The organism is Streptomyces sp. NRRL S-37, from assembly GCF_000721605.1.
GTDB lineage: Bacteria > Actinomycetota > Actinomycetes > Streptomycetales > Streptomycetaceae > Streptomyces.
On record NZ_JOIZ01000019.1, the window covers coordinates 397,879 to 442,769 of the forward strand.

A 44,891-nucleotide genomic window follows, 5' to 3' on the forward strand; every position below is an offset into this window, starting at 1 on the left:
GATCGGGCCGGGACGGTCGAGGTAGGGGTGGCGTATCCGCGGGGTCACGGACGCAGTATCGCGCGCCGTGGCCGACCGCCGGCGACGACCGTGCTGCCGCCGGATGTCGAGGGGACGGCGAAGGCGCGCAGGAAGAGCTGGGCGAGCGGGCCGATCGTCACCGCGTACAGCAGGGTGCCGGCGCCCACCGTGCCGCCGAGGAGGAAGCCCGTGACGACGACCGTGATCTCGATGGCCGTGCGGACCAGGCGGACCGACACCCCGGTGCGCCGGTTCAGTCCCGTCATCAGTCCGTCGCGCGGGCCCGGGCCGAAGCGCGCCGCGATGTACAGTCCGGTCGCCGCGCCGTTGAGCACGATGCCCGCCGCCATCAGCGGCACGCGTACGGCCATGGCGTGCGCGTCGGGGATCAGGGCCAGAGCCGCGTCCATCGCCGCGCCGATCACCAGCACGTTGGAGACGGTGCCGAGGCCCGGCCGCTGACGCAGCGGGATCCACAGCAGCAGCACCGCCGCGCCCAAGAGCGTCAGCACCACGCCCATCGACAGTCCGGTCCGCTCGGACAGGCCCTGGTGCAGCACGTTCCACGGTTCGAGGCCGAGTCCCGACCGCACCAGCAGCGCCGAGCTCGCGCCGTACAGCGCCAGGCCCGCGTACAGCTGGAACAGCCGCCGGGTGAGATGCCCGTGCCGGGAGGAGTACCTGGCCAAAACGTGCCCCCTATGGTGGAAGTGGACCGACGCATGACACCCTGTGGCTTGGTTGATGATGTCATCCATGGCCAATCCGGGGAAGGTGGACTGATTCTCGTGGCACAGTGGACCTCCGCAGTGGGTGCGGCACAGCTCGCCCGGCTGCTCAACTCCCAGCAAGACCGTCCGGCCGGTCCGGGGACCCGCCGCCCACCCGCCTACCGAGCGCTCGCCGACGGCATCCGCCTGCTGGTGCTGGAAGGGCGCGTCCCGGTGGCCGCGCGGCTGCCCGCCGAGCGGGAGCTGGCCCTCGCCCTCTCCGTCAGCCGCACCACCGTGGCCGCCGCCTACGAGGCGCTGCGCACCGAGGGGTTCCTGGAGTCACGGCGCGGCGCGGGCAGCTGGACCGCGGTCCCGGCCGGCAATCCGGTACCCGCGCGGGGACTCGAACCGCTGCCGCCCGAAGCCCTCGGCTCGATGATCGACCTCGGCTGTGCCGCGCTGCCCGCGCCCGAGCCCTGGCTCACCCGGGCCGTCCAGGGCGCGCTGGAGGAGCTTCCGCCGTACGCGCACACCCACGGCGACTATCCCGCCGGGCTGCCCGCGCTGCGCTCGATGATCGCGGACCGCTACACCGCGCGGGGCATCCCGACCATGCCCGAGCAGATCATGGTGACGACCGGCGCCATGGGCGCCATCGACGCCATCTGCCACCTCTTCGGGGGACGCGGCGAGCGCATCGCCGTCGAGTCGCCGTCCTACGCCAACATCCTCCAGCTGATGCGGGAGGCCGGGGCCCGGCTCGTCCCCGTCGCCATGGCCGAGGGACTGACCGGCTGGGACCTGGACCGCTGGCGCCAGGTGCTGCGCGAGGCGGCGCCCCGGATCGCGTACGTCGTGGCCGACTTCCACAACCCGACCGGTGCGCTCGCCGACGAGGACCAGCGACGCCGCCTGGTGGACGCGGCGCGTTCCGCGGGCACGGTGCTGGTCGCCGACGAGACGATGAGCGAGCTGTGGCTCGACCCGGACGTGGAGATGCCGCGCCCGGTGTGCGCCTTCGACCCGGCGGGGTCCACGGTGATCACGGTCGGCTCGGCGAGCAAGGCCTTCTGGGCCGGCATGCGCATCGGCTGGGTACGCGCGGCACCCGACGTCATCCGCAGCCTCGTCGCCGCACGCGCGTACGCCGATCTGGGCACGCCCGTGCTGGAACAGCTGGCCGTGAACTGGCTGTTCGGCGCCGGTGGCTGGGAACAGGCGGTGGAGGTGCGGCGTGCCCAGGCCCGGCAGAACCGGGACGAGCTGGTGGCCGCGGTACGGCGGGAGCTGCCCGACTGGGAGTTCGAGGTACCGCGCGGCGGACTCACCCTGTGGGTGCGCACCGGCGGCCTCTCGGGCTCCCGCCTCGCCGAGGCGGGCGAACGGGTGGGCGTCCGGGTCCCGTCAGGACCCCGCTTCGGCGTCGACGGAGCCTTCGAGGGCTACGTACGCCTCCCCTTCACGGTGGGCGGCGCGGTGGCGGAGGAGGCGGCGGTACGCCTCTCCGCGGCAGCCCGCATCGTGGAGACAGGCGGCACGTCCGGTACGGAAACCCCCCGCACGTTCGTGGCGTGACCAGGGGTGCCGGCGCCGGTTCGACCGCGCGCGGCCGTGCGGACGTTCAGAGAGGTGACGATGTCCCTGCGGCCGGGGCAGCCGTGCCTTCCCCGGTGCCTCGAAGGCCTGGGAGGTTCCCTGGGGCGGCACGGGTGGGCGCAGCGGCACGTGCCACACGGCACCCCCGGCGGCCGGCCGGTGTGCCGCGCCCGAAGCCCGTCGGCGGATTCGTGCCTCGCCCGGCCGGGCCGGCCGCCCGTTCGGCCTCGGCCCGGGAGCACTCGGCCGAGCCGGCGTCACCGGACGCCGAGAACCGACGCGTCAACGGCGCGGCACATCAGGCGGTGGGCTCCGCCACCGCCGCCTCGGCGGGTGCCTCCGCCGCCCCCTCGGTCCCGGCGCCGGCCGCCTTCTCCCGCGCCGCCTTGTCGAGGCGCACAGCCTCCGCCACCCCCGCCTCCAGCCGCTCCGGCTTCTCGTCCGCGGGCGTCGTCCGCGGCGGCAACAGATCCAGCACCGCCTGCCGCTCCGCCTCACTGGTCGCGTCGTCGTACGGATCCGGCGTCGCCGGAACCTGGAGACGGTGGACCGGTCCCGAGCCCAGCCGGGCGTAGCCGCGCCCCGGCGGGACCTGGTCGACCGGCGTGGTGTGCGGCGGCGCTCCCAGAACGGCCCTCAGCTCCTCCACCGTCGCGGGTCCGAGGACGACACGCGCGCGCGTGTGCTGCCGTACCGGATCGCTGAGGCCCTCCAGACCGTCGAGCTGCTCGGCGACGACCACGGTGACGTTCGCCGGACGGCCGTGCCGCAGCGGAACCTGGAGCAGCGACTGGGGATCCTCGCGGCCCTCCGCGGCGGCCAGGTGCGTGAACGCACTCGGCCGGTCCAGCAGCAGCCACAGGGGACGCCGGGTGTCCTCGGGCGGCGGGTCGCCCGCCTGGTGCGCGCGGTTGGCCGCGATCAGCCGGCGCTCCGTCTCGTGCGCGGCCCACTCCAGGCTCGTCAGCGCCCCCGTCAGCCCGCACTCCACGGCGAGCACGCCGTCCCGGCCGGTCAGGCAGGCGTACTCGCCGGTGCCCCCGCCGTCGACGATCACCACGTCGCCGTGGTGCAGGGCCTGCAGGGCGATCGAGCGCAGCAGTGTCGAGGTGCCGCTGCCCGGCTGGCCGGCCACGAGCAGATGGGGCTCGGTGGAGCGGATGCCGGTGCGCCAGACGACGGGCGGGACATCGCGCCGCTCCTCGCCGTGGGCGCCGTGGGTGAGCGGCAGCGTCCGCTGCACCCCGGTGGGATCGGTGAAGCCGAGGACCGTCTCACCGGGGGCCGTGACGAAGGGCTGGGCGGCGATGTCGGTGGGCAGGGGGGCGAGGACGCGGACCGTGAGCTGGTTGGCCTCCTCGTCCCACGCGAAGTGGTACTCGCGGCCCCGCCCCGATTTAGCGCCGAGCAGATGCTCGATCCGCGCCCGTGACTCCGGCTCGCCGTCGGTGAAGTAGGCGGGATAGCCGATCACCAGGTGCGCGATCCGGCCGGTGGAGTCGAACGCGTACTCGGAGAAGACCTTCCCCCAGTCGCCGCCGTGGGCGTAGAGCGGCTCGGGGTCCTCGGCGGCGGAGAAGTACGGCACCAGGGCCTCGTAGAGCGACTTCAGGCGCTGGGTCTGTGACGCGTCGGGGCCGGCGGGCGCCGAGGGGGCGCGGTCCCGGCCCTGCCAGGCCGCCGCCGCCATCAGGGTGATGACGGCGAGCAGGGGACCGTACGGCGCGAGCGCCACGACCAGCAGGACCGACGCCACCAGGAAGAGCAGCGCGCCACGCCGGTCCTTGGGCGTGTCGGCCCACCTGCGCCGCCCGGCCGAGGCCAGCCGGCGCAGACCGCGCGTGATGGTGATCAGCGGATGGAGGACGTCCGTGGCGCCGTCGGCCGCCGTCCTGGCCAGTTCCCGGCTCCGGGCGAGCTGTGCGCCGCCGTTGCTCAGGATGCGGGGGAGTGGGCGCCGGGCCACTGCTGTCTCCAGAGGGTGCGTACGGACGGGCGGTGCGGGGTCGGGCGGATCAGAACTTGAATCCGCCCAGGAGGCCGGCCAGGCTTTCGCCGCCCGCCTTGATGCTGGGTGCGATGGCCGTGCTGGCCAGATAGAAGCCGAAGAGCATCGCCACCAGGGCGTGCGACGCCTTCAGTCCGTCCTTGCGGAAGAAGATGAAGACGACGATGCCGAGCAGCACCACGCATGAGATAGAGACGATCATGTGAGTTCTCCTGGTTCGCGGGGACAGTCACCATGAGTACTGCCAGACTCACAGAATGTATCCATACGATAAAAGGTGCAACTGGGTCGATTCCCGTCATTTAATCCGAATGGGTCTGCCATGATCATTGCCGCGGGCGTGACGGGTCATGTGCCCGGTGAGCCAGTACTCTGGCGATTCACCCGTACGGCTCTGCACCGCTCGCAGACGTACGTCCTGTCCCCGATGCGTGAAGCATGTGCAGTGAGAGGCGGTCCGGCGATGACCGATGCCCCCGACCCCGAGGTCGTGGAGCTGGCGACCAAGATCTTCGACCTGGCCCGGCGCGGCCGGACCGAGGAGCTCGTGGCCTACGTCGACGCGGGCGTGCCGGCCGACCTCACCAACGACCGGGGCGACTCCCTCGTGATGCTCGCCGCGTACCACGGTCACGCCGAGGCGGTGCGCGCGCTGCTGGAGCGCGGCGCCGACGCGGACCGCGTCAACGACCGGGGTCAGACGCCACTCGCGGGAGCGGTCTTCAAGGGCGAGACCGAGGTGATCCAGGCCCTTCTGAAGGGTGGCGCGGACCCGTCCGCGGGCACCCCCTCGGCCGTCGACACGGCCCGGATGTTCGGTCGTACGGAACTGCTCGACCTGTTCGGCGAGCGCTGAGCGACCCGCTCTGACCAGCGACGACACGGAAAACGGGGGAGGCGGTACAGGGCCGCCGAAATTTCGGTCGCGGTAGATGTGACCGCCGGGTCATCATGACGACGTGATTCACGGACGCGATGGCTGGGCAGGTGTTGCCGCACCGCGCGGGCCGTGATGCGGTCCGCATGGGCCACCGACGAGAGGCAGAGAGAGATGGTCTACAGCAAGCAGGAAACGGCGGGCGCCCCGACGTGTTGTCACGCGGCCAGGTAACGCAGGTCCCCGGTTGCGTCGACGCTTGATGTGAGGCTGTTTCCCATGTTCGATCCGGTCATAGCGCCCAGCGGTACGCTGCTCGGCCTGCTCCAGCGGGGCCGTGGCGACGGCACGCTGCACGCGCTCACCGCCCCGCGCTCCGAAGCGCTCGCGGCGCTGAACCACTGTGTGCTGCGCGACCCGCGCCACGACTGGCAGGTGGAGAACCGCTCCCTCTACTACGCCCGCCTCTACCTCGATCTGCACGGCGAACTGGACGCGATCGAGGCCCACCTCTTCGACCCCGAGGACGTCCTCGACACCGACGAGTCCCGCACCGGACTCGCCCTCGCGGTCCTCGGGCACCTCGCCTCCTACGGCAGGCGGGACGCCCTCGACCTGCTGCGCAGGTACGCCGCCCACGGCACCAACTGGGCCTGGGCCCTGGACGAGCTCGCCCTGAGGGACGACGACGCGGGCCTGCGCGCCCTGGCCGTCCCGGTCCTCGCGCGGTTCGCCACCGACGCCGAGGGCGAGGCGGAACTCGCCGCCACCGTCCGCGACGCCTTCGAGCCACGGCCCTGGCGATTGTGGGCCGACGACCCCCGCGCATCCGTCGCCACACGCGTGCGCGCCGCTCAGGAGGCCGGGTCCTTCGACCGCTGGCAGCGGCAGATGCGCCCCGGCGGGCCCCGCCCCGGCTGGAGCGTCCAGGCGGTGTTCGAGTGGGCCCAGCAGGGCGTCGAGCGCGGCGCCGCGCTCCACGTCCCGGCCGCCCGCTGCCTCGCCGCCGTGGCGGGCCCCGAGGACCGGACCGAGATCGTCCGGGCTGCCCAGGACGGCACCGAGGGAGCCCGGTGCACCGCCCTGCGCTACCTCGCCGACAGCGACGATCCCGACGCCCTCGCCCTGATCGAGGGCGCCGTGGCCACCGGTTCGACGGCCGTGGTGGAGGCCGCCGTCGACGCCTTCGAACGCATGCGCAGTCTCGCCGCCGTCGACCGGGCGCGGGGCTGGGCCCGCCGGCCCGACCCGCTCGGCGCCGCCGCCGGCCGGGTCCTCGCCTGCCGGGGCGGTCTGCAGGACCGCGACCTGGTCCTCGCGGCGCTCCGGGAGGCGGTGCGGGGCGAGGGCCCCGACGCGCCCACCCTGTGGACCCTCGTCGACGGCGCCGGACGCCTCGGCATCGCCTGCGCCGCCCCCGTGCTCCGCCATGTCTACCGCGAGACCGCCTCGTCCCATCTGAGGGGCCGAGCCGCCCGCGCCCTCGCCGCGACCGACCCCTCCTACGGCAGCGGCTTCGCCGTCGAGTGCCTGTGGGACTGCGAGGAGACCACCCGCGAGATCGCCGCCCGGCACGCCGAGACCGGGGACACCCGGGTCGTCGAACGCCTGCGCCGGCTCGCCGCGGACCCGGCCGAGGAGGCCGAGGTGCAGACCGCCGTACGCAGCCGGATCGGCCCGGAGGGGACCGCCGTGTGATCCCTTCCGCCCGCGTGGTGTGAACGACGGGTGACCCGTGGGTCAGGTGTGCGTGGATGCCGCCTGACCTGCGCGGGTGAGGGAGGCAACGCTCACAGCGCGTTTCCCGCGAGGAAAGATCCACGTTGACGTGACCACGTCCGGCGCGGCGACAACACCGGTATGCGTGTCGTCATCGTCACCGAGTCCTTTCCGCCTGATGTGAACGGCGTGGCCCACTGCGCGCTCCAGACCGCCCGGCACCTCGTCGACCGCGGTCACACCCCCCTCGTCGTCGCCCCCGCCGTCGCGGGCGACGAACCCGGCGACGGAGTGCCCTGCCCCGTCGTCCGCGTTCCCTCCCTGCCCCTCCCCGGCTACCCCCAGGTCCGTGTCGCCCTCCCCAGCCGGCGCCTGGCCGCCGCGATCGCCGGGCACCGGGCCGACGTCGTCCATCTGGCCGGCCCCTTCGTCCTCGGCGTGCGCGGCATGGCGGCCGCCGCCCGCCTGGGCCTGCCCACCGTCGCCGTCTACCAGACCGACCTCGCCGGATACGCCCGTACGTACGTGGGCGCCGGCGAGGCGGCCGCCTGGCGGCGCATCCGCTCCGTGCACACGGCCGCTGACGTCACCCTGGCCCCGTCCGGCGCCGCCCTGCGCGACCTGGAGGCACACGGCGTGCCCCGGGTCCGGCTGTGGCCGCGCGGTGTGGACACCGTCCGCTTCCGGCCCGGCCTCCGCGACGAGGCCCTGCGCCGCACCCTCGCCCCGAAGGGCGAGCTGATCGTCGGCTACGTCGGCCGGCTCGCCCCGGAGAAGCAGGTCGAGCTGCTGGCCGGGGTCGGCACGCTGCCCGGCGTGCGGGTCGTGGTCGTCGGCGACGGACCCAGCCGGCCGGCCCTGGAGCAGGCACTGCCCGGCGCGGCCTTCCTCGGCCGCCGCACCGGCGAGGACCTCGCGCGGATCTTCGCCTCACTGGACGTCTTCGCGCACACGGGACCGTTCGAGACCTTCTGCCAGACCGTGCAGGAGGCGATGGCGAGCGGCGTACCCGTGATCGCCCCCGCCGTGGGCGGCCCGCTGGACCTGGTCGCGCACGGCCGCACCGGACTCCTCGTCCCCCCGCGCGACGCCGCCGCCGTACGCGACGCGGTGTGGTCCATGGCCGCCGATCCCGCCCTGCGGGCCGCGTACGGGGCGACAGGACGCGCGGCGGTCGAGGGCCGCACCTGGGCGGCCGTCGGTGACCAGCTCATCGGCCACTACGCCGACGTGCGCGCCGGACGCAGGACGGCGGTGGCGGCATGAGCCTCTCACTGAGGATCGTGCGGCTGGCGAACTTCGTGGCGCCCGCCTCCGGAGGACTGCGCACCGCGCTGCGGGAACTCGGCAAGGGCTACCTGGAGGCGGGACACCGGCCCGTGCTCATCGTCCCCGGCGAACGGGAGAGCGACCACGACACCGAGCAAGGGCGGGTGATCACCCTCCCGGGCCCGCTGCTGCCCGGCACCGGCGGCTACCGCGTCCTCACCGACAGACGGCGGATCGCCGCCCTGCTCCAGGACCTGGCCCCCGACCGGCTCGAAGTGTCCGACCGTACGACCCTGCGCTGGACCGGGCGGTGGGCCCGCCGGGCCCGCGTCCCGGCGGTCATGGTCTCCCACGAGACCGCCGACGGGGTGCTGCGCACCTGGGGACTGCCCGAGCCGGCCGCCCGGCGCACCGCGGACGCCCTCAACACGCGCACCGCACACGCGTACGCGCGCGTGGTGTGCACCACCGAGTTCGCCGCACGCGAGTTCGTGCGCATCGGGGCCCGCAATGTCGTACGGGCCCCACTGGGCGTCGATCTGGTGGAACGGCACCCGGCGCTCCACGACCCGGGGCTGCGGGCCCGGCACGCGCGCGTGCCGGAGACGCTGCTCGTGATGTGCTCCCGGCTCTCCCCGGAGAAACGGCCCGGGACCGCGCTGGACGCGCTGGAGGCGCTGCTGCGGCGCGGACGGCGCGCGGTGCTGGTGGTCGCCGGGGACGGGCCTCTGCGGGCACGGCTCGAACAGCGCGCGCGGGAGCGCGGCCTGCCGGTGACCTTCCTGGGGCACGTGCGCGACCGGAGGCTGCTGGGTGCGCTCCAGGCGTCCGCCGACGTGTGCCTGGCACCGGGGCCCGCCGAGACCTTCGGGCTCGCCGCGCTGGAGGCGATGGCGTGCGGTACGCCCGTCGTGGCGAGCGCGTCCTCGGCGCTTCCGGAGGTCATCGGCCCGGCGGGCGCGGTCGCCGGGGACCGGGGGGAGGCGTTCGCGGACGCCGTCGAGCTCCTGCTGGAACGGGCGGAGCAGGTCCGGCGCGCGGCGGCACGCGCGCGTGCGGAGCGTTTCGGCTGGGGGACGGCCGTGGCGGCCTTCCTCGCGGCCCTCGACGCGCCGGTGACGGCGGGCGGAGCCGTGCCCCCGGTACGGCAGGTCGCGTCCCGGGGGCTGTCGTGAGACCGCTGCGGTTCGTGGCCCTCGGGGACTCGCTGACCGAGGGCGTCGGGGACCGTACCGGCGGCGGACGGCGCGGCTGGGCCGCGCTGCTCGCGCCGTCGCTGTGCGCCGGGCCCGTGCGGTTCACCAACCTCGCGGTGAGCGGGGCACAGACGCGCGACGTGCTCGAACGGCAGTTGCCGGCCGCGCTGGAACTGCGGCCCGACCTCGTCTCCGTCGTCGTCGGCGTCAACGACACCCTGCGCCGCACCTTCGACATCCATGACGTGGCGGCCCGGCTGGACGAGGTGTACGCGGCCTGTACCGGGCAGGGCGCCGTGCTGCTCACCGCGTGCCTGCCCGATCCGGGCGGGATGCTGGGGCTGCCGGGCGCGCTGGCCCGCCCGCTGGCCCGGCGGCAACGGGCGGTGAACACCGTCGTGCACGCCCTGTCCGACCGTTACGGTGCGGCGCATCTGCACGCCTGCGAGGGGGACTGGATCAGCGACCGGTCGATGTGGAGCGCGGACCGGCTGCATCCCGGTGAGCCGGGACACCGGCAACTGGCCGTGCGGTTCCACGCGCTGCTGACGGAACGCGGCCTCGCGACCGGGCCGGCCCCCTCGCCCGAACCGGACTCCCCGGCACCCACCGCGTGGGCGAGCCTGCGGTGGCTGGCCACGGCCGGCACCGGCTGGGTGGCCCGCCGGTGCACCGACCTCCTGCCGCAACTGCTCTCCCTGGCCGCCGACGAGATGCGCCACCGCGCGCGGGGCACCAGCGTCCGCCTCGACCTGCGTGCCTCCGCCGCCGTCTCGGCCGCCCTGGCCGCGCTGTCGACGGGGGAACGACGCCCGGGTGCCGCCTGACCCGTCCGGACACGGGGCACACCTGCCCTCCCGCGCGGGGAGGACCACGGTGCCGGCGCCTCCCTGTCTCGCACGCGACCAGGGTGTCATCCGCCGGAGAGGCGTCGGCGGGGCCGTACGGCGACGAAGCGGACCGGTGTGCCGGGGCGTGCCTGCGCGGCGGCCGGGAGATCGGCGGGGCGGACGACCGCGATCACCGGGTAGCCCCCGGTGGTCGGATGGTCGGCGAGGAAGACCACCGGCGTGCCGTCGGGCGGCACCTGGACCGCGCCCAGCACCATGCCCTCGCTGAGGAGTTCGTCCCGCCTCGCCCGTTCCAGGGCCGGTCCGGTCGTGCGCAGTCCGATGCGGTTGCTCGCCGGCGACACGTGGTACGCGCGGGACGTGAGGAGCCGTACGGCGGCCGGGGTGAACCAGTCGTCGCGCGGGCCCGGCGTCACCCGCAGCACGAGCTCGTCGGGGGGCGCCGGCTGCGGGGCGGCGTCCACGCGCGCGTGGGGCTCCCCGGGCGTTCCCAGGGGGAGCACGGCACCGTCCGTGAGGGGCGCCGGGCCGAGACCGGAGAGCAGGTCCGTGGAGCGGCTGCCCAGCACCGGTTCGACGGCGATCCCGCCGGAGACGGCCACGTAGGCGCGTACGCCGGAGAACGCCGCGCCGACGTCCAGCACGGACCCGGCACGCACGCGCACCGGCGCTCCCCAGGCGGCCGGCCGTCCGTCCACGGCGACCGGGCAGGGAGCCCCGGTGACCGCCACGGTGACCGTCGAACGGGGCCGCAGGGAGCAGCCGTCGAGGGTCGTCTCCAGGACGGCCGCGTCCGGCGGGTTGCCGGTCAGCCGGTTGGCGAGCGCCGCCGCGGGCCCGTCCAGCGCCCCGGAACGGGGGACGCCGAGATGGGCGTGTCCAGGACGGCCCCGGTCCTGCACGGTGGTGAGGGCTCCCGCACGGACGACGGCGAGCGCGCGGTCCGTCATGCCGCGGACCCCGTCACCGGGACGAAGCGCACCCGCGTGCCGGGGGAGAGCAGCGCCGCCGGCACGCGCGCGTGGTCCCACAGCACGAGATCGGTCGTACCGATCAGCTGCCAGCCGCCCGGCGAGGACCGCGGGTACACGCCCGTGTAGGGACCCGCCAGCGCCACCGAGCCGGCCGGGACGGCGGTGCGCGGAGTGGCCCGGCGGGGCACGTCGTAGCGGGCCGGCAGACCGGTGAGGTAGCCGAAGCCGGGCGCGAACCCGCAGAAGGCGACACGGAACTCGGTGCCCGCGTGGACGCGGGCCACCTCCCGCGCGGGGACACCCCAGTGCGCGGCGACGTCCGCGAGGTCCGGGCCGTCGTAGCGCACCGGGATCTCGACCGTCTCCCGCGCGTACGGGGACACGGGCGGGAGACGGAGGGAGGTCAGTTCGGCGGCCAGCCGGGCCGGATCGGACAGGCCGTCGAGCAGCACCGTGCGCGCCGCCGGGACGATCTCACCGGCCGGCAACGAGCCCTCCGCGCGGCGCCGCAGCAGCTCCGCGTGGAGCGCCTGGGCCTCGTCGCCCGAGGAGACCTCGACGAGCAGCGCGTCCTCGCCGACGCGCAGCACCCTCATACGAAGGCCTCCACCCGTACCCCGGACGCCTCCAGCGCGTCACGCACCCGTCGCGCCAGGTCCACCGCGCCGGGCGTGTCACCGTGCAGGCACAGGGAACGCGCCCGCACCTCGATACGCCGTCCCGAGTGCGCGTCGACCTCCCCGTGGCGGGCCAGGTCCACCGAGCGGGCCACCACCGACTCCGGGTCGGTGACCACGGCGCCCTCCTGACCACGTGGCACCAGCGCGCCCCCGTCGGTGTACGCCCGGTCGGCGAACGCCTCCGTGACCACCGGCAGACCCGCTTTCTGGGCCAGTTCCAGCAGCCGGGAGCCGGGCAGACCGAGCACGGGCAGCGCGGCGTCCGCCAGGAGCACCCCGTCGACGACCGCGCCGGCCTGCTCCTCGTCGCGCACCACCCGGTTGTACAGCGCCCCGTGCGGTTTGACGTACGCCACGCGGGCGCCCGCCGCGCGGGCGAACACCTCCAGGGCGCCGATCTGGTAGGCGACCTCGGCCGCCAGTTCGGCGGGCGGCACGTCCATCGCGCGCCGCCCGAACCCGGCCAGGTCCCGGTAGGAGACCTGGGCGCCGATCCGCACCCCCCGCCCGGCGGCGAGCTCGCACACGCGGCGCATGGTGGACGCGTCCCCGGCGTGGAAACCGCACGCCACATTGGCGCTGGTCACCACGGACAGCAGCCGCTCGTCGTCGGTGAGCCGCCAGCGGCCGAACCCCTCGCCGAGGTCGGCGTTCAGATCGATCGACGTCATGGATCCTTCGTTTCTCCTGCCTTGTGCCGCACAGGCCGGTCAGGCCACGCGGAACTGCTCGTCGCGGGCGTCGCTGAGGAACATCTGCCCCGGTGCGTGCGTGATGGCGAACGGCGGACGGGAGGCCATGACCGCGGCCTGCGGGGTCACCCCGCAGGCCCAGAACACCGGGATGTCGTCCGGCTCGAAGTCCACCGGCTCGCCGAAGTCCGGCCGGCCGAGGTCGTCGATGCCCAGCCCGGAGGGGTCACCGCAGTGCACGGGACCGCCGTGCACCGCCGGCAGCAGACTGCTCTCCCGGATCGCCGCGGAGAGGTGCCCGGGCGGCACCGGCCGCATGGACACCACCATCGGCCCGCGCAGCCGGCCCGCCGGACGGCACTGCCAACTCGTCACGTACATGGGAACGTTGCGGCCCTGCTCGACGTGCCGGACCGGAACACCTGCCGCCGCCAGCGCCCACTCGAACGTGAAGCTGCAGCCGATCAGGAACGACACCAGATCACCGCGCCAGTGCGCCCGCGCGTCCGTCGGCTCGTCCACCAACTCGCCGTGCTCCCACACGCGATAGCGCGGCAGATCGGTGCGCAGGTCCGCGTCCGGGGCGAGGACGGTGGCCGCGGACCCGGCGTCGGTGACGTCCAGGACCGGACAGGGCTTGGGATTGCGCTGGCAGAACAGCAGCATGTCGTACGCCCAGTCGGCGGGCACCGAGATCAGGTTGGCCTGTGTGTGCCCCGCGGCCACACCGGCCGTGGGACCCGCCAGCCCCTCCCGGAAGCGGGCGCGCGCCGTGCGCGGGCTCCACGCGCGCGCGTGCTCGTCGGCCAGGATCACAGGGTGGTCGTCCACCGCGGTCGGCGGACGGTCGTCGGTGTGGGTCACTCCAGTTCCTTCCCGCGTGTCTCCGGCAGCCCCAGCAGCGCCAGGGCCGCGAGGCCGTAGCCGATCGCGCCGAAGACCAGCGCCCCGCCCACGCCCCAGCCGTCGGCCAGGAAGCCGACCGTGGTGGGGAAGACGGCGCCCACGGCACGTCCGGTGTTGTACGTGAAGCCCTGTCCCGTACCGCGCACCGCCGTCGGGTACAGCTCGCTCAGATAGGAGCCGAAGCCGCTGAAGATCGCCGACATGCAGAACCCGAGCGGGAAACCGAGCACGAGGATCACGGTGTTGGCACCGTTCGGGATGTTCGTGTACGCCAGGATGCAGATCGCGGACAGCAGCGCGAACAGCCAGATGTTGCGCCGGCGGCCCAGCCGGTCGGTGAGGTAGCCGCCGGTCAGATAGCCGATGAAGGCACCCGAGATCAGGAACGTCAGATAGCCGCCGGTGCCGACGACCGACAGGTCGCGCTCCGTCTTCAGATAGGTCGGCACCCAGGTGGCGAGGGTGTAGTAGCCGCCCTGGACGCCGGTGGAGAGCAGCACGGCGAAGAGCGTGGTGCGCAGCAGGCCCGGTGCTCCCGGCCTGCCCGGCCGGAAGATCGTCGCGAAGGAGCCCTTCCGGGCGCTCGTCTCCCGCGCGGCGGCCGCCTCGGGAGCGTCCTGCACGCTGCGGCGCACCCAGACCACGAGCAGCGCCGGCAGCGCACCGGTCCAGAACATCACGCGCCAGGCGAGGTCGTCGCCGGCCAGCGAGAAGACGACCGTGTACACGATCACGGCCAGCGCCCAGCCGACGGCCCAGGAGCTCTGGACCGCGCCGAGGGTGCGGCCCCGGTGCCTGGCGCTCGCGTACTCGGCGACCAGGATCGCGCCGACCGCCCACTCACCGCCGAAGCCGAGGCCCTGCAGCGCGCGGAACACCAGCAGCGTCTCGTAGTCGGTCGCGAAGCCGCAGGCCACGGTGAACACCGCGTACGTGATCACGGTCAGCAGCAGTGCCCTGACCCGTCCGACGCGGTCCGCCAGCACACCGGCGAGGGCGCCGCCGACCGCGGACACCACCAGGGTGACGGTCGTGAGCAGGCCGGTCTGGCCGCTGTCCAGACCGAAGTACGCCGACAACGCGACCATCGTGAGCGGCAGCGTGAAGTAGTCGTACGAGTCCAGGGCATAGCCGCCGAACGCGCCGCCGAAGGCGCGCCGGCCGCGCGGCCCCAGTGCGCGCAGCCAGCCGAACGCCCCGTCGCCGGAGGCGTGTTCGGGCGGTACGGGGCGTGGGGTGTCGGTCAGGGCCCGCGGTGGAGGGGGCGTGCTCATGGGCACCTCGCAGAGAGAGGACGGAGGGTGCGGGAAGGAGTGAGCCGTGCCACTGTCCAGCAAGGTAGAGGATCGTTGAACGATCCTTCAATACCCATGTTGTCTCGTCCTTCCGCGTGCGATTGAATTCCGGCATGGCAGAGCAGATGGGCGGACTGGCCGACGACCGTGCCCTGTTGGGCCGCACCAGCACCGCCGAGCGGGTCGCGGACATCCTCAGGAGCCGGATCGCCGAGGGCTACTTCCCGCCCGGCACGCGGCTGTCGGAGGACAGCATCGGCGGCGCGCTCGGCGTCTCCCGCAACACGCTGCGCGAGGCGTTCCGGCTGCTCACGCACGAACGGCTGCTCGTCCACGAGCTGAACCGGGGCGTGTTCGTCCGGGTGCTGACCGTCGAGGACGTCGAGGACATCTACCGCACCCGCCGCCTCGTCGAGTGCGCCGTCGTGCGCGGACTGGGTGACCCGCCCTACCCGCTCGACGCGCTCACCGAGGTGGTGGAACAGGGGCGTACGGCGGCGCGCGAAGGTGACTGGAACGGTGTGGGTACGGCCAACATCCACTTCCACCGGGAACTGGTGGCCCTCGCCGCCAGTGAGCGCACGGACGAACTGATGCGCAGCGTCTTCGCCGAACTGCGGCTCGCCTTCCACGTCGTGGACGAACCCCGGCGACTGCACGAACCGTACATCGCCCGCAATGTCGGGATTCTTCAGGCGCTTCAGGACGGGGACCGCGACAAGGCCGAGGCACTGCTGGCGGCCTACCTCGAGGTCTCGCTGGAACGGGTCGTCGAGGTGTACCGGCGGCGCGTCGGCGAGGACGGACAGGACGGCCGGCCGGCGGTGTGACGACCGTCGCGCCGGGGCGCAACACGGTCGTTTGGGTCGTTGTCAGACCGAGGACCTAGTCTGTGCACCGTGACTTCGCCTGCAACGACGGACAGCGTTCCGCCCCAGCTCAGCGCGGGGCCGCGGCCCGCGCCGGGCCCGGCCGCCGACGAAGGGCTGGCGCGGCGGCTGCGCGCGCTCGCGTGCACCGCGCCGCTGCACGACCTCGACGCCCGCAAGGCCAACCTCGCCGGCGAGTACTCGGTGTACGGCATGGCGGAGATCGCCCTCGCGGCCATCGACCTCGTCACCCTGAACATGGACTTCGACACGGGCGCGGACCACGACCAGATAGTCGCCCGGATCGTCCCGCGCATCGCCGCCCAGGCCCCGCACCGTCCCGCCGCCGAGCACGAGCGGGTGGCCCGCTGGGTCCTGGAGAACCTGATCAACGTCGGCAGCGTCGACCGCGGCTTCCGCGCGGTGTACGGCATGTTCGGCGCGGACGGCACCTATGTGCGCCGCGACTACGACTTCAAGCTGATCGAGGAGGTCCCCGGCCCCGGCGGCACGGTGTACCTGAGGACCACCGACGAGGCGGTCAACGTCCTGGTCGGCGCCCTGGACACCGACGTCACCAGCGCGCAGATCGCCGCCGAGGTCAAGCTGGAGGTGCTGATCAGCAGGGGCAGGCTCGCCGACGCCCAGCTCGCCGCCGAGCAGGCCCGCTACCGGACCGTGCAGTACTCCGAGACCCTGCGCCGGGCCCTGGACGCCACCCGCCGCAACGTCCGCGCGGTGGACTGGCTGAGCGCCGTGCCCGACATGATCGCCGAGGCCCTCGACCACGTGGCGGACCGCTACCGCCACGAGAACGCGATCCTCACCAACATCCGCAAGGCCCGCGACGAGTCCGAGGACCCCGAGCACAAGCGCCGGGCGGCCGAGCTGGTGGACATCGTCAAGGACTGCATCCGGCGCCACACCCAGCTGCAGTCCCGGCTGCTGGAGGCCGGCCCGCTGTTCCGCGCCGAACAGGACCGGCAGGCCTTCGCCACCCCCACGTCGGTCTCGGGCACCGACCTCTACGGCCACCTCCTCGCGCCCCTGCTGCCGCTGCCCGTGGAGCGGGCGGCCCGGGTCACCGACGCCTTCTTCGCCCACGGCACCGGACTGCGCACCCCGGTCTCCGTCCGGGTCGCCGACCTCGTCGAGATCCTGCTGACACCGCCCGTGGAGCGCGAACACCTCGGCGCCGAGATGCCCGAGCCCGACCTGATCGCCACGCCCGACGACAGCCGCTTCAGCGAGGAGCAGCTGGCGGCCGCCACGGAGCTGCTGGACCTGCCGGCCGACGCACCGCGCCGGCTGTCCGGACTGCTCGCCGACGCCCGCCGCCAGGACCCCGAACTGCCCTACCTGGTCGCCCTGCTCGCCATCCACGCCGCCAGCCCCCCGGTCGGCACCGCCTACCGCCAGGGCGAACCGAAACTGCTGTTCGCCGTGGACGACGGAACCGAACTCGACGACCCCGAGTTCGGCGGCGCCGACCTCATCGTCGGCACGGCCCTGCTGGACGCGGCGGGGATGGCCGCGGACCGGTCGGAGGCGGCATGACGGAGCGAGCAGTCCGTACCGAGCTGTCCCAGAGCAAGGAGCCCCGACCGTGACCGAGCACGTCGAGTGGAGTGAGCCGGAGGCCGTGGCCGCACCGGCGAGCGCCGCCGTCACACCCGCCGACGCCGCCGACGCCGCACGGCTCGTCGCCTTCGGCCTCCAGCCCAAGCTCCAGCCCGCCCGCGACCAGGAGTACGCCGACCTGCTGCGCCGCTATCGCGAGGACCCGCCGTTCGCGCGGCTCGCCGACGCCGTGGCCACCGGCCTCGGACTGATCGTGCTGGAGGTGTCCCCGCGCGCCGGCATGGCCGTCACCGCCGCCGAGGACTCCGTCTTCGCCGTCCGTATGGGCGACTACGCGCGCCGCACCTCCGCCGACGGCGGCGACCGGTTCCTGCACGGGCTCGCCCACCTCGCCGTCGCCGCCATGGCCTTCCCGCGCCCCGAGGACCTCGCCGACGACGGCTACATCGGGCGCGTCACGGTCAACGGCGTCGACTCCTTCGTCCGCCAGGCCTGCCACCGCCTGGAGGAGCGGGCCGCGGAGCAGGGCGAGAACACCGACCCGGCCAGTGACGCCCCCGGCCTGGAGGCCGCGTGGCGGATCTGGGCCAGACGCAGCTCGACCGGCGCCACCAAGGACGCGCGCCGGCTCGCGGGCTCCACCACCGGCATCGTCGCCAAGGCCGTCGGCTTCCTCACCGACTCCGGCTTCCTGCAGCGCACCGGCGACGACAACGGCGGCACGTACCGCACCACGGCCCGCTACCAGCTCCAGGTCCGCGACATGGCGGGCGGCGCCGCCATGGCCGAGCTGCTGGAGCTGGGCGTCGTCCCGGTCACCGACGGGACGCCCACCCTGCTGCCGCCCGAGGACGGCGACGACCTGGAGCTGGTCGCCGACGCCGGCCTGCCGTTCCACTCCGCCTGAACCCCCGTTTCACGAAGCCTCACGAGAGTCCGCCATGTACGAGCTGTCCCGGGTCCGCCTCTACTCCATCGGGCCGGCCGGTGCGCGCTACGCCGACACCGTGCTCGACCTGCGCGGTGTCGGCGGGCCCGTGCCGGACCCCGCGCCGACGCAGGCGGAGTTCTTCCAGGAGGAGCCCGTCGGCCCGCCGCGCCGGCCGGCGCCCGCCGGGGTGCTCTTCCTGGAGAACGGCGGCGGCAAGTCGGTCCTGCTGAAGCTGATCTTCTCCGTGATGCTCCCGGGCCACCGCAACACCCTCGGCGGCGCCAGCTCCGGTGTGCTGCGCAAGTTCCTGCTCGCCGACGACTGCGGCCACGTGGCGCTGGAGTGGCAGCACGTGCAGACCGGCGAGTGCGTCGTCGTCGGCAAGGCCAGCGAGTGGCGGGGCCGCCAGGTCTCCAACGACCCGAGGAAGTTCGCCGAGGCCTGGTACTCCTTCCGGCCCGGCCCCGGCCTCAGCCTGGACAACCTCCCCGTCGCCGAGTCCACGGCCGTACGGCCGCCCGTCGAGGGCCAGTCGGGCGCGCGGGGACGGCGCCGCACCATGAAGGGCTTCCGGGACGCCCTCACGGAGGCCGGCAAGAACTACCCGCACCTGGAGGTGCACTGGGAGGAGATCCACGAGCGCTGGACCGAGCACCTCGGCGAGCTGGGACTCGACCCCGAACTCTTCCGCTACCAGCGGGAGATGAACGCCGACGAGGGCGAGGCAGCCGGTCTCTTCGCGGTCAAGAAGGACTCCGACTTCACCGATCTGCTGCTGCGCGCCGTCACCGACACCCGGGACACCGACGGACTCGCCGACCTGGTCGGCGGCTTCGGCAACAAACTGGGCCGGCGCGCCGAACTGATCGCCGAACGCGACTTCACCGCCGGATCCGCCGACCTGCTCGGCCGGATCGTCGAGGCCGCCGAGGCCCGCACCCGCGCGCGGGAGATCCACACCGCCGCCGAGCGCCGCACCCGCACCCTGGCCCGCAGGCTCTCCGCGCGCGGCGCCCGGGAACGCGTCCGCGCGGCCGACCTGGCGCAGCGGGTCACCGCCGCCGCGCACGCCGTCACCCACGCCGAGTCGGCACGCGAGCACAGCGCGCTGATCTCCGCCGAACTCGCCTACCGGCACGCCTCCCTGGCGCTCGCCGCCGCCGAGAAGTCCGCCGCCGCCCAGAAACGCGAACTCGCCGACGCGCGCACCCTGTACGCGGCCTGGCAGGCCGCCGAGGCCGTGCTGCGCCACCGCGCCGCCGCCGACCGTGTCGCCAGGGTGTCCGCCGCCATCCAGGAGGCCGAGCGGGACGCGGCCCCCGCGCTGGCCGCGCGCGCCAAGGCCGCCGTCGACCTCGTCCGCGCCCTGCACGCGGCCGCGCGGAACGCCGAGGACCTCGCCAACGAGGAGGAGGAGCGCTCCGCCGCCCTCCAGGAGGTCAGCGACGGCGCCTACCGCGACTCCACCGCCGCCGCCACCGAGGCACAGCGGGCCCGCAGCGAGGTAGGGCACCTGCGGCAGCGGCTCACCGAGGTCGAGCAGGAGACCGCCGAGGCCGTGCGGGCCGGCTGGCTCGACGACAGCGCCCCCGACGCCGACCCCGCCAGGGCCGCGCTCGCGGCCAGCGACGCCGAGAAGACGGCGGTCGCCGCCTGGGACACCGCCCGCGAGGCGGCCCGCCGGGCCACCGAGCACGCGCGCGAGGCGGCCGCCGCCGAGAGCCGCGCGGAACTCACCGCGGCCCGCGCGGCGGACGCGGCCACGGCGGCCGAGCGCGCCCACGAGAGCGAGCGCCGCACGGCCGAGGACCTCGCCGCCGAACAGCGGCTGGCGGAACTGCTGAGCCTGCCGGGAGCCACCGGCCGACGGCGGGCCGGCGTGCCGGGACAGCGCACGGACACGGACCGTGCCGCGGACGCTTCGGAGGCCGGGCCTTCCTTCGGCGAAGGCGCCCTGACCGCCGAGGAACTCGACCGCTTCGCCGACGAGCTGCGCGAACTGCTCGACGACGCCGTCTCCTCCGCCGAGCGGCAGCTGTTCGACCTGCGGACCGCCGCCGCGGACGACGCCCGCATCCTCGGCGCCCTCGGAGACGGCGGGCTGCTGCCGCCCGGCCCGGACGTGCTAGCGACGGTCGAGTTCCTCGGCGAGCACGGCATCCCGGCCCTCCCGGGATGGCGCTACCTCGCCCAGGCCGTCGCCCCCGCCGACCACGCGCGCGTGCTGGCAGCCCGCCCCGAGCTGGTCGACGGCGTCATCATCACCGACCCCGACTCCCACCTCCGCGCCCGCGAGGCACTGAGCGACGCCGCCCTGCTGCCCCGGTCCGCCGTCGCCGTCGGCACCGCCGCCGCCCTGCTCGCCCCCACCCCCGCGCCGGACACGGACACCGGGGACGTCTTCCTCGTACCGCCGAACCCGGCCATGCACGACGAGCACGCCGCCGACGAGGAACGGCAGACCCTGCGCGCCCGGGCCACCGAGCGGGACGAGGAGATCCGCGCGCTCGCCGCCCGGCTCGGCAAGGACCGGGAGCTGGCCGCGAGGCTCGCCTCCTGGCGCACCGGCTGCCCCGCCGGGCGGCTCACGGAGCTGGCCGCCACGGCCCACGAGGCACGGGCGTTCGCCGAGGAGGCCGAGGCCGAACTGGCCGAGGCGCGCACCGTGCGGGCGGAGGCCGAGGAGGCCGCCGCCGAGGCCGTCGGCGTCCGTGACGAGCGGCAGGAAGCCGCGCAGAAGGCCCGGCGCGCGGCCGACGCCCTCGCCGGACTCGCCTTCCGGCTGCGCGAACGGGCCGGCTGGCAGGTCAAGCTGCGCGAACTCGCCGACGACGCGACCGAGGCGGAGGCCCGCGCCCAGACCTGTCTGGAACGGGCGCGCGCCGCCGACGAGGACCGGCGCGGCGCCCAGCGGGCCGCCGACGACGCCCGCCGCACCGCCCGCGCGCTGCGCGCCGAACGCTCCGAGATCGCGGGCGCCCCCGACGACGTGCCCGAGGACGGCGCCGGCGCGCCGCAGTCCTCCCTGCCGGCCCTGCGCGAGGCCTACCGCGCCGCCTCCCAGGTGTACGAGAAGGTCGGCGTCGGCGCCGATCTGCGTGCCGAACAGGCCCGCGCGGAGAGCGACGAGAGCGCCGCCCGGGCCGAACTGGACCGGCTCAGCAACAAGGTCCGCACCCGTGCCGAGCAGCTGCTCCAGTCGCCCGACGGTTCCGACGGCCCCAGCCGGCAGGCCGCCGCCGCCCGTGCGGAGGAGCTGGTGCAGCTCCTGGAGACCCGCATGTCCGGCGCGAGCGAGCAGCTCGGACGGCTGCGCGGCGAGGCCGAACGGCTCGCGCCCGAGGACGGTGAGGCGCACACCGAACTCCCCGAGGACCTGCTGCCGCGCGACGCCGAACACGCGCAGGCCCTTCTGCGCACCGCCACCACCGAACTCGCCTCCCGCAGCGAGGCCCTGAGCCGGGCCCGGGAGGCCCACGCCGAACTCCTCGACGCCCACCGCGCCGCCGAGGACGCGGCCGGCGGCTTCGACGAGATCGCCGCCATGCTCCGCGATCTGCTGCGCGAGCACGCCGGCGAGGAGGAGCAGGAGCAGCCCGAGCCCTATCCGGGCGGCCTGGAGGAAGCCCGGCAGTCCGCCGCCGAAGCCCGCCGCTCCCTGCGCGGCTGCGCCGCGGACCTGTCCGCCGCCGAGTCCGCCGTGCGCGAGGCGAGCGACGTCCTCGTCCGGCACGCCAACTCCACGCGCTACGAGCAGGTCCGCACCCCCGCACGCCAGCAGATCCGCGAACTGCCCGCCTCCGCGCTGCCCGAACACGCCCAGAAGTGGGCGGACGCCTTCGCGCCCCGGCTGCGGGTCCTCACCGACGAGCTGGAGCAGCTGGAGCGCAACCGCGACTCGATCGTGGACCGGCTGCGGGGCCTGGTCGAGTCCGCCCTCGCCACCCTCCGCTCCGCCCAGCGGCTGTCCCGGCTGCCGGAAGGGCTCGGCGAGTGGTCCGGACAGGAATTCCTGCGCATCCGCTTCGAGGAACCCGACCAGGCCACCCTCACCGAGCGGCTCGGTGAGGTCGTCGACGAGGCGACCCGGGCGGCCGTGAAGAAGAACTCCGACCTGCGGCGCGACGGCATGTCCCTGCTGCTGCGCGGGGTAGCCGCCGCCCTCCAGCCCAAGGGCGTCGCCGTCGAGATCCTCAAGCCCGACGCGGTACTGCGCGCCGAACGCGTCCCCGTCGGCCAGATGGGTGACGTGTTCTCCGGCGGCCAGCTGCTCACCGCGGCCATCGCCCTGTACTGCACGATGGCCGCACTGCGCTCCAACGACCGCGGCCGGGACAAGCACCGCCACGCCGGCACGCTGTTCCTGGACAACCCCATCGGCCGCGCCAACGCCACCTACCTCCTGGAGCTCCAGCGCGCGGTCTCCGACGCGCTCGGCGTCCAGCTCCTGTACACCACCGGTCTGTTCGACACCACGGCGCTCGCGGAGTTCCCGCTGGTCATCCGGCTGCGGAACGACGCCGACCTGCGGGCCGGCCTGAAGTACATCAGCGTGGAGGAACACCTCCGGCCGGGGCTCCCGCAGCAGGACCCGGCCGAGGAGGCGCACAGCGAGATCACGGCGACCCGCATGTTCAAGCGGCCCGCGGCGGCGAGCGGCTGATCAGGCAGCACCCCGGACGAGGCTCAGAAGCCGTAGCCCATGCGCCGGGACAGCTCGGCCGCCGCCGTCGCCGTCCGGCTGCCCAACTCGGGCAGCCGGTCCGCACGCAGCCGGTACACCGGCCCGGAGACACTGATCGCCGCCATCACCGTGCCGTCGTGCGAGCGGACCGGTGCCGCGACGGCCGCGAGTCCCAGCTCCAGCTCCTCCAGCGTGGCGCCGTACCCCCGCTCGACCACCGTCTCCAGCTCACCGCGCAGCACCGACGCCGCGACGATCGTCCGCTCCGTGAACCGGCGCAGCGGGCGCGCGAGACGGCTCTCACGAGCGGCGGGTGGCAGATGGGCCAGGAACACCTTGCCGCCGGCGGTGGCGTGCAGCGGGGTGCGCCTGCCGAGCCAGTTCTGCGCGGTGACCGACGCCGTGCCCCGGGCCTGCATGATGTTGACGGCGGCGTCGTCGTCCAGCACCGCTATGTTCACCGTCTCGCCCAGCTCGTCGGCGAGCTCCCGGCAGACCGGGACGCCCTCCTGCGAGATGTCCAGCCGCACGGCGGCCGCCCCCGCGAGGCGCAGCACACCGGCACCCAGGTGGTACTTGCCGCGGTCCTTCGTCTGGGCCACCAGACCGCGGTTCTCCAGGACACCGAGCAGCCGGAAGGCCGTGGACTTGTGCACGCCCAGCTCGCCGGCGATCTCCGTGACACCCGCCTCGCCGTGCCGCGCCAGGATCTCCAGCACGCTCACCGCACGGTCCACCGACTGCACGGCACTCGTCGTGCCCCTCCCGTTCCCCCTGGGCTGTTTCCGCTCGCCGGTCATGGCTCGGCTCTCACCATCTGTCGGTAACCGTTGCGCAGGGCGCCTGCCGGCGCGCCCTGCGCGACTTCAGCGTACCGAGGGCCCGCGTCCCGGCGAGCGAGCGGTCTCACGGGTGTGACAGCTGCCCGGTCCCGCCCCGCCGGCGTATTCGAGCCTGTGTCCGCTGGGCGGCCCGCTGCTGACGGCGGGCGCGGCGCCGCTCGCGCCGCAGGGCCCGCGCGGTGCTGCTGGGCGCGGACACCACGCCATTGCGCTGATTCCAGACCTGACGGGTCACCCAGACGTCCAGGACTCCCCAGGTCGCCAGGATCGTACTGACGACACTGCTGATGACCATGGGGAACGCCAGCCAGGACTCGGCCAGCGTGCACAGGAAGGCCACCATGGCCTGAATCAGCGTCACCGAGATGACGAGCACCGCCCGCACGGCCGCCGTCCGCACCGGATCCGGCAACCGGCGCCGCCGGGCCGGCTCCTCGACCCACAGCGGCCGGTAGGAGGCCTTCCTGCCGGACCCGCCTGTGCTCCCTCCGCTCTCCCGCGCCGCGGCGCCGCGTGCGCCGGCCGGTCCGCGCCCGGACGCGGCTGCACCGGGTCCGGGCGCCCCGGCATCCGACCGCGTCGTCACCTGCGCCGCCGCGCCCTCCTCGGGCGCCTCGCGCCGCTCCGCCGTGCCCATCAACGTGTCACTCCCCACCGCCAGCAGACCGCTCACTCGTGTCCGAAGACCCGGTTCTCCAGTGGCTGCCCGGCTTGCGCCGTTCTACGCCGCCCAGGTGCGGGCCACGGCTCTTGTGGCCGATTCCGCCCCCATTTCCCACAGAGAAGGACGAACGGCACGTCGTGAAGATTCCCGGTCGGGAAAGAAACCGGCCAACCGTCCTCTCCTGTCCCGGAGACCGGCTCCGGGAAGGTGCCCCCGGTTCCGGTGGGCAATCTCCCGCAATGCCCGGACAACTCCCCATCTCCCGCCCCTGGTACGGAACTACAGCTTCCGGACGGCTCTTCGAGTTCGCCCCGGCGCGGTAGTAGGCTCGCGCCGTTTGTTGACGCACATGTGTACCCCCGGCCGGTCGGGGGCCGAGCTGGGGGAGGCCATGCGCTTTCGCGGGAAGTCCATCCGCCGGAAGATCGTGGCGCTGCTTCTCGTGCCGCTGTTGTCCCTGACGACGATCTGGGCCTTCACCACGGTGCTCACGGGCCGCGAGGCAAGCCACCTCTTCGACGTGTCGTCGGTGATGGAGGAAGTCGGCTACCCCGTCGAGGACACCGTCCGCGTCCTCCAGCAGGAACGCCGGCAGACCCTCGTCCATCTCGCCGACCCCCGCGCCTCCGACGGCCTCGCCGCACTCCGGCGCAGTCGCGCCGCCACCGACGACGCGGTCGCCGCCGTCCGCAGAAGCGCGACGGACACCGATGTGCGCGAGGCCATGCACGGGGACTCCGACGAACTGGGCGCGGTACTGGACTCCTTCGAGGGCATCGAGTCCCTGCGCCGCAGCGTCGAGGACGGCACCGTCAACCGCTCCCAGGCCCTCGACCTCTACAACCGGCTGATCGACCCGTGCTACATCCTGCTGGCCAGTCTGCACGTGGTCGACGACGTCGAGCTCGACAAGCAGTACCGCGCCCTGGTCGGTCTGGCCCGCGCCCGCGAACTGCTCTCCCGCGAGGACGCCCTGCTCGGCTCCGCCCTGATCGTCGGCGAACTGTCCCGTGCCGAAGTGCGAGAGATCTCCGACCTCGTGGCCCAGCGCACCCTGATGTACGACTCCGGTCTGCCGCAGCTCCCCGCGTCCGAACGCGACCGCTACGAGACCTTCTGGAAGAACGCCGCGTCCGCCCCGCTGCGCGTCGGCGAGGAGGCGGCCGTCTCCTCCGGCGCCGGGGAGCCCCGCGGGATCACGGCCAAGAGCTGGGACATCGCCGCCGGCAATGTGCTCTCCGAACTCGGCACCCTCAACGACCAAGCCGCCGACCGCTACCAGGACCGCGTCCGCCCCGTCGCCATGGGCGTCATCACCCAGGCCGTCATCGCCGGTGTCCTTGGACTGATCGCCCTCGTGGTCTCCCTCGTCCTCTCCATGCGCGTGGGCCGCGGACTCGTCCGGGACCTCCGGAAGCTGCGCCTGGAGGCCCATGAGGCGTCCGGTGTGCGGCTGCCCAGCGTGATGCGCCGCCTCTCGGCGGGCGAACAGGTCGACGTCGAGACCGAGGTCCCGCGCCTGGAGTACGACAAGAACGAGATGGGAGAGGTGGGCCAGGCCCTCAACACCCTCCAGCGCGCCGCCGTGGAGGCCGCCGTCAAGCAGGCCGAACTGCGCGCCGGTGTCTCCGAGGTGTTCGTCAACCTCGCCCGCCGCAGCCAGGTCCTGCTGCACAAGCAGCTCACCCTGCTGGACACCATGGAACGCCGGACCGAGGACACCGAGGAACTCGCCGACCTGTTCCGGCTGGACCACCTCACCACCCGCATGCGCCGGCACGCCGAGGGCCTGGTGATCCTCTCCGGCGCCGCACCCTCCCGGCAGTGGCGCAAGCCCGTCCAGCTCATGGACGTCGTACGCGCCTCCGTCGCCGAGGTCGAGGACTACGAACGCATCGAGGTCCGTCGGCTGCCGAGGGTCGCCGTCACCGGCCCGGCCGTCGCCGACCTCACCCACCTCGTGGCCGAACTGCTGGAGAACGCCACGGTGTTCTCCCCGCCGCACACCGCCGTCCAGGTCCTCGGCGAGCGCGTGGCCAACGGCTTCACCCTGGAGATCCACGACCGCGGGCTCGGCATGACGGCCGACGCCCTCCTGGACGCCAACCTCAGACTCGCCGAGACCCCCGAGTTCGAACTCTCCGACACCGACCGGCTCGGACTGTTCGTGGTCAGCCGCCTTGCCCAGCGCCAGAACGTCCGGGTCTCCCTGCAGCCCTCCCCGTACGGCGGCACCACAGCGGTCGTCTTCATCCCCGACGCGCTGCTGACGGACGACGTCCCGGACACCAACGGCGTCGGGTTCCGCCTCGACCGCCCCCGGCGCTCCACGGACCGCGAACCGGAGGAGAGCCGCCGCGCCGCGCTCTCCCAGGTGCCCGTACAGCTGCCCCGGCTCCCCGCCTCGCTGCTGGACGGGCCGGTCGAACTGGAGACCCCCGTCGACCTGGACGCGCTCGACGGCTTCCCCGGTGCCCTGGGCGCCGAGGACAGCCGGCGCGGCGGCCTCTTCAGCCCCCGACGCTCCCTCACCGGCACCCAGGAGGAGCGGCCCGGCCACGAGTACCATCAGCAGACCCCCGACACGCCCGAGGGCGCGGACCCGGGCGGGAACGACGGGAGTGCCCCGGTCCCGCTGACCCGCAGGGGAGCACCCAAGCTGGTCAGCTCCCACGGGCGTCCGGTCCGCGACGCACGTGCCCGCGCGGAGCGCACGGACGAGGAGGACACGCCCGCCGCCTCCACCCGGCCCGACCTGGAAGCAGCGTCTCCGCTGCCCGCCCGCCGCCGCGGTGAGGACCCCGCGGGACGCCGGGGTCCCGGCCGCCCGGGCGCGGAGGCACCGTCCCCGCTCCCCGCACGCCGCCGCACCGAACGGCTCTCCTCCGACGCCGAGCGCGAACAGCCGGACGCGGAGTCACTGCCTCCGCTGCCCGCCCGCCGACGGAGCCCCGGCCCCTCCCGCCCCGGGACCGGAGCCGAGGACCGGAGCGACACTCCGGCGCCCTCCGGCCCCGCGCGCGACGACCGGCCGGATCCTCCTGACGGCCTGCCCCAGCGCACCCGCCGCCCCGCCGTCGCGGCGAGCGGCCCCGACGACCCCTCGTCGGCCGCGGACGGCACGGACACCGACGCCGTACGGCCCGACGGCGGATCGCTGCCCCGGCGTGTACGGCAGGCCAGCCTCGCCCCGCAGCTCAAGCGCAGTGCCGAACCCCGGAACGAGAACAGGGCCCGGCCCGTTGAACGGGATGCCGACGAAGTCCGCAGCCGCATGGCCTCGCTCCAGCGCGGCTGGCAGCGCGGCCGCGAGGAGAACGCCGCCGGCGACGAAGCCGACAGCGGCACAGCACCACGACGAACGAACAAGGGGGACGGTCGATGACCGCACCGAGGGCCACCGGCCACACCACGACCGACAAGAGCGAGCTGAACTGGCTCCTCGACGACCTGGTGGACCGCGTCGCCAGCATCCGCAAGGCAATCGTGCTCTCCGGCGACGGTCTGCCCACGGGCGCGTCGAAGGACCTCACCCGGGAGGACAGCGAGCATCTGGCCGCCGTCGCCTCCGGTTTCCACAGCCTCGCCAAGGGCGTGGGCCGCCACTTCGAGGCCGGCGACGTCCGGCAGACCGTCGTCGAACTCGACGAGGCGTTCCTCTTCGTCACCGCCGCCGGTGACGGCAGTTGCCTCGCCGTCCTCGCGGACGCCGATTCGGACGTCGGACAGGTCGCCTACGAGATGACGCTCCTCGTGAAGCGGGTCGGTGTGCATCTGGGTACCGCTCCGCGCACCGATCTGCCCTCGGGCGGGTAGTGGGATGACATGAGCGCTGACGGTCAGGGCAGGAGCCACTGGTTCGACGACGAGGCCGGACCGGTCGTCCGTCCGTACGCCATGACGCGGGGCCGCACCACCAGTGCGGCCCAGCACCGCCTCGACCTGATCGCGGTGGTCGTCACGGAGCCGCACGCGGGCGATCCGGAGGACGATCCGACGCTCTCTCCGGAGCACGTGGACATCGTCGAACTGTGCCGCGACACCTCGCAGACGGTCGCCGAACTCTCCGCCGAACTCGATCTGCCGATCGGAGTGGTCCGGGTCCTCGTCGGAGACCTCGTGGAATCGGAATGGGTCCATGTGAACCGGCCGGTACCCCCGGCCGAGCTGCCGGACGAGAGTATTCTGCGCGACGTGATCAACGGCCTCCGGGCGCTGTGACCGGCGCGGAAGCGGGGTACTGACGTGACAGGCTGGCAGTTCTGGGTCGACCGAGGCGGCACCTTCACCGACATCGTCGCGAGGCGTCCCGACGGCCGGCTGCTGACGTACAAGGTGCTGTCCGACAACCCGGCTCCGGAACACCCCCGGCACCGCGGGAGCCGGGGGACCCGCGGCACCGACGCGGCGGTCGTGGGCGTCCGCGCACTGCTGGCCGGATCCGGCGATCCCGTCGACGCCGTGCGCATGGGGACCACCGTCGCCACCAACGCCCTCCTCGAACGCAAGGGCGAACGGACTCTGCTGGTCGTCACCCGCGGCTTCCGCGACGCGCTGCGCATCGCCTACCAGAACCGCCCGCACATCTTCGCCCGTCGTATCGACCTGCCCGAACTGCTGCACGAACGGGTCGTCGAGGTGGACGAACGCATCGCCGCCGACGGCACCGTCCTGCGCGCCCCCGACCTGGACGCCCTCACCGGGCCGCTGCGACAGGCGTACGACGACGGCATCCGGTCCGTCGCCGTGGTCTGTGTGCACAGCCATCTCCACCCCGCCCACGAACAGGCGGTCGGGGAACTCGCCGCCCGCATCGGCTTCCCGCAGATCTCGTTGTCCAGCGAGGTCAGTCCCCTGATGAAGCTCGTCCCGCGCGGCGACACCGCCGTCGTCGACGCCTACCTCTCGCCCGTGCTGCGCCGCTACGTCCGCCATGTCGCCGACGAACTCGACGACGTACGGCTGATGTTCATGCAGTCCAACGGCGGCCTCACCGAAGCCGGCCAGTTCCGCGGCAAGGACGCCGTCCTGTCCGGGCCGGCCGGCGGCATCGTCGGCATGGCCCGCATGTCGCAGCTCGCCGGCTTCGACCGCGTCATCGGCTTCGACATGGGCGGCACCTCCACCGACGTCTCGCACTTCGCGGGCGAGTACGAACGCGTCTTCACCACACAGATCGCCGGGGTCCGGCTGCGCGCGCCCATGCTGGACATCCACACCGTCGCCGCAGGCGGCGGCTCGGTCCTCCACTTCGACGGATCCCGCTACCGTGTGGGGCCGGACTCGGCGGGCGCGGACCCGGGCCCCGCCTGCTACAGGCGCGGCGGCCCGCTCACGGTCACCGACGCCAACGTCATGCTCGGCCGTATCCAGCCCGCCCACTTCCCCACGGTGTTCGGCCCGGACGGGGACCAGCCCCTCGATGCCGCGCTCGTCCGCGACCGCTTCACGGACATCACCCGCGAGATCCACGAGCAGACCGGCGACGACCGCACCCCCGAGCAGGCAGCCGAGGGCTACCTGCGGATCGCCGTCGCCAACATCGCCGGCGCCGTGAAGCGGATCTCCGTGCAAAAAGGCCACGACATCACCCGGTACGCCCTCACCACCTTCGGCGGAGCGGGCGGACAGCACGCGTGCATGGTCGCCGACTCCCTCGGCATCCGCACCGTCCTCGTCCCGCCCATGGCCGGCGTCCTGTCCGCGCTCGGCATCGGCCTCGCCGACACCACGGCCATGCGGGAACGCTCCGTCGAGGTCCCCCTGGAACCGTCCTCCATGCCCGGCGTCCACCGGACCGCCGACGACCTCGAAGCGGCGGCCCGCGCGGAACTCCTCGCCGAGGACGTCCCCGAGGAGCGCGTCGAGGTCACCCGCCGCGCCCAGCTCCGCTACGACGGCACCGACACCACCCTCACCGTCGAACTGACCGATCCCGGCACGATGCGGCACACCTTCGAAGAACGTCATCGCGCCACGTACTCCTTCACGCTGGACCGCCCGATCGTCGTCGAAGCCCTCTCCGTCGAAGCCACCGGCATCACCGAACCCCCCGATCTCTCCGCCCTCGCTCCCTACGAGGGCACCCCCGTCCGCAGCGCCGAGAACCCACGGACCGTCCGCCTCCACACCGGCGGCACCTGGCGCGACGTACCCCTCCACCGCCGCGAGGACCTTCCCCCCGGCGAAACCGTCACCGGACCCGCGATCATCACCGAGTCCGGCGCGACGACCGTCGTCGACGACGGCTGGCGGGCCGCGGCGACCGACGACGGGCATCTGGTCATGGAACGCGTCACGGTCACGCAGAGTTCCCGGGCGGACACGGAAGCGGACCCGGTGCTGCTCGAGGTCTTCAACAACCTCTTCATGTCCATCGCCGAACAGATGGGCGCCCGCCTCGAGTCCACCGCCCAGTCCGTCAACATCAAGGAGCGCCTGGACTTCTCCTGCGCCCTCTTCGACCCCGACGGAAACCTGGTGGCCAACGCCCCGCACATCCCCGTCCACCTGGGCTCCATGGGTACGAGCGTCAAGGAGGTCATCCGGCGGCGCGGCCCGGCCATGCGCCCCGGCGACACCTACGCCGTCAACGACCCGTACCACGGCGGCACCCATCTGCCCGACGTCACCGTCATCACCCCGGTCTTCGGCACCAGGGCCATCGACGGCACGGAGAGTGACCAGAAGGTCCTCTTCTACGTCGCCTCACGCGGCCACCATGCCGAGATCGGCGGCATCGCACCGGGCTCCATGCCGGCCGACAGCCGCACCATCGACGAGGAGGGTGTCCTCTTCGACAACTGGCTGCTCACCGAGAACGGCCGATTCCGCGAGGAGGAGACCCTCCGCCTTCTCACCGAGGCCCCCTACCCCTCCCGCAACCCGAGGACCAACCTCGCCGACCTGCGCGCCCAGATCGCCGCCAACCACAAAGGCGTCGACGAGGTCGGCCGCATGATCGACGACTTCGGCCTCGACGTCGTCCAGGCCTACATGAAGCACGTCCAGGACAATGCCGAAGAGGCGGTGCGCCGCGTCATCGACGCCCTCGACGACGGCGCGTACGCCTACGAGACCGACTCGGGCGCCGTCATCCGCGTACGCGTCCGCGTGGACCGCGAGAACCGCCGGGCGACCATCGACTTCACCGGCACCTCGGCCCAGCTGTCCACCAACTTCAACGCGCCCTTCTCCGTGGTCAACGCGGCTGTCCTGTACGTCTTCCGCACGCTGGTCGCCGACGACATCCCGCTGAACGACGGCTGTCTGCGCCCGCTGGACATCATCGTGCCGCCGGGCTCCATGCTGGCCCCCGAGCCGCCGGCCGCCGTCGTCGCGGGCAACGTGGAGACCTCCCAGGCCATCACCGGTGCCCTGTACGCGGCCCTCGGCGTCCAGGCGGAGGGCTCCGGCACCATGAACAACGTCACCTTCGGCAACGCCCGCCACCAGTACTACGAGACCGTCGCCTCCGGTTCCGGCGCCGGAGACGGCTTCCCCGGAGCCTCCGTCGTACAGACCCACATGACCAACTCCCGGCTCACCGACCCCGAGATCCTGGAGTGGCGGCTTCCCGTCCGCCTCGAGGAGTTCGCGGTGCGCCGCGGCAGCGGCGGCGCCGGACGGTGGCGCGGCGGGGACGGGGCCGTGCGCCGGATCCGCTTCCTGGAGCCGATGACCGTCTCCATACTGTCCCAGCACCGCAGAGTGCCCCCGTACGGCATGGCGGGCGGTGCCCCCGGCGCACAGGGCGCCAACCGGATCGAGCGAGCGGACGGCACGGTCGTCCCGCTCGCCGGCAGCGACTCGGCGGACGTCGGAGCCGGCGACGTACTCGTCATCGAAACCCCCGGCGGCGGGGGATACGGCCCGCCGCCCGACCCCCATCAAGCAGGAGAAGAGATCGATGATCTTCGGGCGTTCTGAGCGCGGCAAGCCCCCGGTCGAGCCCGTCACGCTCAAGATCCTGGTGGCCGGCGGCTTCGGGGTGGGCAAGACCACGCTCGTCGGCGCGGTCAGCGAGATCAGGCCGCTGCGCACCGAGGAACTCCTCACCGAGGCCGGGCGCCCGGTCGACGACACCTCCGGTGTGGAAGCGAAGAACACCACCACCGTGGCCATGGACTTCGGCCGCATCACGCTCCGCGAGGACCTGGTGCTGTACCTCTTCGGCACGCCCGGCCAGGAGCGGTTCTGGTTCATGTGGGACGAGCTGTCCGAGGGCGCCCTCGGAGCCGTCGTCCTCGCCGACACCCGGCGTCTGGAGGACTGTTTCGCGGCCATCGACTACTTCGAGCGGCGTGCCATCCCGTTCCTGGTCGGCGTCAACTGCTTCGAGGGGGCCGCGCGCTACCCGGCCGACGCCGTCCGCCGTGCCCTCGACCTCGACGACCACGTACCGCTGCTGATGTGCGACGCGCGGGACCGCGAGTCGGTCAAGGAGACCCTCATCGGCGTCGTCCAGCACGCCATGGCCCAGTCCGCCCAGCGACGCCAGACGGTCACCACCTGACACGCCGGCAAACCCGCGGCCCGTACTCCCGCCGACCGGAGCACGGGCCGCGGCGTGGAGAGCGACGCAGCGCGCGCGTGGCGAGCCCCGCCGCGCAGGCGGCGCCCAGGCAGGTCGTCGTACGTCCGGTGGGGTCGCCGAGCTGCAGACCGATGCCGACCAGCAGAAACGAGACGATCAGGATCGCCGTGCCCGACTCGCCGAGCCCCTGGGGCCTGATCGTTTGGATCACCCCGCTCGGGTCGGCCGAAAACGCACCGTGTCTCACAGCCGGCCTGATCCAGACGACGGGCCCTGGCCCAGGGGCTTCCGGCCGGCTCCTCCCGCGGACGTGCGCCGTCCTCAGCCGTCGCGGACAGTGGAAGACAGGAAGGAGCGTTCCGCGAGTGGCCGGCCCGGACGGATGTCGCGCCGAATGTCCCGCACGAGCTCACGAGAAGGGTGATCCGCCATGGCAGCCACCCCCGTCATGCAACTGCCCGTCATCAGCGAATGCGCGGCCGAGGGCTGCGCCTACAACCACGACCACACGTGCCACGCCGCGGCGATCACCGTGGGGGACCTCGACAGTCCCGTCTGCGACACGTTCATGGGCGCCGACCTCGAGGGCGGTGAGCCGTCGACCACCGGCAGGGTCGGCGCCTGCAAGATGGCCGACTGCCGGCACAACAGCGGGCTCGAGTGCCACGCCCCGGCCGTCACCGTCGGCTACGAACACGAGCAGGTGGACTGCCTCACCTACGCGCGGAAGTGAACACGCACGCCGGGTCACCTCCGGCACGTGAAGCGAGCAGCGTCCCACCGGCGGCACCGCACGCCCCCTCGGACGGAGCGCGCGGCGCCGCCGGTGCCGGGGCGGGGCGCGTCAGTAGAAGCGGCGGATGAAGACGTCGGGCCTGCCGTTGGTGTCGCCGGGCACGATGCCGTCGGCCGCGGACTGGAAGACCACGTCGCGCCCACCGGCGCTGACAGCGTCGGGGCCGGCCGAGGCAGGCTGGTCCGAGACGGTCTCGCCGGTGCCCGTCCGCAGGTCGCGCAGTGCGAGCGACGGCCCGGCGGTGCCGTTCGGGGCATACAGGAGATAGCGGCCGGTGGGGTCGATGGCCACGCCCCGGGCGTTCGGCACGTGGTCCGCGGTGCCCGTCTCCAGGTCGTGGACGTAGGTGTCGTCGCCCACGAGGCAGACGACCTTCCTGCCGTCCTCGCTGAGCTGGACGAGCGTCGCTTCCGCGGACGGACCTTCGATCGGGCCGGAGGTGGTGCCGTTGGTCCGCTCCCATACGAAGACGTCATGCGCCCGACCGTCCTGATAGGCGACGAGGCGGCCGTCACCGCTGATGGACTGCGCGGGCGAGACGTAGTGCTCGAACTCGGCGATGGTCTCCACGGAGTCGGGCCCCTCGACACTGACGCGCTGCCTGGGCACGACACCCGACCCTGACCTGTTGTGGCCGGAGGCGGCGATGTAGCGGCCGTCCCCGCTCAACGACGGCGGAGTGTCGCAGATGAGCACGCAGCGGGTGAACGAGCTCCCTCCTGAGCGCACTTGGTGGATGCGGATGTGGACGAAGTCCATGTACCACTCCGACCAGGCGACGTATTCGCCGTCACCGCTGAGCGTCGGCCGACCGGAAGGCCTGTGATACCCCAATTGCTCGATCTGCCCGGTCCGCTGGTCGCGGATGTACACCCGCTTGTCCGCGGTGCCGTCGGACACGAGGTTCGTCGCCGTCGACACGAAGACGACACGGCTGCCGTCGGTCGTGATCGAGGCGTCGACGGAGTCGCCGTCGGCCTGGGTGCCGTCGGGTGCGGCACTGATCCTTTCGACACCGGCCCCACTTCCCCGGACGGCGCCCGCCGCGGCCGCGGGCTGTCCGGCCGCGGCGGGTGTCGCCTGGGACAGAGCCGTGACCGCGCAGACAGCGACCGCCACGCTCCAGGCGGCGCGCACACGTCTGTTGGTTCCCCGGTTCGCATCGACGCCCATGTTCCCCCCCCCGAACTGTCGTCTCGCCCCCGGCACCCCACCGAGGGCCACCAGCATGCAACCGTGACGGTGTTGTGGGGTCAACGAGTCAATGCGCCACATGACGTGCTCAAGGGATGTTTTCGGTCATCGGTTGCTCCGTGGGTGCCGTGTGTTCTCGGCGGGAAGGAAGGCGGGCCGGGGCAAGGTTCTCCGGGGTGCGGACCGGTGCCCCGCACCGGCGGCCACAGGGGGGCGTCAAGGTCGCCGGCCGCAACGGTTGTCGGCCACCCGGCCGGAAGTTCCACTTCCGCGGCGGCGCGGGTACTCGGCTCCTTCGGCGGCGAATCCTTCCCCGGAAGAGCCGTCTCCTGATAAATGCAGGAGACATGACACGATTCTCCCGCGCGACACGCGGTCTGGTCACCGCAGTCACCGCCCTGCTCGCCGCGACCGCCACCTCCGCCACCGCCCAGGCGAAGCCCGAACCCAAGGCGCCCCGCGACTTCGTGGCACTGAACAACGTGGATCCGACGATCATCCAGGAGATCCGTTACTTCACCCCGCACAACTTCGTCGGCGAACCCGTCGACGGCTACCGGCAGCCGCTGTGCATCCTCACCCGCCCCGCCGCCGAGGCCCTCCACACGGCGCAACAGCAATTGCTGCGCCAGGGCTACTCCCTGAAGGTGTACGACTGCTATCGGCCGCAACGCGCGGTGGACCACTTCGTGCGCTGGGCCGAGGACCTCGACGACCAGAGCATGAAGGCCGAGTTCTACCCGGACGTCGACAAGACCCGGCTGTTCGCCGACGGCTACATCGCGGAGAAATCCGGCCACAGCCGTGGCTCGACCGTGGACCTCACCCTCGTGGAACTCCCCACGAAACCGACCAGGCCCTACCACCCCGGACAGCCCCTCACCCCCTGCTTCGCCCCCGAGGACGAAAGGTTCCCCGACACCTCCGTCGACATGGGCACCGGCTACGACTGCTTCGACACCCTCAGCCACACCCTCGACCCACGCGTCCAGGGCGAACAACGCGCCAACCGGCTGCTCCTCAAGAGCACTCTGGAGGACCTCGGCTTCGTGAACCTCGCCGAGGAGTGGTGGCACTACACCTTCAAGCCGGAGGCCCACCCGGACACCTATTTCGACTTCCCGGTGTCCCGGAGGTCACTCACCGGCCACAACTGACCGGCCTCCGGAGACGTCCCACCGTGATCGGATACAGTCCGCGCGTGTCCGAAACTCATGCCATGGCCCCCAACGCCGCACCGGACTCACACTGTTCGAGCTGCGGCACGGCCTTCGGAGAGGGCGTCTCCGACTGGCCCCGCACCTGCCCCTCCTGCGGCACCGTCGCCTACCGCAACCCGCTGCCGGTCGCGGTCGCCCTCCAGCCCGTGTACGACACGCAGGGCACCGGCCTCGTCGTCATCACCCGCACCATCGCACCCGCGCGCGGGCGTACGGCCCTGCCCGGCGGCTACATCGACGACCGGGAGGACTGGCGCCAGGCCGTCGTCCGTGAACTCGAGGAAGAGACCGGTATCAGCGCGGCGAGCCGCGACGTACGGCTCGCCGACGCCATGAGCTCGCCCGACGGCCACCTGCTGCTGTTCGGACTCCTCCCGGAACGCCCCGCGGAAGACCTGCCGCCCTTCACCGCGACCGACGAGACCGAGGACCGCCACCTGCTGCGCCGCCCGGAGGAACTCGCCTTCCCCCTGCACACCCTGGCCGCACGGGCCTGGTTCGAGGGCCGCTACATCTGACCCCTGCCGACGCCCACCCCGCGGACGCGCACCGGGCAGGACGGCTCGACCCCGCCGTCCTCGCCCTCCCGCTCGACGACGACCCGCGGACCCGACCACCGCACCGTGTAACGCTCGATCTCCGGCTCCTCCCATCCCTCGCCGGCATCCGGTACCACCAGCCCGCCCCCGGTCCGCCCCGGGGCCGGTGCCCACACCTCCAGCTCCGGACCACCGTCCTCCCCCAGTACCGGAAGAACGGCGCCTCCGCGCGCGAACACCGGTATCCGCCCCAGCGGCGCGTCGACCCATACCCGGGCCGGCCCGTCGTACGCCCGGCCCGTCGCCGTGTCGTACCACCGCCCGCGCGGCAGCGGGACCGCCCGCCGCTCCACACCCGGCGCGAGCACCGGCGCCACCAGCAGACAGTCACCGAGCAGAAAGGCGTCCTCGCAGTCGCGCAACGCGCGCTCCTCGGCCGCCGACCACCACAACGGCCGCACATACGGCGCTCCGGTACGCCGGGCCAGATGCGCCAGCGTCATGAAGTACGGCAGCAGCCGCCGGCGTTCGACGAGCGCCACGCGCGCGTGCTCGAGAACGTCCGCGCCGAACTCCCACGGCTCACCCCGGCCCGCCCGCGCACCAGCACGAGTGCGGAAGAACGGAAGATAGGCCCCCAACTGGAGCCCACGCAGATACAGCTCGGGCGACATCTCCCCGTCGAAGCCGCCGACGTCCGGGCCCGCGTGGGGAACACCGCACAGGCCCAGCCCCACCACCATCGACAACGCCGCCCGCAGCCCGGGCCACCCCGCCATCACCCCACCCGACCACACCCCGCCGTGACGCTGCATACCGGCCCACCCGGAACGCGAGAGCACGAACGGCCGCTCGGAAGGCGCCCGCTCCCGCATTCCCTCGTACGCCGCCCGGGCCATGCACAGCCCGTACACGTTGTGCGCCTCACGATGGTCACCGCCGCGCCCGTCCAGCGCATGACGCGCCGACCGCGGCAGCGTCGGCTCACCGAAGGCCGCGAAGGACGTCGGCTCGTCCATGCTGTGCCAGACGCCGGCGAACCCCTGTGCCAGCCGCTCCGTGTACAAGCCGCCCCACCACGCACGCACGCGCGCGTGCGTGAAGTCCGGAAAGACCACCTCCCCGGCCCATCCGACCCCTTCCACGACCTCCCCGGAGGCGTCCCGCACAAACGCGTCCAGCTTCACCCCCTCGTCGTACACGGGGATGCCGGACACCGCGCCGACCGCCGGACCGACGACCGACACCAGCCTGACCCCCTCGTGCCGCAGCTCGTCCGCGAGAACCGGCAGCTTGGGGAACCGCTCCTGGTCCACGGTGAACACCCGACGGGCATCGAAGTGCTCGGCACCGAGGTGCACGGCGTCGAGCGGCAGCCCGTGCTCCCGGTACCCCGCGACGATCCGCCGCACCTCCTCCTCGCCGCCGGAAGACCCCCGCACGTGATGGTGACCGAGCGCCCACGCGGGCGGCAGCGCCGGCGCGCCGGTGAGCGAAGCCCAGGCGAGCAGCACCCGCGCGGGAGCACCCACCATCGCCCAGCAGCGCAGCGGGCCACCACCCACGCGCAGCTCACTCGTCCCGGCCCGGTCGTGTCCCGAACCGGCACCTTCCTCGCCCTCCCGCAGCGTCACGGTGCCGTCCCACGCGTTGTCGTAGAACACCAGGTGCGTGCCCGCGTCGGCCACCACCATCTGCACCGGCATCGTGACGGACAGCGGATCGTCACCGGGGCCGACGGCAGGAGCGGGCGCGGTGTTCCACAACCTGTACGTGCCGTCCCGCAGCCGGAGACCCGACGCACGCCCCCCGAGCCCGAAGAAACGCGCGTCGGCCGGCACCTCGGACCGCTGCATCCAGTGCGCGGCACCACCACCCACCGGCTCCCACCACCGCGGTGGCAGATCTCGCCGCAGCATCACACCCCCCGGGGTGAGCACCTCCACCGCGCCGTGCCGCGAGACCCCCACCGTCACCCGCTCGGCCACCACCCGCCAGCCACCGTCCTTGTCCGGCTCCAGCGCGGCCCGCGGATCCGGATCGGGACAGCGGTCGGCCAGCGCGTACGACGGCTCCGGAGCAGCCCCGTCCCAGCCCCAGAAGACCGCCCCGTTCACCGCCACGAAGATCCGCAGCTCCGAGCGGTCGAACCTCACCAGCCCCCCACCGAGCCCCGGCTCCACCTCCCGCACGGTCCCGGGCACCCTCGCCCGCACCGGCTTCCGAGGCGGCAGCCCGGTGGCGTCGGCCCGCCGCCTGCGCCACGCTGCACGTACGGTACGCAACCCCTGAGCCGCCCCCAACGAACCGACAGATTTCACCGAACGCACCAGGTCACGACCGTCCATGCTGCTCACCCTGCCATTGACCGCGCCCCGCGTGCGTGTCGTTCAACTGCCGTTCACCCGTGATCGGACCACATCTTCACGACACAGAGTGTGTGGGGGGCGCCCTGGTGCGGAAGTCGATCACATGGCATCGTCCCTGTCAGCCGCGTCACGCGCACACCCCAGCCCGTGCGCGGAGGACGCACACGACGCGCACAGTCCGGGAGCCGCCCCATGTCGACCGTGAACCCCCAGCCGCTCTGGCAGCCGAGCCGGGACCAGATCGCCCAGGCACGGATCACCACGTTCCAGGCATGGGCCGCCGAACACCACGGCGCCCCCGCCGAGGGCGGCTACGCGGCGCTCCACCGTTGGTCCGTGGACGAGCTGGACACCTTCTGGAAAGCGGTCACGGAGTGGTTCGACGTCCGCTTCTCGACTCCCTGTGCGCGCGTGCTGGGCGACCGCTCGATGCCCGGCGCCCAGTGGTTCCCCGGAGCCACGCTGAACTACGCCGAACACGCGCTGCGCGCCACCACCTCCCGCGCGGACGAAGCCGCGCTCCTGTACGTCGACGAAACCCATGATCCCCGCCCCGTCACCTGGGCCGGGCTGCGCCGCCAGGTCGGCTCCCTGGCGGCCGAGCTGCGCTCCCTCGGTGTACGCCCCGGAGACCGCGTCAGCGGTTACCTCCCGAACATCCCGCAGGCCGTCGTCGCCCTCCTCGCCACGGCGGCCGTGGGCGGCGTGTGGACCTCCTGCGCACCCGACTTCGGCGCCCGCAGCGTCCTCGACCGCTTCCAGCAGGTCGAACCCGTCGTCCTGTTCACCGTCGACGGCTACCGCTACGGCGGCAAGGAACACGACCGCCGCGACGTCGTCGCCGAACTCCGCCGCGAACTGCCCACCCTGCGCGCCGTCGTACACATCCCCCTGCTCGGCACCGAGGCCCCCGACGGGGCCCTGGACTGGTCCGCCCTCACCGCCGCGGACACCGAACCGGTCTTCGAGCAGGTGCCCTTCGACCACCCGCTGTGGGTGCTCTACTCCTCCGGCACCACCGGACTGCCCAAGGCGATCGTCCAGTCCCAGGGCGGCATCCTCGTCGAACACCTCAAGCAGCTCGGACTCCACTGCGACCTGGGCCCCGAGGACCGCTTCTTCTGGTACACCTCCACCGGCTGGATGATGTGGAACTTCCTCGTCTCCGGCCTCCTGACCGGAACGACGATCGTCCTGTACGACGGCAGCCCCGGCCACCCGGACACAGGCGCCCAGTGGCGCATCGCCGAACGCACCGGCGCCACCCTCTACGGCACCTCCGCCGCCTACGTCATGGCCTGCCGCAAGGCCGGCGTGCACCCCTCGCGCGACTTCGACCTCTCCGCGGTGAAGTGCGTCGCGACCACAGGCTCCCCCCTGCCCCCCGACGGCTTCCGCTGGCTGCACGACGAGTTCGCCGAGAACGGGGCCGACCTGTGGATCGCCTCCGTCAGCGGCGGCACGGACGTCTGCTCCTGCTTCGCCGGAGCCGTACCGACCCTTCCCGTCCACATCGGCGAGCTCCAGGCCCCCGGCCTGGGCACGGACCTGCAGTCCTGGGACCCCAGCGGCAAACCCCTGACCGACGAGGTCGGCGAACTCGTGGTCACCAACCCGATGCCCTCCATGCCGATCCACTTCTGGAACGACCCCGACGGCACCCGCTACCACGACAGCTACTTCGACACCTACCCCGGCGTCTGGCGGCACGGCGACTGGATCACCATCACCTCGCGCGGCTCCGTCGTCATCCACGGCCGTTCCGACTCCACACTCAACCGTCAAGGCGTCCGCATGGGCTCCGCCGACATCTACGAAGCCGTGGAACGCCTCCCCGAGATCAGGGAGTCCCTCGTCATCGGCGTCGAGCAGCCCGACGGCGGCTACTGGATGCCCCTGTTCGTCCACCTGGCACCCGGAGCCACCCTCGACGACGACCTGCACGGCCGCATCAAGCAGGCCATCCGCGAGCAACTGTCACCGCGTCACGTCCCCGACGAGATCATCGAGGTACCCGGCGTCCCGCACACCCTCACCGGCAAACGCATCGAGGTCCCGGTCAAGCGGCTCCTCCAGGGCACCCCGCTGGAAAAGGCGGTCAACCCGGGCTCCATCGACAACCTCGGCCTGCTCGCCTTCTACGAGGAACTCGCCCGCAAGCGCGCCTGACGGTCCCGGAAACAAGGCCGGCTCCCCCTCTGCACACGCGTTGTCAGTGCCGACGATTACTGTGAGTGAGCATTGATCGACTGTGCACAGGGGGAGACATGGCCTACACCGACCACCGAACCTTGCGACGCGCCCTGCGCCGCGAAGTCGCGGGCACCATCGGCCTGCTGGCCGACGAGCACGACTTCCGCGCCATGCGGGGCTACGACAGCTTCGTCTTCGACGACCACACCACCTACCTCAAACACATGGAAGCCCTCCTCAGGACGCGCGCGCTACAGGGCAGCCACACCACAGTGGCCCTCTTCGACCCCGAGGACTACGCCGAGTACTGCGCGCAGACGGGCCTCGACCCCGACAGCCACGTCAGCCGCACACGGTTCACGGCCGCACTCGCGTCCACCGGCCCCACGGTCCCCTACGACGGCCGCCCGCTGGCCGAGCTCCTGCTCACCCTCGTCGACGAGGCCGTACGCCACGCCACCTGGGAGTACGCGACCACGCTCCTCGCTCGTCTCGGCACCTGCGCCTCGTGCGGCGAGGACCTGGGCCGCGCCGCCTTCATCCGCGCCTCGCACCTCCTCGTCCGCATCCTCGACACGGCCCCACCCGGCGAGCGGCATCTCGTGTGCAGCGTCTCCGGACCACCCGAAACGCTCGTCTCCGTCCTGCACGCCGACGACATCGCCGACCACATGGAACTCGACGAGTCCGAAGCCCTCGAATTCACCACCGTCCTGGCCGTCGGCCTCGCCACCGGGAACCCCGGCGGACTGGTCATGCGGATCAGCGAACCCGGCAGGCCCGACCGCGTCCACGGCTGGCGACTGCGCGCCTACGGCCTCGAACCCCTCACCGCCGGCGAGGTCTTCGACGCCTACTGCACCGACGCCGAGTCCGGAGACCTCATCTCCCCGGAGTCCAACGTCGACTACTGCGCACCGCCCGACCTCGGCGAGGGACCGGGCCAAGCCCACCGCCACTGAACCGGAAACACCCGAGGGGTGCCCCACCTCCAGGTGGGGCACCCCTCGGGGACACCCATCGCCGACCGGCCCGGCCCGGCTACTCGCCCGACAGCACCGCCTGAGCGGCGGCACGGGCATCCGCGGCACTGTCCGCCGCCCGGGCCGCCGCCGCGGCCCGCTCACACTGCGCCAGCGTGAACTTCGCCAGCGACGCCCTTACGTACGGAATGGACGCGGCCCCCATGGAGAGAGAGGTGACCCCCAGACCGGTCAGCACACACGCGAGCAGCGGGTCGGAAGCGGCCTCACCGCAGACACCACAGCTCTTGCCTTCGGCCTTCGCCGCCTCGGCGGACAGCGCCACCAGATCGAGCAGCGCGGGCTGCCACGGATCCTGCAGCCGGGAGACCGCACCCACCTGACGGTCCGCGGCGAACGTGTACTGCGCGAGGTCGTTCGTGCCCAGCGACAGGAACTCCACCTCCTGCAGCACCGAGCGCGCCCGCAGCGCGGCCGACGGAATCTCGACCATCGCGCCGAACTTCGCCCGCAGCCCCGCCTCCCGGCAGGCGTCCGCGAAAGCCTTGGCATCGGCCCGGTCCGCCACCATCGGGGCCATGACCTCGAGGTGGACGGGCAGCCCCTCGGCGGCCTTGGCCAGCGCCGTCAGCTGCGTACGCAGCACTTCGGGGTGGTCGAGCAGCGTCCGCAGACCACGCACGCCCAGCGCCGGGTTCGGCTCGTCCGCCGGAGTCAGGAAGCCCAGCGGCTTGTCGGCGCCCGCGTCCAGCACCCGCACCACGACACGGCCCTCGGGGAACGCCTCGAGCACCTGACGGTAGGCCGCGGTCTGCCTCTCCTCGGAAGGAGCCTTCTTGTCGTCGTCCAGGAACAGGAACTCGGTACGGAAGAGACCGACGCCCTCGGCGCCCGCCTCGACGGCGGCCGGTACATCCGCAGGGCCACCGATGTTGGCCAGCAGCGGCACCTTGTGACCGTCGGCGGTCGCACCGGGCCCGGTCGACGCCGTCAGCGCCGCCTTGCGCTCGGCCGCCGCCGCCTCGAGCCGTGCCTTCTTCTCGTCGCTCGGGTTCACGAAGATCTCGCCGGTGCTGCCGTCGACCGCTATCAGCGTGCCCTCGGAGAGTTCACCGGCACCCGGCAGGGCGACCACGGCCGGGACACCGAGAGCGCGGGCCAGGATCGCGCTGTGGCTGGTCGGGCCGCCCTCTTCGGTCACGAAGCCGAGCACCAGCGTCGGGTCGAGCAGCGCCGTGTCCGCCGGCGCGAGATCACGAGCCACGAGGACGTACGGCTCGTCGCTGTCCGGCACACCCGGCATCGGCACCCCGAGCAGCCGCGCGACGATACGGTTCCGCACGTCGTCGAGGTCGGCCACGCGGCCCGCCAGATACTCACCGGCATTCGCGAGCAGTTCGCGGTACGCGGCGAACGCGTCGTACACCGCACGCTCAGCGGTACTGCCGACGGCGATGCGCCGTTCCACGTCGGCCATCAGCTCGGGGTCCTGAGCCATCATGGCCTGCGCCTCGAGAACCGCCTGGGCCTCGCCCCCGGCGAGATTGCCGCGCGCCGTCAGATCGGCCGCGACCGCCTCCACACCCTTGCGGGCGCGCCCTTGCTCGCGCTCCGCCTCCTCCGCCGGGATCTGCTTGGCCGGCGGCTCGAGCACTGCCGTACCCATGTGCCGTACCTCGCCGATCGCCACACCGTGGCTGACACCGACGCCTCGCAACGTTGTCTCCATCTCACCCGTCTCCGGTAGAGCGGCGGGCTCCGCCGCCGCGTTGGTTGTCCTGGTGGCCGTCACGGGACGGCGCCGCGTCACTTCCAGAGGAAGAGGGTGTCGCCGGCCTTCACATCACCGTCGTCACGAAGCTCGGAGAGAGCGTCCGCCGTGGCCTCCAGGGCAACGACCGGGCACACCGGGGACTTGCCGGCGGCTTCGACGGCGGCCGGGTTCCAGCGCACGATGCTCTGCCCGCGCGTCACGGTGTCGCCCTTGTTGACGAGCAGCTCGAAACCCTCGCCGTTGAGCTGCACGGTGTCGATGCCGAGGTGGGTGAGCACACCGTGTCCGTTCTCGTCGACGACGACGAACGCGTGCGGGTGCAGGGAGACGATCACGCCGTCGACCGGAGAGACGGCCTCGGAGGGCTCCCGAGCGGGGTCGATCGCCGTACCCGGGCCGACCATGGCCCCGGAGAAAACCGGGTCGGGCACGGACGCCAGTCCGATGGCCCGTCCTGCGAGCGGGGACGTCACGGTGGTCATGGGGAGCCTCCCAGGCGTGGAGATCTGTACGTACGCCGCCGTCACTGCCTGCCTCCGGCGCGCTGTTCAGCAGCGTATGTCATAGGACGTACCGGTTCCGGGGGACAGGTACGGATCAGTGGTCTAGACGAGAGGTCTAGACCACACACCTTAATCGATTTGCACGTGGTCCGCGACCCCGTGTAGAGTCGTACTCCTGCTCGGGGATGAGCGGCGCGAACAGACGCCCCTGACTCGACAGCAATCCAACTCGTCAGATCCTAACTTTGGATCATCTTCTGCGTGTCCGCAGAACGGTGGTCAGGGGGCCGGAAAAACACTGGTAGAGTTGGAAACAACGAAGGGAAGCGCCCGGAGGAAAGCCCGCGAGGGTGAGTACGAAGGAAGCGTCCGTTCCTTGAGAACTCAACAGCGTGCCAAAAGTCAACGCCAGATAT

Annotated in this window: 35 protein-coding genes (1 of these 35 running past the window's edge); 20 read left to right on the forward strand and 15 right to left on the reverse strand. The window is 72.9% G+C overall.

The annotated features are described in order from the left end of the window. Positions 1–48 carry the 5' end (the start) of a glycerophosphodiester phosphodiesterase gene (locus IH50_RS0127620; protein WP_030867885.1) on the reverse strand. 720 nt of this gene lie to the left of the window's left edge, so the window shows 48 of its 768 coding nt (coding positions 1–48); it begins with the start codon at positions 46–48; its stop codon lies beyond the left edge, outside the window. Further along, on the reverse strand, positions 45–779 hold the full coding sequence (locus tag IH50_RS0127625) for a YczE/YyaS/YitT family protein (RefSeq protein ID WP_420709124.1): 735 nt from the start codon (positions 777–779) through the stop codon (positions 45–47). Before IH50_RS0127625 ends, IH50_RS0127620 begins: the two co-directional genes overlap by 4 nt. A 30-nt stretch (positions 780–809) precedes the next feature. Between IH50_RS0127625 and IH50_RS0127630 the strand changes: the two genes are divergently transcribed. After that, positions 810–2,309: a PLP-dependent aminotransferase family protein gene (locus tag IH50_RS0127630; RefSeq protein ID WP_030867890.1), complete on the forward strand. Its 1,500-nt coding sequence runs from the start codon at positions 810–812 to the stop codon at positions 2,307–2,309. Positions 2,310–2,628: 319 nt separating this feature from the next. On the opposite strand, the gene IH50_RS0127635 is transcribed toward IH50_RS0127630, so the two are convergent. After that, positions 2,629–4,296 carry a membrane protein gene (locus IH50_RS0127635; protein WP_037872957.1) on the reverse strand — a complete coding sequence of 556 codons (1,668 nt, stop codon included), beginning with the start codon at positions 4,294–4,296 and terminating at the stop codon, positions 2,629–2,631. 49 nt (positions 4,297–4,345) lie between these two features. Further along, the gene (locus tag IH50_RS0127640; protein ID WP_030867896.1) at positions 4,346–4,540 is read right to left on the reverse strand and encodes a hypothetical protein; all 195 of its coding nucleotides are present in this window, start codon (positions 4,538–4,540) and stop codon (positions 4,346–4,348) included. Positions 4,541–4,801: 261 nt separating this feature from the next. Between IH50_RS0127640 and IH50_RS0127645 the strand changes: the two genes are divergently transcribed. The 5 genes from IH50_RS0127645 to IH50_RS0127665 all read left to right on the forward strand — a co-directional run bounded on the left by IH50_RS0127645 (position 4,802) and on the right by IH50_RS0127665 (position 10,226). Further along, positions 4,802–5,194 carry an ankyrin repeat domain-containing protein gene (locus tag IH50_RS0127645; protein ID WP_030867898.1) on the forward strand — a complete coding sequence of 131 codons (393 nt, stop codon included), beginning with the start codon at positions 4,802–4,804 and terminating at the stop codon, positions 5,192–5,194. Between the two features lie 300 nt (positions 5,195–5,494). Beyond that, positions 5,495–6,913, forward strand: a complete 1,419-nt coding sequence (locus IH50_RS0127650) for a hypothetical protein (protein ID WP_030867900.1) — start codon at positions 5,495–5,497, stop codon at positions 6,911–6,913. Positions 6,914–7,075: 162 nt separating this feature from the next. Beyond that, positions 7,076–8,200, forward strand: coding sequence for a glycosyltransferase family 4 protein (locus IH50_RS0127655; protein ID WP_030867902.1), 1,125 nt, complete (start codon positions 7,076–7,078; stop codon positions 8,198–8,200). Then, positions 8,197–9,378, forward strand: a complete 1,182-nt coding sequence (locus tag IH50_RS0127660) for a glycosyltransferase (RefSeq protein ID WP_030867904.1) — start codon at positions 8,197–8,199, stop codon at positions 9,376–9,378. The genes IH50_RS0127655 and IH50_RS0127660 overlap by 4 nt, the downstream gene beginning before the upstream one ends. After that, positions 9,375–10,226 carry an SGNH/GDSL hydrolase family protein gene (locus IH50_RS0127665; protein WP_030867906.1) on the forward strand — a complete coding sequence of 284 codons (852 nt, stop codon included), beginning with the start codon at positions 9,375–9,377 and terminating at the stop codon, positions 10,224–10,226. Before IH50_RS0127660 ends, IH50_RS0127665 begins: the two co-directional genes overlap by 4 nt. Positions 10,227–10,312: 86 nt before the next feature. Here the strand turns inward: IH50_RS0127665 and IH50_RS0127670 are convergent, their stop codons facing one another. The 5 genes from IH50_RS0127670 to IH50_RS0127690 are packed head-to-tail and all read right to left on the reverse strand — an operon-like array spanning position 10,313 to position 14,776. After that, positions 10,313–11,200 carry a biotin-dependent carboxyltransferase family protein gene (locus tag IH50_RS0127670; protein WP_030867907.1) on the reverse strand — a complete coding sequence of 296 codons (888 nt, stop codon included), beginning with the start codon at positions 11,198–11,200 and terminating at the stop codon, positions 10,313–10,315. Next, the gene (locus tag IH50_RS0127675) at positions 11,197–11,820 is read right to left on the reverse strand and encodes a 5-oxoprolinase subunit B family protein (RefSeq protein WP_030867910.1); all 624 of its coding nucleotides are present in this window, start codon (positions 11,818–11,820) and stop codon (positions 11,197–11,199) included. The genes IH50_RS0127670 and IH50_RS0127675 overlap by 4 nt, the downstream gene beginning before the upstream one ends. Next, positions 11,817–12,575, reverse strand: a complete 759-nt coding sequence (locus IH50_RS0127680; protein ID WP_030867913.1) for a LamB/YcsF family protein — start codon at positions 12,573–12,575, stop codon at positions 11,817–11,819. Before IH50_RS0127680 ends, IH50_RS0127675 begins: the two co-directional genes overlap by 4 nt. Positions 12,576–12,614: 39 nt before the next feature. Next, positions 12,615–13,460 (reverse strand): putative hydro-lyase, encoded by an 846-nt coding sequence (locus IH50_RS0127685; protein WP_051767464.1) that lies wholly within the window; start codon positions 13,458–13,460, stop codon positions 12,615–12,617. Beyond that, positions 13,457–14,776: an MFS transporter gene (locus IH50_RS0127690; RefSeq protein WP_030867918.1), complete on the reverse strand. Its 1,320-nt coding sequence runs from the start codon at positions 14,774–14,776 to the stop codon at positions 13,457–13,459. The genes IH50_RS0127685 and IH50_RS0127690 overlap by 4 nt, the downstream gene beginning before the upstream one ends. Before the next feature lie 134 nt (positions 14,777–14,910). Between IH50_RS0127690 and IH50_RS0127695 the strand changes: the two genes are divergently transcribed. From IH50_RS0127695 to IH50_RS0127710, 4 genes are all read left to right on the forward strand, one after another. Continuing rightward, entirely contained in the window at positions 14,911–15,627 is a 717-nt protein-coding gene (locus IH50_RS0127695) for a GntR family transcriptional regulator (protein ID WP_030867922.1), read from the forward strand. Positions 15,628–15,696: 69 nt separating this feature from the next. After that, complete coding sequence (locus IH50_RS0127700) at positions 15,697–17,223, forward strand: hypothetical protein (RefSeq protein ID WP_030867925.1); 1,527 nt, start codon at positions 15,697–15,699, stop codon at positions 17,221–17,223. A gap of 49 nt (positions 17,224–17,272) precedes the next feature. Then, a complete protein-coding gene (locus IH50_RS0127705) occupies positions 17,273–18,154 on the forward strand; it encodes a hypothetical protein (RefSeq protein ID WP_030867926.1) in 882 nt (293 codons plus the stop codon). 34 nt (positions 18,155–18,188) lie between these two features. Beyond that, the gene (locus IH50_RS0127710) at positions 18,189–22,841 is read left to right on the forward strand and encodes a hypothetical protein (protein ID WP_030867929.1); all 4,653 of its coding nucleotides are present in this window, start codon (positions 18,189–18,191) and stop codon (positions 22,839–22,841) included. Positions 22,842–22,864: 23 nt separating this feature from the next. Here the strand turns inward: IH50_RS0127710 and IH50_RS0127715 are convergent, their stop codons facing one another. Continuing rightward, the gene (locus IH50_RS0127715; RefSeq protein WP_199822139.1) at positions 22,865–23,662 is read right to left on the reverse strand and encodes an IclR family transcriptional regulator; all 798 of its coding nucleotides are present in this window, start codon (positions 23,660–23,662) and stop codon (positions 22,865–22,867) included. A gap of 106 nt (positions 23,663–23,768) precedes the next feature. Then, positions 23,769–24,341 carry a hypothetical protein gene (locus tag IH50_RS0127720; protein WP_030867936.1) on the reverse strand — a complete coding sequence of 191 codons (573 nt, stop codon included), beginning with the start codon at positions 24,339–24,341 and terminating at the stop codon, positions 23,769–23,771. Between the two features lie 418 nt (positions 24,342–24,759). Between IH50_RS0127720 and IH50_RS0127725 the strand changes: the two genes are divergently transcribed. From IH50_RS0127725 to IH50_RS0127755, 6 genes are all read left to right on the forward strand, one after another. Next, on the forward strand, positions 24,760–27,753 hold the full coding sequence (locus IH50_RS0127725; RefSeq protein ID WP_030867939.1) for a nitrate- and nitrite sensing domain-containing protein: 2,994 nt from the start codon (positions 24,760–24,762) through the stop codon (positions 27,751–27,753). Next, a complete protein-coding gene (locus IH50_RS0127730) occupies positions 27,750–28,184 on the forward strand; it encodes a roadblock/LC7 domain-containing protein (RefSeq protein WP_030867941.1) in 435 nt (144 codons plus the stop codon). The genes IH50_RS0127725 and IH50_RS0127730 overlap by 4 nt, the downstream gene beginning before the upstream one ends. A gap of 9 nt (positions 28,185–28,193) precedes the next feature. Then, complete coding sequence (locus tag IH50_RS0127735) at positions 28,194–28,589, forward strand: DUF742 domain-containing protein (protein WP_030867943.1); 396 nt, start codon at positions 28,194–28,196, stop codon at positions 28,587–28,589. A 24-nt stretch (positions 28,590–28,613) separates the two neighbouring features. Further along, positions 28,614–32,297 (forward strand): hydantoinase B/oxoprolinase family protein, encoded by a 3,684-nt coding sequence (locus IH50_RS0127740; RefSeq protein ID WP_030867946.1) that lies wholly within the window; start codon positions 28,614–28,616, stop codon positions 32,295–32,297. Continuing rightward, positions 32,278–32,883, forward strand: a complete 606-nt coding sequence (locus IH50_RS0127745; protein ID WP_030867948.1) for a GTP-binding protein — start codon at positions 32,278–32,280, stop codon at positions 32,881–32,883. Before IH50_RS0127740 ends, IH50_RS0127745 begins: the two co-directional genes overlap by 20 nt. A 451-nt stretch (positions 32,884–33,334) precedes the next feature. Continuing rightward, entirely contained in the window at positions 33,335–33,637 is a 303-nt protein-coding gene (locus tag IH50_RS0127755) for a DUF1540 domain-containing protein (protein ID WP_199822140.1), read from the forward strand. Between the two features lie 111 nt (positions 33,638–33,748). Here the strand turns inward: IH50_RS0127755 and IH50_RS0127760 are convergent, their stop codons facing one another. Next, the gene (locus tag IH50_RS0127760; protein ID WP_107062156.1) at positions 33,749–34,837 is read right to left on the reverse strand and encodes a hypothetical protein; all 1,089 of its coding nucleotides are present in this window, start codon (positions 34,835–34,837) and stop codon (positions 33,749–33,751) included. A gap of 404 nt (positions 34,838–35,241) precedes the next feature. On the opposite strand from IH50_RS0127760, the gene IH50_RS0127765 reads away from it, so the two are divergent. Together IH50_RS0127765 and IH50_RS0127770 are read left to right on the forward strand one after the other, a co-directional pair. Continuing rightward, complete coding sequence (locus tag IH50_RS0127765; RefSeq protein ID WP_030867960.1) at positions 35,242–36,051, forward strand: M15 family metallopeptidase; 810 nt, start codon at positions 35,242–35,244, stop codon at positions 36,049–36,051. Between the two features lie 44 nt (positions 36,052–36,095). Then, positions 36,096–36,632 carry an NUDIX domain-containing protein gene (locus IH50_RS0127770; RefSeq protein WP_030867962.1) on the forward strand — a complete coding sequence of 179 codons (537 nt, stop codon included), beginning with the start codon at positions 36,096–36,098 and terminating at the stop codon, positions 36,630–36,632. On the opposite strand, the gene IH50_RS0127775 is transcribed toward IH50_RS0127770, so the two are convergent. Then, positions 36,623–39,001, reverse strand: a complete 2,379-nt coding sequence (locus tag IH50_RS0127775) for a glycoside hydrolase family 31 protein (protein WP_030867965.1) — start codon at positions 38,999–39,001, stop codon at positions 36,623–36,625. The genes IH50_RS0127770 and IH50_RS0127775 overlap by 10 nt on opposite strands. A 213-nt stretch (positions 39,002–39,214) precedes the next feature. Between IH50_RS0127775 and IH50_RS0127780 the strand changes: the two genes are divergently transcribed. Further along, the gene (locus IH50_RS0127780) at positions 39,215–41,191 is read left to right on the forward strand and encodes an acetoacetate--CoA ligase (RefSeq protein ID WP_030867967.1); all 1,977 of its coding nucleotides are present in this window, start codon (positions 39,215–39,217) and stop codon (positions 41,189–41,191) included. 98 nt (positions 41,192–41,289) lie between these two features. Then, positions 41,290–42,177 (forward strand): hypothetical protein, encoded by an 888-nt coding sequence (locus IH50_RS0127785; protein ID WP_030867970.1) that lies wholly within the window; start codon positions 41,290–41,292, stop codon positions 42,175–42,177. A 79-nt stretch (positions 42,178–42,256) separates the two neighbouring features. Here IH50_RS0127785 and ptsP read toward each other — a convergent pair whose 3' ends face one another. Together ptsP and IH50_RS0127795 are read right to left on the reverse strand one after the other, a co-directional pair. Then, complete coding sequence (gene ptsP, locus IH50_RS0127790) at positions 42,257–43,927, reverse strand: phosphoenolpyruvate--protein phosphotransferase (RefSeq protein WP_030867972.1); 1,671 nt, start codon at positions 43,925–43,927, stop codon at positions 42,257–42,259. Between the two features lie 77 nt (positions 43,928–44,004). Next, the gene (locus tag IH50_RS0127795; protein WP_030867976.1) at positions 44,005–44,454 is read right to left on the reverse strand and encodes a PTS sugar transporter subunit IIA; all 450 of its coding nucleotides are present in this window, start codon (positions 44,452–44,454) and stop codon (positions 44,005–44,007) included. Positions 44,455–44,891 lie beyond the last annotated feature (437 nt).

Bases quoted from the DNA above. Each gene is read 5' to 3' on its own strand.
- IH50_RS0127715 (WP_199822139.1), bottom strand. From the start codon at position 23,662: ATGACCGGCGAGCGGAAACAGCCCAGGGGGAACGGGAGGGGCACGACG.
- IH50_RS0127675 (WP_030867910.1), bottom strand. From the start codon at position 11,820: ATGAGGGTGCTGCGCGTCGGCGAGGACGCGCTGCTCGTCGAGGTCTCC.
- IH50_RS0127745 (WP_030867948.1), top strand. From the start codon at position 32,278: ATGATCTTCGGGCGTTCTGAGCGCGGCAAGCCCCCGGTCGAGCCCGTC.
- ptsP (WP_030867972.1), bottom strand. From the start codon at position 43,927: ATGGAGACAACGTTGCGAGGCGTCGGTGTCAGCCACGGTGTGGCGATC.
- IH50_RS0127710 (WP_030867929.1), top strand. From the start codon at position 18,189: ATGTACGAGCTGTCCCGGGTCCGCCTCTACTCCATCGGGCCGGCCGGT.
- IH50_RS0127625 (WP_420709124.1), bottom strand. From the start codon at position 779: ATGGATGACATCATCAACCAAGCCACAGGGTGTCATGCGTCGGTCCAC.
- IH50_RS0127780 (WP_030867967.1), top strand. From the start codon at position 39,215: ATGTCGACCGTGAACCCCCAGCCGCTCTGGCAGCCGAGCCGGGACCAG.
- IH50_RS0127660 (WP_030867904.1), top strand. From the start codon at position 8,197: ATGAGCCTCTCACTGAGGATCGTGCGGCTGGCGAACTTCGTGGCGCCC.
- IH50_RS0127645 (WP_030867898.1), top strand. From the start codon at position 4,802: ATGACCGATGCCCCCGACCCCGAGGTCGTGGAGCTGGCGACCAAGATC.
- IH50_RS0127795 (WP_030867976.1), bottom strand. From the start codon at position 44,454: ATGACCACCGTGACGTCCCCGCTCGCAGGACGGGCCATCGGACTGGCG.
- IH50_RS0127765 (WP_030867960.1), top strand. From the start codon at position 35,242: ATGACACGATTCTCCCGCGCGACACGCGGTCTGGTCACCGCAGTCACC.
- IH50_RS0127775 (WP_030867965.1), bottom strand. From the start codon at position 39,001: ATGGACGGTCGTGACCTGGTGCGTTCGGTGAAATCTGTCGGTTCGTTG.
- IH50_RS0127695 (WP_030867922.1), top strand. From the start codon at position 14,911: ATGGCAGAGCAGATGGGCGGACTGGCCGACGACCGTGCCCTGTTGGGC.
- IH50_RS0127730 (WP_030867941.1), top strand. From the start codon at position 27,750: ATGACCGCACCGAGGGCCACCGGCCACACCACGACCGACAAGAGCGAG.
- IH50_RS0127680 (WP_030867913.1), bottom strand. From the start codon at position 12,575: ATGACGTCGATCGATCTGAACGCCGACCTCGGCGAGGGGTTCGGCCGC.
- IH50_RS0127735 (WP_030867943.1), top strand. From the start codon at position 28,194: ATGAGCGCTGACGGTCAGGGCAGGAGCCACTGGTTCGACGACGAGGCC.
- IH50_RS0127690 (WP_030867918.1), bottom strand. From the start codon at position 14,776: ATGAGCACGCCCCCTCCACCGCGGGCCCTGACCGACACCCCACGCCCC.
- IH50_RS0127755 (WP_199822140.1), top strand. From the start codon at position 33,335: ATGGCAGCCACCCCCGTCATGCAACTGCCCGTCATCAGCGAATGCGCG.
- IH50_RS0127720 (WP_030867936.1), bottom strand. From the start codon at position 24,341: ATGGGCACGGCGGAGCGGCGCGAGGCGCCCGAGGAGGGCGCGGCGGCG.
- IH50_RS0127725 (WP_030867939.1), top strand. From the start codon at position 24,760: ATGCGCTTTCGCGGGAAGTCCATCCGCCGGAAGATCGTGGCGCTGCTT.
- IH50_RS0127650 (WP_030867900.1), top strand. From the start codon at position 5,495: ATGTTCGATCCGGTCATAGCGCCCAGCGGTACGCTGCTCGGCCTGCTC.
- IH50_RS0127655 (WP_030867902.1), top strand. From the start codon at position 7,076: ATGCGTGTCGTCATCGTCACCGAGTCCTTTCCGCCTGATGTGAACGGC.
- IH50_RS0127640 (WP_030867896.1), bottom strand. From the start codon at position 4,540: ATGATCGTCTCTATCTCATGCGTGGTGCTGCTCGGCATCGTCGTCTTC.
- IH50_RS0127670 (WP_030867907.1), bottom strand. From the start codon at position 11,200: ATGACGGACCGCGCGCTCGCCGTCGTCCGTGCGGGAGCCCTCACCACC.
- IH50_RS0127785 (WP_030867970.1), top strand. From the start codon at position 41,290: ATGGCCTACACCGACCACCGAACCTTGCGACGCGCCCTGCGCCGCGAA.